At 73.2% G+C, this 54,465-nt stretch carries 58 protein-coding genes, 2 pseudogenes and 1 riboswitch (2 of these 61 running past the window's edge); of the genes and pseudogenes, 17 read left to right on the top strand and 43 right to left on the bottom strand.

The genetic code is table 11. The annotated features are described in order from the left end of the window. A protein-coding gene (locus FHX32_RS18415; RefSeq protein ID WP_167184455.1) for an alpha/beta hydrolase crosses the window boundary here: on the top strand, positions 1-170 show its final stretch. Its footprint begins 397 nt before the window's first position; 170 of the gene's 567 nt are visible here — the last part of the coding sequence; its start codon lies off the left edge, out of view; it ends in the stop codon at positions 168-170. A 125-nt stretch (positions 171-295) separates the two neighbouring features. On the opposite strand, the gene FHX32_RS18410 is transcribed toward FHX32_RS18415, so the two are convergent. The 3 genes from FHX32_RS18410 to FHX32_RS18400 form a co-directional block, all read right to left on the bottom strand. Further along, a complete protein-coding gene (locus FHX32_RS18410; RefSeq protein WP_167184452.1) occupies positions 296-889 on the bottom strand; it encodes a maleylpyruvate isomerase mycothiol-dependent enzyme family protein in 594 nt (197 codons plus the stop codon). Between the two features lie 104 nt (positions 890-993). Beyond that, on the bottom strand, positions 994-1,698 hold the full coding sequence (locus FHX32_RS18405; protein WP_167184449.1) for a hypothetical protein: 705 nt from the start codon (positions 1,696-1,698) through the stop codon (positions 994-996). 91 nt (positions 1,699-1,789) lie between these two features. Beyond that, the gene (locus tag FHX32_RS18400) at positions 1,790-2,638 is read right to left on the bottom strand and encodes an AraC family transcriptional regulator (protein ID WP_167184446.1); all 849 of its coding nucleotides are present in this window, start codon (positions 2,636-2,638) and stop codon (positions 1,790-1,792) included. Between the two features lie 50 nt (positions 2,639-2,688). Between FHX32_RS18400 and FHX32_RS18395 the strand changes: the two genes are divergently transcribed. Continuing rightward, a complete protein-coding gene (locus FHX32_RS18395) occupies positions 2,689-3,111 on the top strand; it encodes a DUF2000 domain-containing protein (protein ID WP_167184443.1) in 423 nt (140 codons plus the stop codon). Positions 3,112-3,159: 48 nt separating this feature from the next. On the opposite strand, the gene FHX32_RS34560 is transcribed toward FHX32_RS18395, so the two are convergent. Both FHX32_RS34560 and FHX32_RS35190 read right to left on the bottom strand, forming a co-directional pair. After that, positions 3,160-3,315 carry a hypothetical protein gene (locus tag FHX32_RS34560; protein WP_208418853.1) on the bottom strand — a complete coding sequence of 52 codons (156 nt, stop codon included), beginning with the start codon at positions 3,313-3,315 and terminating at the stop codon, positions 3,160-3,162. Between the two features lie 14 nt (positions 3,316-3,329). Beyond that, positions 3,330-3,533: pseudogene (locus tag FHX32_RS35190) on the bottom strand (DUF2267 domain-containing protein); the annotation flags it as partial. 258 nt (positions 3,534-3,791) lie between these two features. On the opposite strand from FHX32_RS35190, the gene FHX32_RS18385 reads away from it, so the two are divergent. Both FHX32_RS18385 and FHX32_RS18380 read left to right on the top strand, forming a co-directional pair. Then, positions 3,792-4,235 carry an OsmC family protein gene (locus FHX32_RS18385; protein ID WP_167184439.1) on the top strand — a complete coding sequence of 148 codons (444 nt, stop codon included), beginning with the start codon at positions 3,792-3,794 and terminating at the stop codon, positions 4,233-4,235. A gap of 135 nt (positions 4,236-4,370) precedes the next feature. Further along, the gene (locus FHX32_RS18380; RefSeq protein WP_167184436.1) at positions 4,371-4,802 is read left to right on the top strand and encodes a hypothetical protein; all 432 of its coding nucleotides are present in this window, start codon (positions 4,371-4,373) and stop codon (positions 4,800-4,802) included. A 160-nt stretch (positions 4,803-4,962) separates the two neighbouring features. On the opposite strand, the gene FHX32_RS18375 is transcribed toward FHX32_RS18380, so the two are convergent. Together FHX32_RS18375 and FHX32_RS18370 are read right to left on the bottom strand one after the other, a co-directional pair. Beyond that, positions 4,963-5,391 (bottom strand): MerR family transcriptional regulator, encoded by a 429-nt coding sequence (locus FHX32_RS18375; RefSeq protein WP_167184433.1) that lies wholly within the window; start codon positions 5,389-5,391, stop codon positions 4,963-4,965. Then, positions 5,391-6,890, bottom strand: a complete 1,500-nt coding sequence (locus FHX32_RS18370) for a SulP family inorganic anion transporter (protein ID WP_167184430.1) — start codon at positions 6,888-6,890, stop codon at positions 5,391-5,393. Before FHX32_RS18370 ends, FHX32_RS18375 begins: the two co-directional genes overlap by 1 nt. A 352-nt stretch (positions 6,891-7,242) precedes the next feature. Between FHX32_RS18370 and FHX32_RS18365 the strand changes: the two genes are divergently transcribed. The 3 genes from FHX32_RS18365 to FHX32_RS18355 are packed head-to-tail and all read left to right on the top strand — an operon-like array spanning position 7,243 to position 9,195. Next, positions 7,243-7,644 carry a VOC family protein gene (locus FHX32_RS18365; RefSeq protein ID WP_167184427.1) on the top strand — a complete coding sequence of 134 codons (402 nt, stop codon included), beginning with the start codon at positions 7,243-7,245 and terminating at the stop codon, positions 7,642-7,644. Between the two features lie 13 nt (positions 7,645-7,657). Then, the gene (locus FHX32_RS18360; RefSeq protein WP_167184424.1) at positions 7,658-7,999 is read left to right on the top strand and encodes a YciI family protein; all 342 of its coding nucleotides are present in this window, start codon (positions 7,658-7,660) and stop codon (positions 7,997-7,999) included. Continuing rightward, the gene (locus tag FHX32_RS18355; protein ID WP_167184421.1) at positions 7,996-9,195 is read left to right on the top strand and encodes a DUF6596 domain-containing protein; all 1,200 of its coding nucleotides are present in this window, start codon (positions 7,996-7,998) and stop codon (positions 9,193-9,195) included. The genes FHX32_RS18360 and FHX32_RS18355 overlap by 4 nt, the downstream gene beginning before the upstream one ends. Before the next feature lie 11 nt (positions 9,196-9,206). Here the strand turns inward: FHX32_RS18355 and FHX32_RS18350 are convergent, their stop codons facing one another. Then, positions 9,207-9,872 (bottom strand): methyltransferase domain-containing protein, encoded by a 666-nt coding sequence (locus FHX32_RS18350; protein WP_167184418.1) that lies wholly within the window; start codon positions 9,870-9,872, stop codon positions 9,207-9,209. Positions 9,873-10,006: 134 nt separating this feature from the next. Between FHX32_RS18350 and FHX32_RS18345 the strand changes: the two genes are divergently transcribed. Beyond that, complete coding sequence (locus FHX32_RS18345) at positions 10,007-10,408, top strand: helix-turn-helix domain-containing protein (RefSeq protein WP_167184416.1); 402 nt, start codon at positions 10,007-10,009, stop codon at positions 10,406-10,408. Between the two features lie 113 nt (positions 10,409-10,521). Then, on the top strand, positions 10,522-11,490 hold the full coding sequence (locus FHX32_RS18340) for an alpha/beta fold hydrolase (RefSeq protein WP_167184413.1): 969 nt from the start codon (positions 10,522-10,524) through the stop codon (positions 11,488-11,490). Positions 11,491-11,632: 142 nt separating this feature from the next. On the opposite strand, the gene FHX32_RS18330 is transcribed toward FHX32_RS18340, so the two are convergent. From FHX32_RS18330 to FHX32_RS18305, 6 genes are all read right to left on the bottom strand, one after another. Beyond that, positions 11,633-13,417 (bottom strand): IucA/IucC family protein, encoded by a 1,785-nt coding sequence (locus tag FHX32_RS18330; RefSeq protein WP_167184410.1) that lies wholly within the window; start codon positions 13,415-13,417, stop codon positions 11,633-11,635. Then, a complete protein-coding gene (locus FHX32_RS18325) occupies positions 13,414-13,983 on the bottom strand; it encodes a GNAT family N-acetyltransferase (RefSeq protein ID WP_167184407.1) in 570 nt (189 codons plus the stop codon). Before FHX32_RS18325 ends, FHX32_RS18330 begins: the two co-directional genes overlap by 4 nt. Beyond that, positions 13,980-15,272 (bottom strand): lysine N(6)-hydroxylase/L-ornithine N(5)-oxygenase family protein, encoded by a 1,293-nt coding sequence (locus FHX32_RS18320; protein ID WP_167184405.1) that lies wholly within the window; start codon positions 15,270-15,272, stop codon positions 13,980-13,982. Before FHX32_RS18320 ends, FHX32_RS18325 begins: the two co-directional genes overlap by 4 nt. A gap of 23 nt (positions 15,273-15,295) precedes the next feature. Continuing rightward, on the bottom strand, positions 15,296-16,852 hold the full coding sequence (locus FHX32_RS18315) for a pyridoxal phosphate-dependent decarboxylase family protein (RefSeq protein ID WP_167184402.1): 1,557 nt from the start codon (positions 16,850-16,852) through the stop codon (positions 15,296-15,298). 72 nt (positions 16,853-16,924) lie between these two features. Beyond that, positions 16,925-17,470 carry a hypothetical protein gene (locus FHX32_RS18310; RefSeq protein WP_486481169.1) on the bottom strand — a complete coding sequence of 182 codons (546 nt, stop codon included), beginning with the start codon at positions 17,468-17,470 and terminating at the stop codon, positions 16,925-16,927. Further along, entirely contained in the window at positions 17,467-18,177 is a 711-nt protein-coding gene (locus tag FHX32_RS18305) for a siderophore-interacting protein (protein WP_167184399.1), read from the bottom strand. The genes FHX32_RS18310 and FHX32_RS18305 overlap by 4 nt, the downstream gene beginning before the upstream one ends. 45 nt (positions 18,178-18,222) lie before the next feature. Between FHX32_RS18305 and FHX32_RS18300 the strand changes: the two genes are divergently transcribed. Further along, positions 18,223-18,747, top strand: a complete 525-nt coding sequence (locus tag FHX32_RS18300; protein WP_208418852.1) for a GNAT family N-acetyltransferase — start codon at positions 18,223-18,225, stop codon at positions 18,745-18,747. Positions 18,748-18,855: 108 nt separating this feature from the next. Here the strand turns inward: FHX32_RS18300 and FHX32_RS18295 are convergent, their stop codons facing one another. The 11 genes from FHX32_RS18295 to FHX32_RS18245 all read right to left on the bottom strand — a co-directional run bounded on the left by FHX32_RS18295 (position 18,856) and on the right by FHX32_RS18245 (position 30,781). Then, the gene (locus FHX32_RS18295; protein ID WP_167186137.1) at positions 18,856-19,851 is read right to left on the bottom strand and encodes a ribonucleotide-diphosphate reductase subunit beta; all 996 of its coding nucleotides are present in this window, start codon (positions 19,849-19,851) and stop codon (positions 18,856-18,858) included. A gap of 35 nt (positions 19,852-19,886) precedes the next feature. After that, positions 19,887-22,277, bottom strand: coding sequence for a ribonucleoside-diphosphate reductase subunit alpha (locus FHX32_RS18290; protein ID WP_167184396.1), 2,391 nt, complete (start codon positions 22,275-22,277; stop codon positions 19,887-19,889). Positions 22,278-22,399: 122 nt separating this feature from the next. Then, positions 22,400-22,610: riboswitch (cobalamin riboswitch) on the bottom strand. A 481-nt stretch (positions 22,611-23,091) separates the two neighbouring features. Continuing rightward, a complete protein-coding gene (locus tag FHX32_RS35185) occupies positions 23,092-23,271 on the bottom strand; it encodes a hypothetical protein (RefSeq protein ID WP_486481168.1) in 180 nt (59 codons plus the stop codon). Next, complete coding sequence (locus tag FHX32_RS34545) at positions 23,268-23,549, bottom strand: hypothetical protein (protein ID WP_208418851.1); 282 nt, start codon at positions 23,547-23,549, stop codon at positions 23,268-23,270. The genes FHX32_RS35185 and FHX32_RS34545 overlap by 4 nt, the downstream gene beginning before the upstream one ends. 58 nt (positions 23,550-23,607) lie before the next feature. Then, complete coding sequence (locus FHX32_RS18275) at positions 23,608-25,689, bottom strand: bifunctional copper resistance protein CopD/cytochrome c oxidase assembly protein (protein WP_486481167.1); 2,082 nt, start codon at positions 25,687-25,689, stop codon at positions 23,608-23,610. 68 nt (positions 25,690-25,757) lie between these two features. After that, the gene (locus tag FHX32_RS18270; RefSeq protein ID WP_167184393.1) at positions 25,758-26,348 is read right to left on the bottom strand and encodes a copper resistance CopC family protein; all 591 of its coding nucleotides are present in this window, start codon (positions 26,346-26,348) and stop codon (positions 25,758-25,760) included. A 16-nt stretch (positions 26,349-26,364) separates the two neighbouring features. Further along, entirely contained in the window at positions 26,365-27,594 is a 1,230-nt protein-coding gene (locus FHX32_RS18265; RefSeq protein ID WP_167184391.1) for a Dyp-type peroxidase, read from the bottom strand. Continuing rightward, positions 27,591-28,166 carry a copper chaperone PCu(A)C gene (locus tag FHX32_RS18260; RefSeq protein ID WP_167184388.1) on the bottom strand — a complete coding sequence of 192 codons (576 nt, stop codon included), beginning with the start codon at positions 28,164-28,166 and terminating at the stop codon, positions 27,591-27,593. Before FHX32_RS18260 ends, FHX32_RS18265 begins: the two co-directional genes overlap by 4 nt. Before the next feature lie 104 nt (positions 28,167-28,270). Continuing rightward, positions 28,271-29,029, bottom strand: a complete 759-nt coding sequence (locus tag FHX32_RS18255; protein ID WP_167184385.1) for a zf-HC2 domain-containing protein — start codon at positions 29,027-29,029, stop codon at positions 28,271-28,273. An 89-nt stretch (positions 29,030-29,118) separates the two neighbouring features. Continuing rightward, a complete protein-coding gene (locus FHX32_RS18250) occupies positions 29,119-29,688 on the bottom strand; it encodes a sigma-70 family RNA polymerase sigma factor (RefSeq protein WP_167184380.1) in 570 nt (189 codons plus the stop codon). A gap of 232 nt (positions 29,689-29,920) precedes the next feature. Continuing rightward, a complete protein-coding gene (locus tag FHX32_RS18245) occupies positions 29,921-30,781 on the bottom strand; it encodes an SDR family NAD(P)-dependent oxidoreductase (RefSeq protein WP_167184377.1) in 861 nt (286 codons plus the stop codon). Between the two features lie 176 nt (positions 30,782-30,957). Between FHX32_RS18245 and FHX32_RS18240 the strand changes: the two genes are divergently transcribed. Both FHX32_RS18240 and FHX32_RS18235 read left to right on the top strand, forming a co-directional pair. After that, positions 30,958-31,884, top strand: a complete 927-nt coding sequence (locus FHX32_RS18240; protein WP_167184374.1) for an MmyB family transcriptional regulator — start codon at positions 30,958-30,960, stop codon at positions 31,882-31,884. A 110-nt stretch (positions 31,885-31,994) separates the two neighbouring features. After that, complete coding sequence (locus FHX32_RS18235; protein WP_167184371.1) at positions 31,995-32,978, top strand: hypothetical protein; 984 nt, start codon at positions 31,995-31,997, stop codon at positions 32,976-32,978. A 37-nt stretch (positions 32,979-33,015) separates the two neighbouring features. On the opposite strand, the gene FHX32_RS18230 is transcribed toward FHX32_RS18235, so the two are convergent. From FHX32_RS18230 to FHX32_RS18220, 3 genes are read right to left on the bottom strand one after another with little or no spacing between them, the layout of a single operon-like run. Next, positions 33,016-33,630, bottom strand: coding sequence for a response regulator transcription factor (locus FHX32_RS18230; protein ID WP_167184368.1), 615 nt, complete (start codon positions 33,628-33,630; stop codon positions 33,016-33,018). A 10-nt stretch (positions 33,631-33,640) separates the two neighbouring features. Then, positions 33,641-34,759 carry a sensor histidine kinase gene (locus FHX32_RS18225; RefSeq protein WP_167184364.1) on the bottom strand — a complete coding sequence of 373 codons (1,119 nt, stop codon included), beginning with the start codon at positions 34,757-34,759 and terminating at the stop codon, positions 33,641-33,643. Positions 34,760-34,773: 14 nt separating this feature from the next. Beyond that, the gene (locus tag FHX32_RS18220; RefSeq protein ID WP_208418850.1) at positions 34,774-35,205 is read right to left on the bottom strand and encodes a DUF6069 family protein; all 432 of its coding nucleotides are present in this window, start codon (positions 35,203-35,205) and stop codon (positions 34,774-34,776) included. A gap of 156 nt (positions 35,206-35,361) precedes the next feature. Here FHX32_RS18220 and FHX32_RS18215 point away from each other — a divergent pair, with 156 nt between their 5' ends. Continuing rightward, complete coding sequence (locus FHX32_RS18215; RefSeq protein WP_167184361.1) at positions 35,362-35,913, top strand: DUF5872 domain-containing protein; 552 nt, start codon at positions 35,362-35,364, stop codon at positions 35,911-35,913. 48 nt (positions 35,914-35,961) lie between these two features. Here FHX32_RS18215 and FHX32_RS18210 read toward each other — a convergent pair whose 3' ends face one another. Continuing rightward, positions 35,962-36,102 (bottom strand): hypothetical protein, encoded by a 141-nt coding sequence (locus tag FHX32_RS18210; protein WP_167184357.1) that lies wholly within the window; start codon positions 36,100-36,102, stop codon positions 35,962-35,964. 388 nt (positions 36,103-36,490) lie between these two features. Between FHX32_RS18210 and FHX32_RS18205 the strand changes: the two genes are divergently transcribed. Next, a complete protein-coding gene (locus tag FHX32_RS18205; RefSeq protein ID WP_167184354.1) occupies positions 36,491-37,300 on the top strand; it encodes a class I SAM-dependent methyltransferase in 810 nt (269 codons plus the stop codon). On the opposite strand, the gene FHX32_RS18200 is transcribed toward FHX32_RS18205, so the two are convergent. Continuing rightward, positions 37,297-37,848, bottom strand: a complete 552-nt coding sequence (locus FHX32_RS18200; protein ID WP_167184351.1) for a DinB family protein — start codon at positions 37,846-37,848, stop codon at positions 37,297-37,299. The genes FHX32_RS18205 and FHX32_RS18200 overlap by 4 nt on opposite strands. Positions 37,849-37,982: 134 nt before the next feature. On the opposite strand from FHX32_RS18200, the gene pdxY reads away from it, so the two are divergent. Beyond that, the gene (pdxY, locus tag FHX32_RS18195) at positions 37,983-38,834 is read left to right on the top strand and encodes a pyridoxal kinase PdxY (RefSeq protein ID WP_167184348.1); all 852 of its coding nucleotides are present in this window, start codon (positions 37,983-37,985) and stop codon (positions 38,832-38,834) included. Positions 38,835-38,937: 103 nt separating this feature from the next. On the opposite strand, the gene FHX32_RS18190 is transcribed toward pdxY, so the two are convergent. From FHX32_RS18190 to FHX32_RS18160, 7 genes are all read right to left on the bottom strand, one after another. Continuing rightward, positions 38,938-39,297, bottom strand: coding sequence for a hypothetical protein (locus tag FHX32_RS18190; RefSeq protein WP_167184345.1), 360 nt, complete (start codon positions 39,295-39,297; stop codon positions 38,938-38,940). 226 nt (positions 39,298-39,523) lie between these two features. After that, complete coding sequence (locus FHX32_RS18185; protein WP_167184342.1) at positions 39,524-42,346, bottom strand: DUF5682 family protein; 2,823 nt, start codon at positions 42,344-42,346, stop codon at positions 39,524-39,526. After that, complete coding sequence (locus FHX32_RS18180; RefSeq protein WP_167184339.1) at positions 42,343-43,455, bottom strand: ATP-binding protein; 1,113 nt, start codon at positions 43,453-43,455, stop codon at positions 42,343-42,345. The genes FHX32_RS18185 and FHX32_RS18180 overlap by 4 nt, the downstream gene beginning before the upstream one ends. A 15-nt stretch (positions 43,456-43,470) precedes the next feature. Then, a complete protein-coding gene (locus FHX32_RS18175) occupies positions 43,471-44,796 on the bottom strand; it encodes a VWA domain-containing protein (RefSeq protein ID WP_167184336.1) in 1,326 nt (441 codons plus the stop codon). Then, positions 44,793-46,193, bottom strand: coding sequence for a hypothetical protein (locus tag FHX32_RS18170; RefSeq protein WP_167184333.1), 1,401 nt, complete (start codon positions 46,191-46,193; stop codon positions 44,793-44,795). The genes FHX32_RS18175 and FHX32_RS18170 overlap by 4 nt, the downstream gene beginning before the upstream one ends. Next, the gene (locus FHX32_RS18165) at positions 46,193-46,660 is read right to left on the bottom strand and encodes a hypothetical protein (protein ID WP_486481236.1); all 468 of its coding nucleotides are present in this window, start codon (positions 46,658-46,660) and stop codon (positions 46,193-46,195) included. Before FHX32_RS18165 ends, FHX32_RS18170 begins: the two co-directional genes overlap by 1 nt. 307 nt (positions 46,661-46,967) lie before the next feature. Next, the gene (locus tag FHX32_RS18160; protein ID WP_167184326.1) at positions 46,968-47,690 is read right to left on the bottom strand and encodes a DUF1223 domain-containing protein; all 723 of its coding nucleotides are present in this window, start codon (positions 47,688-47,690) and stop codon (positions 46,968-46,970) included. Between the two features lie 142 nt (positions 47,691-47,832). Here FHX32_RS18160 and FHX32_RS34540 point away from each other — a divergent pair. Beyond that, positions 47,833-47,937: pseudogene (locus FHX32_RS34540) on the top strand (ATP-binding cassette domain-containing protein); the annotation flags it as partial. 332 nt (positions 47,938-48,269) lie between these two features. Further along, on the top strand, positions 48,270-48,461 hold the full coding sequence (locus FHX32_RS34535; RefSeq protein WP_208419141.1) for a hypothetical protein: 192 nt from the start codon (positions 48,270-48,272) through the stop codon (positions 48,459-48,461). 81 nt (positions 48,462-48,542) lie between these two features. On the opposite strand, the gene FHX32_RS18150 is transcribed toward FHX32_RS34535, so the two are convergent. The 6 genes from FHX32_RS18150 to FHX32_RS18125 form a co-directional block, all read right to left on the bottom strand. Next, entirely contained in the window at positions 48,543-49,418 is an 876-nt protein-coding gene (locus tag FHX32_RS18150; RefSeq protein ID WP_208418849.1) for a hypothetical protein, read from the bottom strand. Positions 49,419-49,502: 84 nt separating this feature from the next. Continuing rightward, positions 49,503-51,284 carry a tetratricopeptide repeat protein gene (locus FHX32_RS18145; protein WP_167184323.1) on the bottom strand — a complete coding sequence of 594 codons (1,782 nt, stop codon included), beginning with the start codon at positions 51,282-51,284 and terminating at the stop codon, positions 49,503-49,505. Between the two features lie 596 nt (positions 51,285-51,880). Beyond that, positions 51,881-52,264 (bottom strand): hypothetical protein, encoded by a 384-nt coding sequence (locus FHX32_RS18140; RefSeq protein ID WP_167184319.1) that lies wholly within the window; start codon positions 52,262-52,264, stop codon positions 51,881-51,883. 194 nt (positions 52,265-52,458) lie between these two features. Continuing rightward, positions 52,459-53,832 carry a permease prefix domain 1-containing protein gene (locus FHX32_RS18135; RefSeq protein ID WP_167184316.1) on the bottom strand — a complete coding sequence of 458 codons (1,374 nt, stop codon included), beginning with the start codon at positions 53,830-53,832 and terminating at the stop codon, positions 52,459-52,461. Next, on the bottom strand, positions 53,829-54,203 hold the full coding sequence (locus FHX32_RS18130; protein WP_167186124.1) for a helix-turn-helix transcriptional regulator: 375 nt from the start codon (positions 54,201-54,203) through the stop codon (positions 53,829-53,831). Before FHX32_RS18130 ends, FHX32_RS18135 begins: the two co-directional genes overlap by 4 nt. 124 nt (positions 54,204-54,327) lie before the next feature. Next, positions 54,328-54,465: the final stretch of a BPL-N domain-containing protein gene (locus FHX32_RS18125; protein WP_486481166.1), read on the bottom strand. 681 nt of this gene lie beyond the right edge of the window; only the last 138 of its 819 coding nucleotides appear in the window; its start codon lies beyond the right edge, outside the window; it ends in the stop codon at positions 54,328-54,330.

The following is a 54,465-nucleotide window of genomic DNA, read 5'->3' as shown; positions in this document are numbered from 1 at the left end:
ACGCCATCGTTCCGCCGAGCGCCTCCGTGGCCCTGGCCGACCGGCTACGGGCACGCACCCATCTCGTCACGGGCGCCGGCCATTTCCTGGAGAGCGAGGGCGTCACCACCCTGCCCCTGCTCGCCGAGATCCTCGAGTTGGCCTCAGCGACCACAACTCGGAGGCGCTGAACTCGGCGGACGCGGACGAGCGGTCACGGACGCTGGCCGCTGCCCGTCGGGGCCGCGTGCGCCGCCGGCGTGCACCACCGGCGGCGCCGCGCCCCGCCCGCACCCGGGCCACGTCCCGGATCAGGTCATTCGCCCAGCGGAGCAGCGCGCCAGTGCCACTCCGTCAGCCGCGGGCGTCCTGGCAGCTCGATGCGGCCGGTGGACCACCGCAGCGCCGCCCACGGGTCCACGCTGGACAGCTCCCGGGCAGCTTGCGGAAACAGCCGGGCGAGCACCCGGGCGCACACGTCCCGCGGCGGATCGATGGCGAGGCCGAGACCCTGCGCGACGTCCTCGCCGTGCAGCAACGCTTCCACGCACCCCATCCCGGCGAAGCCCTCCGGATCGGCGTGACCGGTGGGGTGGTAGGCCCGGACATCCGGCCCGGACGCGCGTACGGTGGCCGCCAGGATGCGGCCGCCCGCCTCGGCGAACTCCAGTACCTCGGCCGGGGAGGCGTCCTTGTCGGCGCTCGCCACGAAGCGCACGAACCGCGCCTCAGGTCGGGCCACGAGCTGACCGGCGAACGAGATCAGGCAGTCGCCGATGTGCTCGGCGGTGTGCCAGCAGTCCCACTCCAGACTGCCGGCCCGCGCGGACCAGTCCAGCCCGGTCGCGGGTCGCAGACTGGCAACAACGCTCGACAGCGCTGCGTCGAGGTCATCGGCGGTGACCGCCACGGCTTCCTCCGTAGGTTCACGGGCCGGTGCTGCACCGGCCCTGGTCAGTCCGGCCAGCTTGCCGGCTGGGTGTGACGAACTGACCGACCCGCGTGCAGCGGCGCCTACGTGCTCAGCACCGTGAGCCACTCGGCGGTGCGGGGACGGTAGCCGTGCCGGTCCATCAGCCCCCGGACGATCGCCGGCACGTGACCGGCGCCGTAGACGACCGCGACGTCGATCCGCTCCGCCGAGCGGGTACGGACCAGTTCGGACAGCGCGGCGAGCAGGCGCTCGTCCCGACCGCCGCCGAACGTGCGCTCGAAATGGTCGGCGAAGTCGCTGTCCGCGTACAGCTCGTCCTGTGCGCTGGGCAGGTCGTTCACCTCGACCTCGGGGGAGAGCAGCCGCCGCGTGCCGCCGAAGAACTGGGCGACGGCCACGATCGGCAGGAGGCACCACAGCTGTAACCGGTAGCGCAGCGGCATGGCCCGCCAGCCCTGGGCGAACTCCGCCGTCGTCACGTCCGGGTTGATCACCTCCACACCGAGCGACCGGTAGGCGATGTTGTCGACCACCAGCCCGGAACGCTTGTTCGCCGGCATGACCCGGTAGGTGAGCGTGATGGCCCAGGCAAGCACCGAGCGTCCCCGGACGCCCTCGACGACGAGCAGGTCACACCGCCGCAGCCGCTGCGTCACCGCCGCGTAGAACTCCGGGCTCGCGACGTGGAGCATGGGGAACAGCACGAACTCCAACTGGCTGCCGGGGCGCCGCAGGCGCAGCACCGCAGACCGGGTCCCGATGATGCTGTGCTCGATGATCTGCATGCCGCCACCCACCGTCCGCCGGCACTGCGCTCACGGTAGGTCCGCGGAGCAAGCGAGCCGTCCTTCCTTTAGGGACAGGGAGCCGCGGGGATCAGGAGGGCCGCCACCGCCGGTCGTCGACGGCGGCGCGCCCGCTCGCGGGCAGGCTTGCGTATCGGGCCGGGCTGACACCGAGGTGGCGCTTGAAGTGCCGGGTCAGGTGCGACTGGTCGTGGAACCCGGCCGCGGCGGCGACCTCGGCGGCGCGCCGGCCGGCGAGCAGCAGCCGGCGCGCCAGCTCGATGCGGCGGCTGGTCAGATACGAGTGCGGCGGCAGCCCGTACGTCCGGGTGAACGCCCGGACCAGGTGGGTGGGGTGAGCGTGCAGCAGCTCGGCGGCCGCGCGCAGGGTGACGCCCTCGGCGGTCCGGGCGTCCAGCAGCTCGCGCAGCCGTACGGCGAGGACGTGGGCGGCCGGCTGGTCCCCGGCCGGGACATGCCGGCGTAGGTGCAGGTTGAGCCGTTCCAGGATGAACGCGAGACGGCTGTCCGCCTCGAACCCGTCGCCGGGCTGGGCGAGCGCCTGGTGGAGCTGGTGGATCCGTCGGCGCAGCTGCCGGTCGGGCAGGTTCGGCCGGTCGACGGCCGCGCCGGTCACCGCCGCGTCGAGGACGGACGGGTCGAGGTAGAGGACTCGCTTGCGGAAGCCGTGCCGGGTGGCGGAGCGCCCGTCGTGCGGCACGTGCGGCGGTAGGAGGGTGACCGACGGCCGCAGGGCGCCGTGCTGATGCCGGTCGAGATCGAAGCGGATCGCGCCGTCGTCGACGATCAACAGCGTCCACACGTCGTGCGTGTGCGCCGGGTACGCGTGGTCGACGAAGTGCGCGTGGAACACCTCGGCGATCCCGGACACCGCCGGTCGCCAGGCGCTGACGCGCGAACCCGCCGGCCGACTGGCCATGCTAAGAACGTACAAGACGGGGATCCACCGAGGCGGGCAGCCTCGAAGCCATGAGTGAGCCGATCCGCTTCGACACCAAGATTGCCGTGCTGATCCGGGACGACCTCGCGGCCTGGCAACGGCTGAACGTCACCGCCTTCCTGGTCAGCGGCGTCGCCGGCGCCGCGCCGGAACTGCTCGGCGAGGAGTACCTCGACGCGGACGGCACCCGTTACCTGCCCATGTTCCGCCAGCCGGTGCTGGTGTTCGCGGGAGATCGGGCCACCTTGACCAGCGCGCACGAGCGTGCGCTCGCTCGCGGCCTGCGCATCTCGATCTTCACGCAGGAGCTGTTCGGCACCGGCAACGACCGGGACAACCGGGCAGCCGTACGGGCGGTGGCCCGGGAGAAGCTCGACCTGGTGGGGTTGGCGCTGCACGGTCCGCGGAATGCGGTGGACAAGGTGGTCAAAGGGGCCAGCCTGCATCGATGAAGGTCGACGCCCGAGGGTGAGCCGACCGGCCCGGCGTCCCCCGGACGATCAGTCGGGCGCGCTCCCCGTGCCGCCGGCGGGAACCAACTGCCGGATGTCCGTGGGAAGGGCTGCCTGAAGGCGCTCCATGATGCGGCCCTGCGTCGCCTCGCCGACGACCTCGAGCACGACCCGAGCGGCCTGCGCCGCCTCCGGCCGGTCCATTCCCGCCCGACGAACTCCTCCCGGTCGAACCGGAGTCCACCGCTGGGCGATTTCGCCGTCTGCCTCAGGTATTCGCCGATCTCGCGAGGAAGTTCGGCGGCGATGTTCTCGGCCAGTCCGTCCGGAACCCGCTCGCCGAGCGTCTGCAGCGTCGCCCGGATGGCGGACGTCGCCGCACCGATGTCGGCGAGTCGCGCCCTCGCCTGGACCTGACCCACCAGCTCGTGATGTTGCACGTCGGCTACCTCCCACGGCCGCTTCCTGTCGTACGCCCCGGAGCCGTGTCGGCCGGCGCCGGCGGCGGTGGTCGGCGCTCGGCCCCCCGCTCGCCCCCTCCGGCCAGCTCGCGTCGCGAATACCCCCGATGCCGGCCGCGACACCACGAAGGCGGCCGCCTCCGGCAGGCGGGTGCGGGTGATCCTCAGCCGGGCTGGCCGGTGGCTCGGATGCCGGACGGCGTGGGTAGCGTGCGAGTCATGAGTGAGGACACCTTCCGCTCGGTGAACATCGAGCGCACCAGCGTGGGCAGGTACGTCGTCCGAAACGTCCGCGGCGGATCGCTGCCGATGGGTACGGGGGAGGACGGCGACTTCACGCCGGTGGAGCTGCTGCTGGCGGCGATCGGCGGCTGCACCGCGATCGACGTGGACCACATCACCAGCCGGCGCGCCGAGCCGATCCAGTTCTCCGTCGACGTCACCGGCGACAAGATCCGGGACGAGACCGGAGGAAACCGGATGGAGAACCTCCGGGTCGAGTTCACCGTGACGTTCCCGGTGGGCGCGGACGGCGACCGGGCGCGCGAGGCGCTGCCCCGGTCGCTGCAGCAGTCGCACGACCGGCTCTGCACCGTCTCCCGTACGGTCGAACTCGGTACGCCCGTCGCCACCGTCGAGGCCGCCGGTTCCAGCGGGGACTGAGGTTCCCGGAGGACGTCCGGGCGGGCGGCCGATTTGTCACGTGACCGTCACACCACCGCGCGGCGGCCGTCATGGCGTCGGGCATTCCTGGTGACAGGAACCTCATCGCCGGTGTGACAGGGCAGGTGGATCATCATGACCGGCCAGGGCAGGGTACGCCGGGCGGCGATCACCGCCGGACTGATCCTGGCCGTCCTGTCGTCCGGCGGCTGCGCCTGGGAGCCGGCGCCGCAGCCGTCCCCGCGGCCGGCCAGCACGAGTCCGTCGAGCACCCTGGCCCGGGCCGAGGTCGGCGACCGGCTGACCGTCACCGCCGCCGTGGAGCGAGTCGTCGACGACGCCGCCTTCGTGGTCTGGGACGTCGACCTGGCCGACGACTCGCTGCTGGTACTGACCCGTCAGGTCGTCGAGGCGGCGCCACCGCAACTGGTCACGGTCGAGGGTACCGTCGTCCGGTTCTCGTACCGTGATTTCGCCGGCCGTCCCGGGCTCGGCGACCCGGACGCATATCGGTCGTTCGAGGGGCGGAAGGCGTTGGCGGCCGATCAGGTGACCGTGTGGCGGTGACCGACCGACGGATCCCTTGCCGTCCCCTGCCGTCGGACACGTTCGCGCACATCCAGCGTCGCCGGCTGCCGCGCGGCGATCGACCCCGGGACGTCACCCGACGGGAGCGGGGGCGAGCGGCGCGGTCTTGCCGGCAACAGCCTTCCGGTCGCCGTACCGGTCAGCGCCGGGACGCGCGGTGGTCGAGCTGGCGGCGCAGCGTGTCGGCGAAGTCCTCGGCGGTGGTGAGCTGCTCGCGGAGCGCGTCGACCCGGGCGGCGGCGACGGCGTGGAACATGCCGAGCCGCTCGTGCAGGGCCGGCCGCCCGGCGTCGTCCGCGGTGGGCAGCGCGTCGAGAACGGCGAGCAGGTCGCGCATCTCGTCGAGGGTGAAGCCGAGCGGTTTCATCCGCTTGACCACAGCGAGGCGGTCGAGGTCGGGTTCGGTGTAGAGGCGGAAGCCGCCCTCGCTGCGGGCCGACGGGACGATCAGCCCGACCTCCTCGTAGTGCCGGATGGTGCGGATGCTCAGGCCCACGCGGTCGGCGGCCTCGCCGATCTGCATGAGCGGCCCGGCGGCCGGGGCGGACCCGTTGCCGGGCCGCGGCATCAGTGGCCTCCGGTGAGGGTGCCGGCGAGGGTGCCGTGGATGGCGGCGCTGGGCTTGTTCAGCTCGACGATCTCGACGGTCTTGCCCCGGGTGGCGTACTTGGTGGTGATGGCGTCCAGCGCGGCGACCGACGAGGCGTCCCAGACGTGGGCGTGCGTCATGTCGATGACCACGTTCTGGGGGTCGCCTGCGTAGTCGAATTGGTGGACGAGGTCGTTGCTGGAGGCGAAGAAGAGCTCACCGTGGACCGAGTAGATGCGGGTGCCGCCGTCGGGGTCGAGGACGCTGGTGACCTCGACCAGGTGCGCGACCCGTCGGGCGAAGATGACCATGGCGGTGAGCACGCCGACGATCACGCCGATCGCGAGGTTGTGGGTGGCGAGCACGGCGCCGACGGTGGTGACCATGACCAGGGTCTCGCCCAGCGGCATCCGCTTGAGCGTGGCGGGGGCGACGGAGTGCCAGTCGAACGTTGACACGGCCACGATGATCATCACGGCGACCAGGGCGGCCATCGGGATGGCGGCGACGACGTCGCCGAGGCTGACCACGAGGATGAGCAGGAACACGCCGGACAGGAACGTCGACAGCCGGGTGCGGGCGCCGGACACCTTGACGTTGATCATGGTTTGGCCGATCATGGCGCAGCCGCCCATTCCGCCGAAGAAGCCGGTGACGATGTTGGCCACGCCCTGCCCCCAGGACTCGCGGGTCTTGTTGGAGTGGGTGTCGGTGATGTCGTCGACCAGCTTGGCGGTCATCAGCGACTCCATCAGGCCGACGAGCGCCACCCCGAGGGCGTAGGGGGCGATGAGAGCCAGGGTGTCGACGGTCCAGGGGATCTGCGGCAGGCCGAGGGTCGGCAGGCTGTCCGGCAGCCGGCCCTGGTCGCCGACGGTGGGCACGCTCATGCCGACGCCCACGGTGATGACGGTCAGCACGGTGATCGCCACCAGGGGAGCGGGGACGGCCCTGGTGAGCCGGGGCAGCCCGACGATGATCGCCAGAGCGAGGGCGACGAGCGGGTAGACCAGCCACGGGACGCCGAGCAGGTACGGGACCTGGGCGGCGAAGATGAGGATGGCCAGGGCGTTGACGAAACCGACCATCACGCTGCGCGGGATGAACCGCATCAACTTCGCCACCCCGAGCACGGCCAGCAGCACCTGGAACAGCCCGCCGAGGATCACCGCGGCGATCAGGTAGTCCAGCCCGTGCTCCTTCGCCAGCGGTGCGACCACCAGGGCGATCGCACCCGTGGCGGCGGAGATCATCGCCGGTCGGCCGCCGCAGAAGGCGACGACCACCGCCATGGTGAACGAGGCGAACAGGCCGACCCGGGGGTCCACGCCGGCGAGGATCGAGAAGCTGATCGCCTCGGGGATCAGCGCCAGGGCGACGACCAGGCCGGCGAGCACCTCGGTGCGGAACACCCTCGGCGACAGCCAGGACGGACGGGACAGGCGCGGCCGGGTGACCGCGGACAGCACAGAAGACATACAGCCGTTTCCGCTCGGAGCGTGCGCGCCTGGCGCGCACGTCGCCCTGCCCGGATCGGCAGGGCGTGTTCGTGCACATCAGTACCGGTCGGACGTTTCCCGACCGTTTCCGGGCACCATCGCCCGGGAGAAGACCGCCAGGGGCCGTAGCCGCACCTCGACGACCTGCGCCAAACCTACCGTCCGGTGAGGGTAGAGTTCGCCGCTCGTGATGATCATCACCCGTGGTGCCGGTGACCGGGCGGCGCGCGCTCGCCTGGGTCGGCGAAAGAATTCTGGTCAGGTGTCGTATCGGGCCGGGCGCCGGTCGTCTAGGGGGTGGAAGCGCCAACCAGTCACAAGGAGCGAGCGTATGAAACCGGTGCTGAACACCCTGGACATCGTCGTGGCGGACATCGCCGCGTCGATCGCGTTCTACCGCCGTCTGGGCCTGGACTTCCAGGTCGATCCCGGCTACGCCGAGCACGCCGGGTGCGACCTGCCCAACGGCCTGCACCTCATGCTCGACGAGGAGAAGATCACCGCGATGGCGCGGCCCGGGTGGAGCCGGGCCGCGGGCAGTCCGCCGATCTTCCTGGCGTTCCAGTTCGACACACCGGCCGATGTCGACGCCACGTACGCCGAACTCGTCGCCGCCGGGTACACCGGCTCCCGGGAACCGTGGGACGCCTTCTGGGGGCACCGTTACGCCACCGTGCTCGATCCCGACGGCAACGGCGTCGATCTGTACTGCCCGCTGCCGGGCCGTGGCTGAGAAGGTGGACGACATGAGGTACGTGCTGATGTTCGTCGAGACCGAGCGGTTCGCCGCCGACCTGGTCGCCATGGACGAGACCGAGCGGGAACGGGCCTACGGGCGGGTACGGCAGTGGTTCGCCGACAACGCCGACAAGATCAGGAGCCACACCTACCTGATGCCGCCGCACACCGCCACCACGGTCCGGCTGGAGGGCGGCGACCCGGTGATCACCGACGGTCCGTTCGTGGAGGGCAAGGAGGTCATCTCCGGGTTCGCCGAGATCGACGTCGCCGACCTCGACGAGGCGCTGCGTCTGGTCAGGTCGTGGCCGGCCTGCCCGCTGGTAGAGATCCGGCCCATCGCCGGGTGAGCGCGGCAGCCGAGGCCGAGCTGGCCCGCGTGGTACGCGATCACGCGGGCCGGCTCGCGGCGTCCCTGGTGTCGCTGATCGGGGACTTCTCCGCCGCCGAGGATCTGGTGGCCGACGCGGTCGAGGCGGCCCTGCGGCACTGGCCGACCGAGGGCATCCCGGCCAACCCGGAGGGCTGGCTCTACACGGTGGCGCGGCGGCGCGGCCTGGACGTGCTGCGCCGCCACGCGCGCTACCGGGACAAGCTCGTCCTGGCGGCGTGGCCACTGCCGGCGGCGGAGCCGGACGACCGGCTCCGGCTGATCTTCACCTGCTGCCACCCGGCGCTGCCGCGCAGCGCACAGATCGCCCTCACCCTGCGCGTGGTGTGCGGCCTGACCGCCGCCCAGATCGCCCGCGCGTTCCTGATCCCGGAGACCACGGTGGCGCAGCGGATCACCCGCGCCAAGCGGAAGATCGCCGACGCGGGAATCCCGTACCGGATCCCGGACACCGACGAACTCGGTGCCCGACTGGCCCAGGTGCTGGCCGTGGTCTACCTGCTGTTCAACGAGGGCTACCTGTCCAGCACCGGCGATCGCGTGCAGTCGCGGGACCTGGCCGACGACGCCGAGTTCCTCGCCGCGATGCTCGCCGGTCTGATGCCCACCGAGCCCGAGGTCCTCGGCCTGCTGGCCCTGATCCGGCTGCACCGGGCCCGCGCCGCGGCCCGCTTCACCAGCACCGGCGAGATCGTCCGGCTGCCCGAGCAGGACCGCAGCCGGTGGGACCGGCAGGCCATCGCCGACGCGGCCCGGCTGATCGCCAAGGCCGCTGCGGCCCGGCAGCCCGGCCCGTACCAGCTGCAGGCGGCCATCGTGGCCGTGCACGCCGAGGCACCGAGCTGGGCCGACACCGACTGGCCACAGATCGTGCTGCTGTACACCATGCTCGACGGCCTGGCGCCGTCACCGGTCACCAAGCTGCACCGGGCGATCGCGCTGCGATACGTCGCCGGGGCGCGGGCCGCGCTCGGCGAGGTCGACGACCTCGCCGAAGCGCTGTCCGGTTACCACCTGTGGCACGCCACCCGCGCCGAACTGCTGCGCGACCTCGGTCAGGCCGACCAGGCACGCGCCGCCGACGCGCGGGCGTTGGAGCTGACGGCCAACCCGGCGGAGCGGTCGCTGCTGCGGCACCGGATCACCTGGGCGTGACCGGGCGCGGCTCAGCCGGCGGCCTGGGGCGGAGCCGGTTTGCGGGCGTGGATGCGCTCGACCGTGGCCGCCTTGAGCCGTTCGGTCTCCACGATCTCGAAGCCGGCGGCCTCCACCAGGGGCAGTTGGCGGCGGGTGAAGTGTTCCCCGGCCGTCGGGATCGTGATCCGTTCCAGCAACCACTGGGCGGCGCGGATCGGCCGCCAGCTGCTGCCGATGTGGTCCACCAGCAGCAGCGTGCCGCCCGGCACTAGGACCCGGTACATCTCGGCGATCGCGGCAGCCGGGTCGGGGATGCTGCACAGCGACAGCGCGCACGCCACCGTGTCGAACGACGAGTCGGCGAAGGGCAGCCGCTCGGCGTCGCCTTCGCGCAGGTCCACCTCGCGGCCGAGAGCGGCGGCGCGGTCACGGGCGATGGCCAGCATCGCCGGGCTCAGTTCGAGCCCGGTAACGGTGGTGTCGGGCCGGTAGTGGGGCAGGTTCCGGCCGGTGCCGATCGCGACCTCGAGGATCCGGCCCCGGGCGCGCTGACCGAGCCACTGGCGTCCGCCGGTGAACCAGACCCGCTCGAAGAAGGTGATCTGCCGGTCGTAGCTGGGCGCGGTCCTGTCCCACACCCGCTTCTGCCGTGCGGTCGGGGTCTCGCCCGTCCCGGGGCCTGCCGTGTCGGTCATGACGGTCCTCGTCTGTCTGTGAACTTCCCAAGTTACAACCGCCGTGCGATCAGCACCGTCCCGCTCGGCAACTGCCGTCGGCTGGCCGACCACCGGTTGACGACGTCCACCCAGCGGTGAGTGAGAATGAACCGGTGAACCGTCCGGCCACGCCGTTGGCGAGACACCTGCTACGGGTGCGCGATCTGATCGACCGCGCGTACGCCCAGCAGCTCGACGTCCGCGCCCTGGCCCGCAGCGCCTCGGTCTCGCCCTCCTACTTCAGCCGCAGCTTCAAGGCCGCCTTCGGGCAGACCCCGTACCAGTACCTGATGAGCCGGCGGCTGGAACGCGCGAAGGCCCTGCTCCGCGCCGGGGAGCTGTCGGTCACCGAGGTCTGCCTCGCGGTCGGTTTCACCAGCCTGGGATCGTTCAGCGCCCAGTTCCGCCGCATCGTCGGCGAGAGCCCCACCGCCTACCGGCGGCGCGACGGCCAGGAGACCCTGGCCAGGCTGCCCGGCTGCTACGTCCGCATGTGGACCCGTCCACGCCACTGACGGCCGGCGACGGCAAGTGGGTCGTTTTCGAGAAGCCGGACGATCCTGCGCCTTCGTACCGTCGGGACCAGGACCGCGGAGCAGCCGCGGCGACGGCACGGACGGGAGCCGCGATGCGGAGCATCACCTCGGCGGACGGTACGACGCTCGCCTACGACCAGCTGGGCGAGGGCCCGGTGCTGATCCTGGTGGCCGGCGCGGCCTGCGATCGCGGCGTCAACGCGCCGGTCGCTCAGGCGTTGGCCACGAACTTCACGGTGTTCAACTACGACCGTCGGGGACGCGGCGACAGCGCCGACACGCCACCGTACGCCGTCGCGCGGGAGGTCGAGGACATCGCGGCACTCGTGGCGGCCGCCGGCGGAGCCGCCAGCGTCCTCGGGTTCTCCTCGGGCGCCGCGTTGGCCGCCGAGGCGACCGCCAGCGGGCTGCCCGTCGAGCGGCTGATCATGTGGGAACCGCCGTTCAGCACCGACCCCGACGGCCCCCGGCGAGCGAAGGAGTACGCCGACCGGCTGGCGGAGCTGCTGGCGGCCGACCGGCGGGGCGACGCGCTGGCGCACTTCATGACGCACGTGGGTGTCCCGCGGGAGGTGATCGCCGGCGCCCGCCTGTCGCCGTACTGGCAGGCCGGTCTCCGCCTGGCTCCCACGCTGGCCCACGACGCGGCCATCCTGGGCGACACCACCATCCCGATCGCCCGCTACGCCGAGATCGCCGTGCCCACGCTCGTCCTGTCCGGCTCGGAGAGCCCCGAGTTCCTGCGAGCCGCCGCCGAACGGACGGCCGGAGCGATCCCGGGCGCGCGACACGACGTGCTGCCCGGCCAGGACCATAATGTGGCGGGCGAGAGCCTCGTGGCGAATCAGGTCCGGTCGCTGGTGGCGACCGGGCACATGAGCGTCGGTGCCTTCGCCACGCCGGACTGCTGGGCCACCTACCGGGACCTGCGCGCCAGGGGTGTCGAGTTCATCGAGGAGCCGGAGGAGCGCTTTTACGGCATCGACGCCGCCTTCCGCGACCCGTTCGGAAACCACTGGCGGCTGACCCAACGGAAACCGATCGTCACACCCCCGCGGTGATCCGACGCCGCGATCACCTGCTCGGCGGTCCGCGCGAGCCCGGCGGCCAGCGAGCCGAGCCCGAACAGGACGAGCCCGGCGAGCAGCATCCGGCGTCGCCCGGCCCGCCGAGCCGGCGGCGCGGCGGGAACCGGATCGGCGCTCATCGCCTCGGTGCGAAGCGGGCGAGCGGGTTGGTCAGGGTGCCGGCGAACTGGAGCGCGGCGGACGGGTCGGCCAGGTCGACCATCTGCTGGTTGTTGCGCAGCTGCAGGCGGTTGAGGCAGGACAGCGCGAACTCCGCGGCGAACAGGTCGTGACGGCGCAGCCGGTCGGCCAGGTGAGGCACGCTGTCGGCGTAGTCGGCGGCGCACTCGGCGACCGTCCGCCAGAAGTCGTCCTCGGCCAGCAGGCCCGCGGTGTGCAGGATGGCCGAGAGGTGGCGGAGGAAGCTGTCGAAGACGTCGGTGAAGATGGACAGGATCTTCTCGTCCTCCGGGATGGCCGCCCGGATCCGCCGTACCCGCTCGGGCAGGTCCGCCTCCGGGTCCATCACCACGATCTCCTCGGCGATGTCCTTGAAGACCACCCGCTCGACCGCACCGGCGTGCAGGACGAGGATGACGTTCTCGCCGTGCGGCATGAAGGCCAGGTCGTAGGCGTAGAGGCTGTGCAGCAGCGGCACCAGGTAGGCGTCCAGGTAGCGGCGCAGCCAGTCCGCCGGCGCCAGGCCCGACTCGGCGATCAGAGCCCCGGCGAGGGAGCGGCCGTCCCGGTCGACGTGCAGCAGCGAGGCCATGGTGGCGAGCCGGCGGCCGGGCTCCAGCCTGCCGGCCGGGCTCTCCCGCCAGAGCGCGGCCAGCATCTTCCGGTACGGGGAGTACCGGTCGGTGGCCGTCTCGTACTGGCGGTGCCGGTAGCCGATCGCGGCCCGCTCCCGGATGATCGACAGGCGGGTGCGCTTGAGCACCGGATCGTTGTCGATCAGGTCGGCCAACCAGTCGTTGATCGCCGGGGTGGCCTCCATGTACGCGGCGGACAGCCCGCGCATGAAGCCCATGTTCAGCACCGACAGGGCCGTCTTCACGTAGTGCTTCGTCGGGTCGGTGACGTTGAAGAACGTCCGGATCGACTGCTGGGCGAGGTACTCGTCCGGCCCCTCGCCCAGGCAGACCAGCCGACGCCGGGCCACCTCACCGGCGAAGGTGACGGCGAGCTTGTTCCACCACTGCCACGGGTGCACCGGGATGAGCAGGTAGTCGGCCGGGTCGAGGCCGAGCCCGGTGAGCAGGCCCGCGAAGTGCTCGATCGTGTCGGCGCCCAGCTCGGCCCGGACCAGCGTGTCGTAGTCCAGGTCGGCGGCGCAGGTGAAGGTGGTGTGGTCGCGGTGCGCGGCCAGCCAGAGCAGCCGGACGGGCGCCGCCGCCTCCGGGGCGTAGCGGTGGTACTCGTGCACCCCGAACCCGATGCGGCCGTTGTTCGCCACGAAGCACGGGTGGCCCTCGGTCATGCCCGTCTCGATGGCCTGGAAGTCCGCCCGGGCCAGCTCGGCGGCGCTCACCGGCGGCTTGCCGAGCTTGTACGCGGTGCCGGCCAGGGTGGAGGTGATCTCCTCCAGGTAGACCGGCAGGATCGCGTCGGTCAGCCCGAGTGCGCCGCGCAGTTCCAGGCACAGGTCGACGGCGTCGAGCGGCAACTCCTCACCGTCCCGGTGCCGGGTGACGCTGTCGGCGTCGACCTGCCAGTGGTCGAGGGCGAGCCGCTGGGCGGCGAAGCGGTAGGCCACGGCTCCGTCGTCGCTGCGGACCAGCCACCGGCCGTCGTCGGCCGGCTCGGGGACGACGAGGCGCTCGTGGGCGAACTCGGCGAGGGCCTTGCGGACCAGCAGCCGGTTGGCCGTCGCCCAGGCGTCCGGGGTCAGGTGGTCCACGGCGGCGGTCGCGTTCACGCGGGCACCCCTTCTCGGGTCGCGGTCAGGAACTGGTCCCGGGTGCAGACGCTGAGCAGCGCCTCCTTCTCGGGCTTGCGGATCGGGCCGACGACGGTGAAGCCCACTGCGGCGTTGAGCGCCTGCACTGCGGTGTTGCGGACGTCCGGCTCGACCACCACCCGCCGGGTGGCCGGGTCGGCGAAGAGCCACGCCATGACGGTGGTGATCACCGCGCGGGTGAAGCCGTGCACCGGCCACTCGGTGGGCGCGCAGAGGAAGTGCATGCCGACGTCGCCCTCCGCCGGGTCGTACCGGCCGACGAGTTCGACCCGGGCGGGGTCGTACCGCTCGGCGAGGAAGGCCGGCTCGCCGCGCCACAGGCCCAGGTACGCGTCGTGGTGCGGGTGCGCGGCGATCCGTCGGTACTCGGCCGCGACCCCGGCCACGTCGGCGTCCTGCATGAGCCAGAACGCGGCCTTGGGGTGGGTGACCCAGCGGTGCAGCAGCGGGGCGTCGGCGTCGGGGTCGAGGGGGCGCAGCGCGAACTCGCCGAGCCGGGCGTCGACCCGGGTGAACACGGTCATCCCGCCACCCCCGCCGGCGCGCCGAACTCCTGGAAGGCGATGGTCTTCTCGATCGGGTAGTGCTCGCGCCCGGTCAGCTCCCGGATGATCCACGAGTTGCGGTACGGACCCATGCCCAGGTCGGGTGAGGTGATGCTGTGGGTGTGGGTGCCGGCGTTCTGCAGGAAGATCTCCCGGCCGGTGTGGTCGATGCTGTAGTTGCGGGCCACGTCGAACCGGCCGTGGCCGTCCCAGCGGATCCGGTCGCGGATCGGGGCCAGGAACTCGGGAACCCGGTAGTGGTAGCCGGTGGCCAGCACCAGCCCCTCGGTGTCCAGGGTGAAGTCGCGGTCCTGCTCCACCTGGCGCAGCCCGAGCGTGTACGTCCCGGTCGCGGCGTCGCGGGTGGCGCTGGTCAACTCGGTGTTGGTGAGCAGCCGGGTCGGCACCGGCCCGTGCACGCTGTGGGCGTAGAGCAGGTCGTAGATGTCGTTGATCAGGTCGGCGTTGATCCCCTTGAACAGGCCCTTCTGCTCGGCCTCTAGCCGGTAGCGGGTCGGCTCGGGCAGCGCGTGGAAGTAGTCCACGTAGTCCGGTGAGGTCATCTCCAAGGTCAGCTTGGTGTACTCCAGCGGGAAGAACCGGGGCGAGCGGGTGACCCAGTTCAGCTGGTAGCCGTGGCGGCCGATGTCGCCGAGCAGGTCGTGGTAGATCTCCGCGGCGCTCTGCCCGCTGCCCACGATCGTGATGCTGCGTCTGGCCCGCAGCGCCGCCCGGTGCTCCAGATACCGGGAGTTGTGGATCAGGTCGCCGTCGAGGCCGGCGCAGGCGTCCGGGACGTAGGGCGGGGTGCCGGTGCCGAGCACCAGGTGCCGGGCCCGGTGGGTGACCGGCCCGTCCGCGGTGTCGGCGTGCACCACGTAGCGGCCGTCGCTCTCGTCGTACTCGACGGCGGTGACGGCATGCCCGAAGCGCAGGTTCGGCAGCTTCCCGGCGGCCCATCGGCAGTAGTCGTTGTACTCCGCGCGCAGCGGGAAGAAGCTCTCCCGGATGTAGAACGGGTAGAGCCGGCCGGTCTCCTTGAGGTAGTTGAGGAAGGAGTACGGCGAGGTCGGGTCGGCCAGGCTCACCAGGTCGGCGATGAACGGTGTCTGCAGCCGGGTCGATTCGAGCAGCATCCCGGGATGCCAGTCGAAGCCGTCCCGGGCCTCCAGGAACACCCCGTCCAGGTCGTCGAGCGGTGCGGTCAGGCAGGCCAGGCCGAGGTTGTACGGGCCCAGGCCGACGGCGATGAAGTCGTGGGTCGACATGCGTTCCTCCAAACGGCGGGGCGTCAGCCGACCGGGCAGGACAGCTCGGCGGCGGAGCCGGCGCGGGCGTACCAGGCGGCGTGCTCGGCGATCAGGTCGAGGACGTGGGCGACGTCCGCCACCGTGGTCTCGGGGTTGAGCAGGGTGAACTTCAGGTAGTGGGCGCCGTCCACCTGGGTGCCGGCCACCAGGGCGGCGCCGGAGGCGGCCAGCGCCTCCCGGGCGTGCAGGTTGGCCTCGTCGGTCAGGCTCGGGCCGGCGTCGTCCGGGAGGTAGCGGAACACCACGGTGCTCAGCTGCGACCGGGTGGCCACCTGGAAGCGGGGATCGGCGTCGAGCAGTTGCCACGCCTCGGCCGCGAGGTCGACGACCCGGTCGAAGAGCGCGCCGACGGCGTCCGGGCCCATGATCCGCAGGGTCAGCCAGAGCTTGCACGCGTCGAAGCGGCGGGTGGTCTGGATGCTCTTGTCGACCTGGTTGGGGATGCCCTGCTCGGCGGCCCGGGCGGGGTTGAGGTAGTCGGCGTGCCAGGTGGCGTGCCGTAGCATCCGGCCGTCGCGGACCAGCAGGGCGCTGGAGCTGACCGGCTGGAAGAAGGACTTGTGGTAGTCGACGGTCACCGAGTCGGCCCGCTCGATGCCGTGCAGCAGGTGCCGGCGGGTGGGGGAGACCAGCAGCCCGCAACCGTAGGCCGCGTCGACGTGCAGCCACACCCCGGCCGCCGCGCAGATCTCGGCGATCTGGGTCAACGGGTCGATGGTGCCGAAGTCGGTGGTGCCGGCGGTGGCCACGACGGCCATCACCACCAGGCCCTCGCGCCGGCAGCGGTCGATCGTCCGGGCGAGCTCGTCGGTGCGCATCCGCCGGCCCGCGTCGGTCGGCACGGTGAGGACCGCGTCGCTGCCCAGCCCGAGCAGCTTGGCGGCCTTCTGCACGCTGAAGTGTCCGGCGGCCGAGGTGACGATCCGCAGCCGGGCGAGCACCTCCGCCCGGGCCGGGCGGGTCGCGGCCGCGCCGACCACCCGGCGGTACGCCTCCTCGCGAGCCAGCAGCATCGCCTGGAGGTTCGACTGGGTGCCACCGCTGGTGAATACGCCGTCGGCGGCGGGGCCGAGGCCGATCCGCCCGGCCGTCCACTCGATGAGCCGCCGCTCCATCAGCGTGGCGCCGGCGCTCTGGTCCCAGGTGTCCAGCGAGGAGTTGACCGCGCTGAGCACCGCCTCCCCGAGCAGCGCCGGGATCACCACCGGGCAGTTGAGGTGAGCCAGGTAGCGGGGGTGGTGGAACCACACCGCGTCGCGCAGCCAGAGCTCGTTCAGTTCGTCGAGGGCGGCGTCGGTGTCACCCAGCGGCCGGTCCAGGTCGATCCCGGCGATCAGGGGAGCCAGCGCCTCCGGGGTGACCCCGGTGAAGGGCCGGTCCGCGCCGGCCACCCGGTCGGCCACCCGGTCCACGCCCTGGCTCAGTACGCGCTGGTAGCGCGCGACCGAGCCGGCGTTGAACAGGTGGGCCCGAGCGGCGGACAGGTCGGGGACGGCCCCGGTCGGCGAGCTGTCGAGCGTGTTTCCGGTCAGGCTCATGCAGGTCCTCGGGTCGAGGTGGACATGATGGGCGCGAACGCCGAAGTTAGGTTAGCCTAACCTAATAGATCGTCAAGTAGGGGTCGGAACGTCACCCCACCGTGGCCACGTCGCCGACCGCCGGGCGCTGGTCGGGCGCCTCGACCGACAGCAGTCGGGAGCGGTGTCGCCGCTGGTGCGCGATGCCGAGGACGACGCCGGCGACCACCAGCACGATGGACGCGACCGCGACCGGGGCGTACCCGATCCGGTCGGCGGCCGCGCGATGTCCTGGGTGGCGGAGAAGAAGACGTACGCCGCGCAGATGGCGACCACCGGGCCGAGTTGCTCGGCGGGGCGGGTGAACGGCAGCAGCGCCAGCAGGGCCAGCACCAGGATGGCCTGGAGCACCAGCAGCCAGGACCGGTAGTGGCCGCGGCGGCGGGACCCGTAGCGATCGAGGATCGGTGCCCAGAGGAACTTGATCGGCCAGATCAGGCCGACGACCTGCAACAGCGCCAGGGTGTCCGGTGACGTCCCGCCGTCGCGCAGGATGGCGGTCAGCCCGACGGTGATGAAACCGATGCCGAGGTACTGGGTGACGTACAGCGCGGTCAGCGTGCCGAGGCGGCCCCTCACGTGGCTCTCCAGTAGCCGAGCGAGGTGAGCTGGTGCTTGTCGACGCCCAGCGTGCGCCGGATGTGCCGGGTGATGGTGCGGGTGCTGGCCGCCTCGCAGGCGACCCAGTAGTGTGCCGAGTCGCTGGCGGGCAGCGCGGCGCAGACCGTGTCGACCAGGTGTTGTCCGGTGTCCCGGCGAGGCACCCAGGTGACGTCGTGGTGGGCCCGGGTCCGCGGCGCGAGCGCCTTCTCGCCCTCGTGGGCGTACTCCAGCCAGACCGTCGCCGGGATGTCTGCGCCGGCGTCGAGCAGGCTGTTCACCGCCGGCAGCGACGCCGCGTCGCCGACCAGGTAGAGGTGCTCGGGCGCGGGGTCCGGCAGCCGGAACGCGCTGCCCTGGACGGTCGCGTCGATGGTGTCGCCGACCTGCGCCGTGGTGGCCCACCGGGCGGCGCAGCCGTCGTGGAGGGCGAATTCGAGGGTGAACCGCCCGGTGGACAGGTCGGGGTCCACCAGGGTGTAGGCGCGCTGGTGCGCCCGGCCGTCGTTGTCGAACCACAGCCGGATCCACATCGTCGGATGGACCCCGCAGGCCGCCAGCAGGCCACCGTCGTCGAGGAGCAGCCGCTGGTAGTGCCCGTCGACCGACTCGGTACCCAGCACGGTCAGCCGGAAGTCCCGGCCTCCCATGGCCTTGAGCACCAGGGCCTCCCAGTTCCGTTTCACGCACCCCTCCAGGTCTACCAGGAGAAGATCTCCGGCCTCGGCGAGTTGTCGCTCGTGACCGTGGAACCCGACCGGCACGCCGAACTGCTGCACGGCTGGGTCACCCAGCCCCGCAACTCGTTCTGGGGGATGGGTGGCCACACCGTCGAGCAGGTACACGAGATCTACGCGTTCATCGACAGCCTGCCGACGCACCACGCCTACCTGATCACCGTCGACGGCGAGCCGGTCGGGCTCTTCCAGACCTACCAGCCCGAGGCCGACCCGGTCGGCGAGCGCTACCCGGTCCAGCCCGGCGACATCGGGATGCACCTGCTGCTCAACCCCGGCCGGCGGTACGCCCGTGGCCTGACCACCGCGGTCGGTCCCGCGCTCGCCCGGTTCCTGTTCCGCTACCCGGCCGCGCAGCGGATCGTGGTGGAGCCGGACGTGCGCAACCAGCTCGCCCTGCGCCGCCTGGAGTCCGAGGGCTTCACCTTCGGCTCCGAGATCGACATGCCGGACAAGCGGGCCCAGCTCGCCTTCCTGACCCGGGCCCGGTTCGAGGCGGACCACCCCGTCCCGGCCTGAACCGGTCGGTCAGTCACCGGGGCGTGCGGGCCGGCCGACGGCCGCACGACGGCGGGCGGTGGTGACACCGGTGCGCCGTCGACGGCCGCGGCGCGGCCGACCCGTCGCTCAGAAGTCGTCGTCGAAGGTGACGCTCCCGGTGACGCCCACCTGGTAGGCGGACACCCGCCGCTCGAAGAAGTTCGACAGCTCCTGCACGTCCTGCAGCTCCATGAACGCGAACGGGTTCGTCGAGCCGTAGAGCGGTGCGATGCCGAGCTGGGCGAGCCGGCGGTCGGCGACGTGCTGGAGGTACTCCCGCATGTCCCGCAGCGACAACCCGGAGACGCCCTGTTCGAGCAGGTCCTCGGCGAACTGGGCCTCGCACTCGACCGCCTCGGCCAGCATCTCCCGCACCTGGCGGACCAGCTCCTCGTCGAACAGCTCCGGTTCCTCGCGTCGGACGGTGTCCACCACGTCGAAGGCGAACGCCATGTGCATCGACTCGTCGCGGAACACCCAGTTGGTGCCGGAGGCGAGCCCGTTGAGCAGTCCCCGCGAGCGCAGGAAGTAGACGTAGGCGAAGGCGCCGTAGAAGAACAGCCCCTCGATGCACGCGGCGAAGCAGATCAGGTTGAGCAGGAACGCCCGGCGGTCCGCGCGGGTCCTGAGCGTGCGCAGCTCGAAGACGGAGTCGATCCAGCGGAAGCAGAACTCCGCCTTGCGCCGGATCGACGGGATGTTCTCGATGGCGGCGAACGCCGCGAAGCGCTCCCTCTCGTCGGGCACGTAGGTGTCGAGCAGGTTCAGGTAGAACTGGACGTGCACGGCTTCTTCGAACAGCTGCCGGGACAGGTAGAGCCGGCCCTCCGGCGAGTTGACGTGCTGATAGAGGTTGAGCACCAGGTTGTTGGCGACGATGGTGTCCCCGGTGGCGAAGAACGCGACCAGCCGCGACACCAGGTGCTGCTCGGCGGGGGAGAGGCGAGCCAGGTCGGCCAGGTCGGCGTGCAGGTCGACCTCCTCGACGGTCCAGGTGTTCCGGATGGCGTCCTTGAAGCGGTCGAAGAAGTGTGGGTAGCGCATCGGCCGCAGCGTCAGGTCCATCCCCGGATCGAGCAGCATGTGCCGGCCGTCGGTACGAGGTTCGGAGGTCGTGGTCACTGGCAGGCCTCACAGCTCTCGGGGTTCTCCAGGGAGCAGGCCAGTGCCTCGGCGTCCGGGGCGACGAGCGGCGTGACCGCCGCGGCGGCGACGGCGACGGTGGCCTGCTGGATCCGCGTCGCGGGACGCGAGCGCAGGTAGTAGGTGGTCTTCAGCCCGGACTTCCAGGCGTACAGGTACATCGACGACAGCTTGCCGATGGTCGGCGCGCCCATGAACAGGTTCAGCGACTGTGACTGGTCGACGTACGGCGCGCGGGCGGCAGCGAGATCGATCAGCGCCCGCTGCGGCAGCTCCCACGCGGTGCGGAACAACGTGCGCACGGCGGCGGGCAGGTCGGCGATGCCCTGCACCGATCCCTCGGCGCGCTTGATCTGGTCCCGGATCGCCGGCGTCCACAGTCCGCGCGCCTTCAGTTCACCGACCAGGTACGTGTTGACCTGGAGGAACTCGCCGGACATCGTCTCGCGTTTGAACAGGTTGGACACCTGCGGCTCGATGCACTCGTAGCAGCCGGCGATCGAGGCGATGGTGGCGGTCGGGGCGATCGCGACCAGCAGCGAGTTGCGCAGACCGTGCGCGGCGACCCGCGCCCGCAGCGCGGCCCACCGCTCGCGCTGCGCGGGCTCGGCGCCCCACAGGTCCGGGTGCAGCTCACCCCTGGCGGCGCGGGTCTCGGCGTACGCGGGGTGCGCGCCGAACCGCTCCGCCAGGCCGGCCGAGGTCTCCAGGGCGGTCAGGAAGATCTCCTCCTGCACCCGGGTGGACAACTCCATCGCCTCGGCCGAGTCGAACGGCAGGCGCAGCGTGAAGAACGCGTCCTGCAGTCCCATCAGGCCGAGCCCGACCGGCCGCCAGCGCGGGTTCGACGCCGCCGCCTGCTCGGCCGGGTAGTAGTTGATGTCGATCACCCGATCGAGGAACACCACCGCGGTGCGGACCGTCGACCGCAGCTTCGCCCAGTCGACCCCGTCGGCGGTGACGTGCGCGCCGAGGTTGACCGAGCCGAGGTTGCAGACGGCGGTCTCGGTGTCGTCGTTCACCTCGAGGATCTCGGTGCAGAGGTTCGACAGGTGGATCGTGTTGCCCGGCGCGCCGGTCTGGTTGGACAGCCGGTTCGACGGGTCCTTGAACGTCATCCACCCGTTGCCGGTCTGCGCCAGGGTACGCATCATCCGCCCGTACAGGTCCCGGGCCCGGACCGTCCGGACCGCCTTCTTCTCCGCGACCCGGTAGGCGGCGTCGAACTCCTCGCCGTACAGGTCGGGCAGCTCCGGCGCGTCGGACGGGTCGATCAGCGACCAGTCGCCGTCCGCCTCGACCCGGCGCATGAACTCGTCCGGGATCCAGTTGGCCAGGTTCAGGTTGTGCGTACGCCGGGACTCCTCGCCGGTGTTGTCCCGCAGCTCCAGGAACTCCTCGATGTCCGGGTGCCACGGCTCCAGGTAGACGCAGGCCGCGCCCTTGCGCCGGCCCCCCTGGTTGACCGCGGCGACACCGGCGTCGAGGGTCTTCAGGAACGGCACGATGCCGTTCGAGCGGCCGTTCGTGCCGCGGATCAGCGCGCCCCGGCCGCGCACCCGCGACCAGGAGATGCCGATGCCGCCGGAGAACTTCGACAGCTTCGCCACCTGGTGGTACCGCTCGTAGATCGAGTCCAACTCGTCCCGAGGGGAGTCCACCAGGAAGCACGACGACATCTGGGTGTGCCGGGTGCCCGAGTTGAACAACGTCGGTGAGCTGGGCAGGTACGCCAGCGACGACATCAGGCGGTAGAGCTCGATCGCCTCGACCGGCGTCTGCGACAACCCGCAGGCCACCCGCAGCAGCCAGTACTGCGGCGTCTCCACCACCAGCCGCGACTCGGGGTGGCGCAGCAGGTACCGGTCGGCGACGGTGCGCAGCCCGAAGTACTCGAACCGCCGGTCACCGCCCGGGTCCACGGCGTCGTCCAGCTGCCGGGCGTGGCCGGACACGAACGCGGCGGTGTCGTCGCCGATCAGGCCCAGGCCGTGGGCGTACTGGATGGCCTGGCTGAAGGTCGTCACACCCTGCCCGCGGACCTCCTTGTCCACGTACGCGGCCAGCAGCCGCGCCGCGAGCCTGGAGTACTGCGGCTCCTCGCCGATCAGCTCCGCCGCCGTCTGGATCGACAACTTGTCCAGCTCAGCGGTGGTCGCTCCGTCGTAGAGACCGCTGATCGTCTTCGTGGCGACCCGCAACGGGTCCACCTCGGCCAGGTCGGCGGCCCACCGCCGCACCGCCTCGACGATCCGGTTGACATCCACCGGCTCGGTGCCACCGTTGCGTTTGCGGACCCGCATCACCTGCCGGCGCTGCTCCGGCGCGCCCGCGCCGGGCGCGGACCTCTCCCGTGCGACCGTCATGACCTCTCCTCACGCCGTCTCCGATGGCCATCGGACGCGGGAGAACGCCAACGGGCCCGACGGGACGGCAGGCCCGGTTGCTGGCGTCGGTCGTCCCGCGCGACCTCCGACCGCCGCACGCGAAGGCGCACGGCGCGCTGGCAGGTCTTCGGACTCGCGGGCCTGACCGGGTCGCCGGTCGCCTACTGGCCGTCGCTTCCCAGGCCGGTGCGGCCCAGTGCTGTTGACGGCGGTCGTTCCCACTCACCGCTGCGGGGCAGTCCCGGACTCACACCGGGTTCCCTCTTGCCTCGACCGCCGCCAAGCGGCCGAACCAGCTGCGTGGGACACCATATATGCCGTTGCCGCCGAGCGGGCAACACCAGATGTCGGGTCGTCGTGTCGGCTTCGTCTCACCCGATTGGCGGTGTCGCGTGGCCGCCGTCCGCCGTCCGTGCCGCGCACGCTGGACGCCCTGCCCTCCGCCGGACACCGGCGACGGCGGGGGCGCCCAGCCGTGACCGCGGGCCGCCGACCGGCTGCGTTCCACGACGTACCCGGTCAGGTCGAGCAGGAACCGGCCGTCCTCGGTCTCGGCCGCCGGGCCCAGCGCCCGCTGCCCTTCGCGCAGCGCGGCCGCCGCCAGTTCCCGGGCGCTGTGCCGGGCGGACTCGACGCAGTCGTACGCGAGCAGGCGCTGGTGCAGCCAGCGCACCTCCGCCTCGGTCCGCCGCGCCCGGGTCCGGCCCAGCAGGTCGATCAGCCGCTCGCGTTCGTCGGTGTGCAGCGCTGCATGAAGTCGATGAGGATCAAGCTCCGCTTGCCCTCCCGGAGGTCACCCGCGATCTCCTTGCCGTACCGGTCGAAGTCGCCGGGTCAGGTTGAGCGCGTCGTCCTGGATCTGGAACGCCGCGCCCAGACACCAGCCGTAGCGGTCCAGGACGTCGACCGCGTCGCCGCGCCCGCCCGCGTACATCCGGCGAAGCTCGTCGTCCGAGAAGGGCCAGCTTCTCATCGCGTCCTCCATCGGTCCGGATCCGCCTGCCAGCGGCGGCGTCCTCCTCGGCGTCCCGGCGGCAGGATCACCGGCCGGCCGCGCCGGCCGCGGTCCGCGTCGACCTTGCGGGCCTCGTCGACGGCCTCGGTGACGGCCCGGTCGGCCTCCTGCCGCAGATCCTCGTACGGCAGGGCGGCCGCCACCGGACCGAACGGCGTGCCGAGCAGCGGCCATCCGAACGCGTGCACCACCCGCAGCGGCCGGTGCCGGGCCGCCGCCTCCGTCGACCTTGACACTCCTGGCCGCGGCGCGAACGGACGGCGTCGACCGGCCGACCACCCGGGCCGGCCGGCGTCACCGGCCGGCGGGGCCGTCGCGGTCGGCCTGGTTGGCGGCGGCGAGGAAGGCGTTGTAGCGGGCCAGGTCGTCGGCTTCCCCGGTCGCCTCGGCGCGGTCGGCCGCCCGGTCCAGGCGGGCCTGTTCCCGCTGGTCCGCCCGAACCCACCGGCGAACCAGGACGACCATGACGGCGGCTGCGGGGATCTCCCCGAACGCCCAGGCGATGCCGGCGCCGAGCTGCTGGTCCGCCAGCAGTGGGGACGCCCAGGCGGGGTGCACGGCGAGGTACCAGTCGGGGGCGATGAGGGTGGTGCTCTGCATCAGCACCAGACCGAAGAAGCCGTGCGCCATCATCGCCGCCAGGTGGACGATGATCAGGATCGGGTACGGCATCCGCGGCCGGCCCGGGTCGACCCCGATCAGCACCCAGAACAGCAGGTAGCCGGCGATGACGAAGTGGACGAGCATCGCCAGGTGACCCACGTGGGAGCGCATCAACGCGCCGAACAGGTCACTGAAGTACAGGGCGAAGAGGCTACCCGCGTAGCCGCCCAACGCCACGAGCGGGTGGGTGAGCAGCCTGGCGGGCCGGCTGTGCAGCGCCAGCAACAGCCACTCCCGGGCTCCTCGCACGTCGCGGTCGGCGGGGCGGCGCAACGCGCGCAGGGCCAGCGTGACCGGGGCGCCGCCGACGAGCAGGATCGGCACCAGCATCGACAGCACCATGTGCTGCACCATGTGCGCGCTGAACAGCACGTACGCGTACCGGGCCACGCCCAGGTTGGTGACCGCCGCGAGCACCGCCAGCCCGCCCAGCCAACTCGCGGTGCGGTTGATCGGCCAGCGGTGGCCGCCCCGGCGCAGCCGCCGCACCCCGGCCAGGTAGCCGGCGGCGCCCACCGCGACCGCGGTCAGCACGAACAGGTCCGGCAGCGGCTGGCCCAGCAGTCGTCCGGGGGTTGGCGTGGCGGGCATCGGGAAGCCGAGCAGCTCGGTGACCGGATCGGCGTCGAGCGGGTCGACCGCCACCGGTGTGGGGCTGCGGGACAGCGCCACCGCCAGCCCCAGCGCCGCAGCGAAGACGACCACCTCGCCCGCGGCCAGCCGGGCGAACCCGCCCCGCCGCCCGGAGCGCAGCGCCGGCAGCGTACGCGCCCGGTGCGCCGCGCCGACCGCACCCAGGACCACCAGCGCGGCCAGCTTGCCGAGCACCAACCACCCGTACCGGGACCGCCAGAGCTCCTCGGCGTCGCCGAGACGCACCGAGGCGTTCACGGTGCCGCTCACCGCGACCGCCCCGAAACAACCGAGCGCCAGCCGGCTGTAGCGGCTCACCGCGTCGGCGAGGTGCCGGCTCCGGCGGACCATCAACAGCGCCACCAGCGCGCCGACCCACAGGGCGGCGGCCACGACGTGCAGGACGAGGCTCGACACCGCGATCTGGTGGTTGCCCGCCCCGGCGGCGTGCCCGGTGAACGCCGGCGGTACCACCGCGACCACCGCCACCAGCGCCGCGGCGGCGGCCAGGCCACGCGACACGCCCACCCGGGCCAGCACCGCCACGGTCAGCGCGAGGCCGGCCTGGAGCAGCAGTGCCTGACCCTGCGAGATGGCGGTGGCGAAGCTGACCACGGTGGCGGCGCCGAGCCGCCCCGCCGGTATCCCGAGCAGGTCCGACACGGTGAGCACGATGAGCACCAGGGCGGCCGCCGCCCAGGCCGCCGCCGCCAGGCCCGCGCGGCGCAGCAGCAGCCAGCCGTACGGGGAGACGCTCGGTCCGTCGCCGGGCAGCAGGAACGCGGCCGTCACCGCCAGTCCCACGGTCACCGTGGCGAGGCCGTCGACGAGCAGCCGGACGACCGGCAACGCCCAGGTGGTCAGGGGCCCCGGGTCCGGCAGGCCGGGGATCGCGGCCGCCAGCGCGTCGCCGGCCCGCAGCCCCAGCAGCAGTACGGCCACCGCCGACGCCAGGGCCACGGCGGCCAGCAGGGCGTCCCGCCCGGCCGACCGGATGTGCGCGGCCGGCGCCGCCGGCCCGCCGCCGGCAGCGGGTGCAGAGGGGTGCGGATGCGTGGGGGAGGAGACGGTGTCGGGCACGTCGGAGACCTCGGTGTCGTGGCGGGGTTGGCCGGTGGCGGCGGGTTCACCGGACGGCGTGGGACGGGTCAGGGCGCGGCGCGGCGCCGGCGCAGCAGCACCACGACCCCGGCGGCGAGCGCCGCCAGCAGGCTCGCGCCGCCGACCAGGGCCAGCGCTCCGGGACCGTCGTCGGTGTCGCGGGAGGCGGACGCGGGGCTGGGCGGGGACGGCTGGGCCGCCGGCGCCGAGGTCGTCCCGGCCGTGGCCGGTGCGCTCGCGCTGGTGGCGGCGGGATCGGCGACGGTGAACCGGTACGAGCCCTGCACCGGGTGCCCGTCGGCGGAGACCACCCGGTAGGCGACGGTGTAGGTGCCGTTCGCCAGCGGCTCGTCGATCGTCACGGTGCCCGCCACCCCGGTGACGGTCGGCTCGCTGGCCGGGATCCTGCGGTGGGTGGCGTCCGAGAGTGCGATGGTGGTGAAGGCCGGGTCCAGCTTCTGCATGAACTCGAGCGTGATCCGCGTCGGCGCCGCGGTGAGCCGGGCGTCCCGGGCCGGCGTCGCGGCCTTCAACGTGTTGTGCGCGGCGGCCGGCGCGGCCGGTACGAGCAGCATCGCGACGGCGGCCAGCGTGGCGGCGAGCAGGCCGGCGAGGGTCGGGTGGGCGTGGGTGCGCATGGGTCTCCTGTCGGGCTCAGCCGAGCAGTTGCTGGCCGATCCAGCCGCCGTCGGGGCAGCCGGGTGGGATCGCGAAGACGGCGGAGCCGATCGGGGTGGTCCACTCGTTGAGCAGGTCCCGCTCGGCGAGGCGCCGTTGGATGGGCAGGAACTGGCGGGTGATGTCGGCCTGGTAGGAGGCGAAGATCAGCCCGCTGTCGGCGGTGCCCTCGGCCGTCGGTACGCCGTCGTAGTTGTAGGGGCGGCGCAGGATCTTGAACCGGTCGTCGGTGACGCGGGCGCGGGTGAGGTGGGAGAAGTCCGGGATGACGGTGAGCCCGTCCGGCCCGAGGGCGGCGAAGTCCGGCTCGTCGTGCTCGGCGGTGCCGGTGAGCGGGGCGCCGGTGTCGAGCCGGCGGCCGATCGCCAGTTCCCGGTCGGTACGCCCGAGCAGGTCCCAGGTTTCCAGGTTCATGCTGATCCGCCGGACCACCAGCGTGGTGCTGTCGCGCAGCCACTCCGGCCCGTCCGGCACCCACACCGCCATCTCCAGCGGGGCGCCCGGCCGCGGGTTGGCTGTGCCGTCGAGCTGACCGAACAGGTTGCGCTGGGTGCGCCCGGGCTCCGCGCCGGCCGCCCGCCGGAAGCCCTGCTGCACCCAGGCCACCGTGGCGAAGGGCCGACTGTCCTTCACCAGCACCCGCTGGGCGTGGGCGACGGTGACCGGGTCGTCGGCGCAGATCTGCACCAGCAGGTCCCCGCCGGACCAGCGGGGCTGGAGCCGGTCGATGCGGAAGGACGGCAGGTCGGCCACCGACGGCGGTCGCCGGTCGTCGAGCCGGGCCGCCCGGTAGAGGCCGGGGCCGAAGCCGAAGGTGACGGTCAGCCGCGCCGGCAGCACGCCGAGTTCCGGTTCGGTGTCCGCCAGGGCGGGACGCCCCTGGGTGAGGCGGGCGGCGTCGTCGGAGAGCAGCCGCAGCATCCGCCCCAGCGCCGCCCGGTCGGTGCCCGGCCGGAGGGTGAACGCGACGAACGCGGCGTGCGCCTGCGGGTCGGTGGCGACGCCGGCCTGGCGGGGGCCGTGGAACGGCTCGACCGCGGTGCCGACCTGCGCCACCGGGACCGCCGGCTCCGGGCGTACCGCCGGTTCGCCGGGTCGGGAGGCGGTGACGGCGGCGGCGCCGGCGAGCGCGCCACCGGCGGCCAAGGCGCCACCGGTGAGCAGGCCCCGCCTGCTCACCGGTCGTGCCGGGGACCGCCCGGTCATGACGCCGGGCTCGTGCTCGGGCCCGACGTGGGCGTGCCGCCGCCCGGGTGGTAGCTCTCCTGCGCCCCGGTGAACGGCTTCGCCACGGCGGTGAACCTCTGGGTGCGGCCGTCGGCGAAGCTGAGGGTGACGGTCAGCTCGTCGCCGGCCCTGACCGGCCGGGTGAGGTTCATCAGCATCAGGTGGTCGCCGCCCGGCTCCAGCACGTGGCTGCTCTTCGCCTTCACCACGATGCCGCCCGGCTTGGCCTGCATGACCATCTTCCCGTCCCGCATGGCCATCTCGTGCAACTCCATCGGCGACACGTCGGTGGCCGCGGCGGTGATCGTCACGTCGGTGTCGCCGTCGTTGACCAACGTCCCGAACGCGGCGGTCATCCCCGCGTCGGCGGCCTTCACCCACGGATCCCGGACGTCGAGGACGCCGGCGGCGGCGCTCGACGACGCGGCGGCCGACGGGCGGGGCGTCGCGGCCGGCGAGTCGCCCCCGCAGCCGGCGGTGGCCGCGACCAGGAGCGCGGTGGCGAGCAGGGCGGCTGGACGCGGGCGCCGAACGGTGACGGTGCTGGGCATGGCAGGTCCCCTCGAAGATCGATGTCGTCTGGTGGTCGGGCCGCCCGACCGGGAAGTTCCGCGCGGGGTGCGGTAACCCCCGTCACGTCGCGGCGTGCGGGCGTTCAGGCCGCCGTACGGTCCTGGCGGTACGCGGACCCGGGGTGGGGTGGTGGCAGCAGCCGCAGGTTCGCCGGCGCGGGCGCCTCGTCCTCGGCCGGCAGTCGCCAGCGGCTCTGGGCCGGACGGCTGCGGTCGGCCGGGCCGTCCGGCCGCCGGCGTGGCCGGGACATGGCGACCACGATCGCGTACCCGGCGAGCAGGAAGCCGTGGCTGACCAGCCGCGCGGTGTCCACCCGCCCGATCACCAGGTCGTTGACCGACAGCAGCACTAGCGTGCCGACGAACGCGCTCAGGGTCGGCACCAGGCCGGTGGGCGGGGTGCGGCGGGCGGCCACGAACAGGAATCCCGCCCCGACGGCGACGTTCCACGCCGCCGACTCGTGCCACAGGTGCCCCGACGCCAGCGCCCCGGCCGCCGAGTGGGCGTGCTCGCCGGCCGCGCCGCGTCCGATCTGGGCCAGGCCGAGCAGGACCTGAAGCGCCCCGATCAGCCCCAGCGCGGCCCGCAGGGTGAGCACGAGCCGCTGCCGGCGGCGGTACGGGGCCGGCGCGGGCAGGGCGGCCAGGATGGCGTCGGTGCGGTCGTCATGGGCGACGGTGACCGACAGCCGGGCCCGCCGGGTGACCGCCGCCGCCTGGTCGAACCAGGTCCGGCAGTCGCCGCAGCTGGCCAGGTGGGTCTCGGCGGCCGCTCGCTCGGCGGGAGTCCCCTCACCGTCCAGCTGTGCCGACAACACCTCGCGCCACTGCTCACACCTCATGTACCGGTAGTCGGCCCGACCGCGTCGTTGGTTCCCACGTACTTCCTGGAGGAGGCCGCATCGACGCAGCTCACAGCGGCTGTGCCGGCTCAGCCGGCCGCGTCGCCGCCGCGCCGTGAGCCCCGCGCGCCCCGGCTGTCCATCGCGGCGACAAGATCCTCCCGGGCCCGGGCCACCCTGGAGCGGATGGTGCCGACGGGGCAGTCGCAGACCTCCGCCGCCTCGGCGTACGACAGGCCGAGAACCTGGGTGGCGACGAACGCCTCCCGCCGGTCCGCCGGCAGCGCCGCGATCAGCTGCTCCAGCACGATCTGCCCGTCGAAGCCGCTGCCGGACAGGTCGACGCCGTCGTACCCGTCCGACACCGGCACCGTCCGGGGACGCGCCGTGACGGCCCGGACGTGATCGACAGCGACGCGGCGGGCGATGGCGAGCAGCCACGTCCGTGCCGACGAGCGTCCGGCGAACGACGACAGCGACCGCACCGCCCGAAGGAAGGTCTCCTGCGCCAGGTCGTCCGCCTCGCCGGGGGAGACCAGGGCGGCGAGGAAGCGCCGGACCTGATGCTGGGTCGCCCGGATGAACCGGGCGGCGGCGTCCTGGTCACCCCGCCCGGCGGCCAGCGCCCACGCGGTGATCTCCGCCTCGTCGTCAGCCATCCGGCACCTCCACGTAGACCCGCGGCACGCTCGCCGACGGCATCCACGACGAATTGTAGTAGTGGCCGGAGTGCCCCGGGGCGCCGGCCGCGAACGCGCGGACCGATCTTGCGGCGCCGGCTCCTGGCGGGGCCGACCTCCGGCCCCCGCCAGGAGCCCGCCGGCCGGCCCGCAGGAGCCGCCGGCAGCGGCGCCGCGCCGCCGAGCAGCCTCTGCGGAACGGCCCGTCCGCTCAGGCGTGCCGCCCGATGTCGGTGGTGGTGGCGAGCTGGCGGGCGGCCTCGATGTCGGTGGTCAGGTGCTCAACGGCGGTCGTGGCCAGGGTGTAGGAATCGGAGCCGAGGATCTGGTGCAGCGGCGCGGCGCCGTCCCGGGCGATGGTGATGATCGCGGCGGCCGCCTTGGCGGGGTCACCGAGCTGGGTTCCGGGCATGGCCAGGTGGGCGTCGGTCATCTCGCGGATGGCGTCGTAGCCGTCGGCGACCCGGGACGGAAGGCGCAGGTTGTGGGCGCGCAGGAAGTCCGTACGCAGGTATCCGGGCTCGACCAGGTTGACGCGGACACCGAAGTCGGCGACCTCGGCGGCCAACGATCCGGTGAGGCCTTCCAGCGCGTACTTGGCGGCGCAGTACGCGCCCCAGCCGGGGAAGGTGGTCAGGCCGAGGATCGAGGAGATGTTGATGACGTGGCCGCTGCGGCGCGCCCGCATGCCGGGCAGGACGGCGCGCAGCACGTTCCAGGCCCCGAAGATCTGCACGTCGAACAGCTCCCGCGCCTCGGCGTCGGTGATCTCCTCGACGGCGCCGAGCAGGCCGTAGCCGGCGTTGTTGACCACGACGTCGATGCCGCCGAACCGGTCACCGGCCGCCGCCACGGCGCTGGCGACCTCCTTCTCGTCGGCGAGGTTCACCCGCAGGGCCACCAGCCGTGACGTGTCGGCGGAACCCAGCGCCGCGATCAGCCGGTCGGTGGAGCGGGTGGTCGCCGCGACGTTGTCGCCGCGCCGCAGCAGCTGCTGGACCAGCTCGAGTCCGAGTCCGTGCGAAGCGCCGGTGACGAACCAGGTCGCGGGTCCGGTGGTGGGATAGGGCATGGAGATGTCTCCTCGGCGGATACCGGTCGGTGCGTCCCCCGGGCCGGGGAACGGATCCCATGCTGCGGCGGTGCGCCCGGCCCCGGACACCGTCAACCACGCCCAGCCCTGCCTGGGAACGGCATGCCCACCCAACCGCTGGGCACCACATCGCCAGCAGGGCGATCATTGACGACATGGCAGGGCGCACGGATCTGGGTGACTTCCTCAGGAAGTGCCGGGCGGACACGACGCCGGAAGCCGCGGGCATTCCCGGCCACGCCGGTCAGGGCGGCCGGCGGGTGCGCGGCCTGCGCCGGGAGGAGGTGGCCCAGCTCGCCGGGGTGAGCGTCGACTACTACACCCGGCTGGAGCAGGGCCGGCACACCAGCCCGTCGGAAGCGGTCCTCGACGCCCTGGGGCGGGTCTTCCGGCTCGACGCGGCAGCCCGCGCCCACCTCGCCGACCTGGCCCGGCCGCCCCGGCGCCGCGCCGAGCAGGCGCCGGCGCAGCGGGTCCGGCCGGCCATGCACCAGATGATCGCCTCGCTGGTCGACCACCCGGCCTTCATCGTCGGCCGCCGCACGGACGTCCTCGCGTCGAACACGCTGGCGCGTGCCCTGCTCACCGACTGGACCCGGCTGCCACCCCGGCACCGCAACTACACCCGGTGGATCTTCCTCGACCCGGCCGCCCGCGAGGCCTTCCTCGACTGGCCGACGGTGGCGGCCGAGGCGGTCGGCACCCTGCGGCTCTACGCCGGGCGGTTCCCCGACGACCCCCGGCTCACCGAACTGGTCGGTGAGCTGACCATCAAGAGCCCGGAATTCCGCACCTGGTGGAACGGACGCCAGGTGCACGAACGTACGCACGGCACCAAGCACATGACGCACCCCGCCGTAGGATCGATCACCATCCGGTACGAGGCATTGGCGCTGCCCGGCGACGAGGAACAGACATTGTTCATCTACACCACCGACCCCGGAAGCCCGTCGCACGACAACCTGCGCCTGCTCGCGCTCTGGGCGAACCAGCAACAGGCGAGCCCCGCCACGGCCGGCGGCACCCCAGCCCCCGAGCCGCCGGCCCGCGCTGACACCGGCCCCGTCGCCGACTCGGCCTGACCGGTCGGCAGCACGCTCGGCCACCCGCCCTGAACCCGTCGCGCGCGGCGGGGCCAGGCGCGGCCGGGGCGGGTGGGCGGAGTCCTCGGGTCGATCTTTATGATCGCCGGATGTTCGGACTCTTCCGCAGGCCGCCCACCCCCGACACCGACTACGCGCAGGCCGATCTGGAGCTGCGTACCGCGAGGGACCGGGCGCTCGCCGGTGACTGGACGGCGGTCCGGGACCTGATCCTGGCAACCGGCCGGGACTGGGAGCTGCGCGGCCGCCGGCTCTCGGTGCTGGGTGGCGTCGCCGGGGAGGCCCCGCACTGGCTGGACGCGTGGGAAGCCGCCGTGCCGGACGACCCGACGGTGGCGATCCTGCGCGCCGACGCGTTGATGGACCAGGCCGGTGAGGCCCGCGGCGCCGCGTCGGCGCGCCACACCACCCAGGAGCAGTTCCGGGAGTTCGAACGGCTTTCCGCCCTCGCCGGCCAGGCCAGCCAGCGCGCGGTGTGGCTCAACCCCGACGACCCCTACCCGTGGGTGACCCGGATGGCCTCGACGCTCGCCAACGGCCACCGGCAACGCGACGAGTTCCTCGCCGCGATGGACGAGGCGGTCAAGCGCGACCCGGACAACTTCGAGGCCCACCTGATGGCGGTGACCTTCCTCTGCGAGAAGTGGTACGGCTCGCACGAGCAGATGTTCGCCGCGGCCCGCGAGCCCGCCGCCGCCGCGCCCGTCGGCTCGTCGGTGGCGATGCTGCCGCTGCTCGCCCACTTCGAGTACGCGCTGCGCGAGTTCGGCTTCGACACACGGGCGTCGTCGCTGAGCGCGAAGGCGAGCTACTTCCGCCGGCCCGAGGTGATCCGGGAGATCGAGGCGTGCGCCGCCAAGTGGCGCGGCGCCGGCGAGCCTCGCCTGATCGGTCGCGGCATCACGCTCCGGCACTGGCTGGCGCTGGCCAACTACCTGGCCGAGCGCGACCGGAAGGGCACCAGGGCCCTGCTCGCGCAGATCGGGCCGTACCTCGGCAGCACCGCCGTGTACGGCTACTTCTGGATGCGGCAGACCGAGGGCTTCCAGACCGTCTGGAAGTGGGCCGGCTGAAGGCGGCCGGTCCGGCCCGCCTCAGCTCGTCGTACCTTCAGAGCCAGCCCTGGTCGCGGGCCCGGCGGTACGCCTCGGCGCGGTTGCGGGTGTCCGTCTTGCCGATGGCCGCGGACAGGTAGTTGCGGACCGTGCTGGGCGACAGGTGCATCCGGGCGGCCACGTCGGCGATGGTCGCGCCGTCAGCGGAGGCGATGAGCACCTGCCGCTCCCGCTCGGACAGCGGGTTGGGGCTGGCTCCGAGCGCCCGCGCCGCGAGCTGCGGGTCGACGACGATCTCGCCGGCGAGCACCCGTCGGATGGCCGCCGCCAGGTCCTCGACCGGGTCGTCCTTGACCAGGAACGCCCTGGCGCCGGCCTGGAGCGCGCGCCTGAGGTAGCCCGGCCGCCCGAACGTCGTCACGACGATGACCGCGCACGACGGGACGGCCCGTACGATGTCGCCGATCACGTCCAGGCCACTGCGCCCGGGCAGCTCGATGTCGAGCAGGCACACGTCGGGGCGTACCCGCTCGACCGCCGCCACCACCTCGTCGCCCCGCGCCACCTGGGCCACGACCGTCAGGTCGTCCTCGAGGTCGAGCAGGGTGGCCAGCGCCGAGCGCATCATGCCCTGGTCCTCCGCGATGAGCAGGCGCGTCGTCCGGTCCATCGACGCCGCCCTACCGCGAGCCCACGGGTACGGACGCGGCCAGGCGGAAACCCGACGGCGTCCGGGACGCGGTCAGCTCGCCGCCGAGCTCCTCCACCCGTTCCCGCAGGCCGTGCAGGCCGCTGCCCTCCGCACCGGCCGGGCCTTCCCGGCCGTCGTCGACGATCTCCACGGTCACCGTAGCCCCGTCCGAGGTCACGGCGATCCGGCAGGTGCGGGCGCGGGCGTGCCGCAGCACGTTCGTCGTTCCCTCCCGGACCACCCAGCCGAGCAGGGAATCCAGCTCGGCGTCGAGGGGGACCGCCGGTGGGGTGAGGTCGAGCCGGACGTTCCCGGCGGCCAGTGCGGTGCGCGCACCGGCCAACTCGTCCGCCAGCCGCACGCTGCGGTAGCCGGTCACCGCCTGGCGGACCTCGGTCAGCGCCCGGCGACCGGTGGTCTCGATGTCGCGCGCGTGCTCGACCGCGGCGGCCGGGTCGCGCTCGGCGAGTCGCCGGACGGCCTGCGCGCTCACCACCATCACCGACAGCGTGTGCCCGAGCAGGTCGTGCAGGTCGCGCGAGAAGCGCAGCCGTTCCTCGTCGACGGCGGCCCGGGCCAGGCGTTCGCGGGTGCGGCGCAGCTCGGCGGTGAGGTCGAGGAGGTGGTAGACCAGGAACGTGCCGACGCCGCCGAAGAAGGTCGCGAAACCCAGCGAGAGCGCGGTGTCGACCGAGGCGGTCTCCATGCCGGCGGCCAGCGCTCCGCTGATCGTCAGCGACGCGATGGTGCCCAGCGCCCAGCGGGGCCGCACCGCCACCGCCACCGCGATGGCGAGCAGGGGGAACACGAACTGCCGGTCGGTGCGCCAGAGCACCAGGTACGCGGTGACGAGCAGGAGGAGCACGGCCACCGCCACCTCGGCCCGCCACCTCGGCGTCCGCGACCGGAACGGTAACCACACGGCGTACGCGTAGCCGACGCCGACGGCGACCACATGGCCCGCCCGCGGCACCCGACCGTCCGCCAGGGCGGCCACGAGCGGAGCGGTGAGCAGGAGCGGCGCCCAGACCAGGGCGAACCACGGGCCGGGGTGGCGGGCGAACCACGCCACCGCCGGCTGCGGCTCGGTGCAGTAGGTGTCACGCATCTCCGTCGATCCGTTCAGACCGCCGCGCTCGGGTCCTCCGCCCCGGGGGCGAGCCCGAGGATCAGCGTCGCTCCGACCGCCAGGTGCATGGCGATCAGGCTGGCGAGCACGCCGCCGGTCGCCCCGGACGACGGCGGCCCGAGCAGGGACAGCGCGAGCACCGTCCACGCCGTGATCCGCCATGCCCGTCGTCCTCGGTGCTGCCGCCATTTCTCCAGGAACGCTAGCAGCGCCCATCCGGCGGCACCGGCGAGCAGGGCGGCGACGACGATCGACGCCGGGCCGACGGTCCGGGTGGTCGGCTGCGAACCGACGGCCAGGTCGAGGCCGGCGAGCGGGTCGCAGACCACCCAGACGGCGAGGCCGGCGACCACGGCGAGCCCGAGCGTCGCCGCCCGACGACCCCGCCGGACGGACGGCTGCGGGCGGGCGATGGTCTCTGTCATGGGATGTCCTTCCAGGTGTCGTCCTCCAACGCGCTCGACGCTACGGAGGCCGACCCGTCCGTCGGCAGGCCGAGGAATCCCGTCTCCGGCGGGACGAATGTCCCGCGGCGGCGGGTGCGGAGGTATGTGCCGGCGTGCCCCGGGTAACCGGCCGGCATGGCGCGGTACACCAGGCCCGAACTCCGAGAGCAGATCAAGGAAGACATCAAGGCTTCCGACAAGGGCGGCCGGCCGGGGCAGTGGTCGGCACGCAAGTCGCAGCTGCTCACCAAGGAGTACCAGCGGCGCGGCGGGGGCTATCTCGGCCCGAAGGACGAGCGGCAGAAGTCCCTGCAGCGGTGGGGCAACGAGAAGTGGCAGACCAAGGAGGGCGGGACCCGGGCGCGGCGTGACGGCGAGACGGGCCGTTACCTGCCCAAGCAGGCCTGGGAGCAGCTCTCCGGTGAGCAGAAGCGGGCGACCGACGCCAAGAAGCGCAGGGAGTCCCGGGCCGGCAGACAGTACGTCTCGAACACCGGGCCGGCCAAACGGGCACGGAGGAACGCCTCGGCGGCCGGGCGGGTGTCGGAGATGCCGGTCGCCGAGGCGGCCAAGCTCGTCCGCCACCTCGACACAAGCCAGCTCAAGGACGAGCTGCGACGCGAGCGCGACGGCAAGGCCCGCAAGACGCTCGTCCAGCGACTGGAGGCGGAACTGGGGCGGCGCTGACCCCGGACGGCGCCCGACCGCGCGGTCGCGTCGCTGGTCCGTCCTGCCTCAGTCCTCGTCGGTGGCCAGCACCCCGACCATGACCCCGTCACCGGTGCCGACGACGAAGGCGTCCATGACGTGCCGGGTGACCGGGTTCCACGCGCCCTGGTCGGTGTTGGTCCACCAACGGCTCCCGTGGCCCAGCAACACGGCGAGCGTGCCGAACACGTCCCGGGCCCGCTCGACGGGGTAGCGGCCGTGCGCGCGGTAGGCGAGTGTCGTGTGGTCATCTCCAGCAGGACGGCAAGCGCGGCGTCCTCGTGCACCTGGTCCATCCGGGCCGACAGCTCCGCGGCGTCCTGCGGCGCCCGTGCTGCGGTGCCACGCGGGCTGCCGGAGTCGACGACCTCGACGCCGGTCAGGAGCGCGCGGGGCGGCCCGTCGCTCGGGGCGCGGCCTTCGTACGCCTGCTGCTGCGGCCACGGCGAGGCGCGGGCCTTCGATGAGCCCGTGCCGCCGGGCCGGCTGGGAGGACGGCGACGCCCGGTCGCGCCCGGGTCCGCCCGCACGGCGGTGTCACCCGGATAATGACGCGATGACGCAGGAACCGTACGCGGGGCTGGCCACGACGTTCGACTCGGTCGCGGAGCTGTACGAGCGGGTCCGGCCGGGCTACCCGAGGCGGTTGTTCGCCGACCTGGCGACGTCGACGGGTCTGCGCGCCGCCGGAGCCCGGGTGCTCGAGATCGGCACGGGCACCGGTCAGGGCACCCGCGGACTCCTCGATCAGGGCTGGCGCGTGGTGACACTGGAGCCGGGGCGGGAACTGGCCACGGTGGCGCGCCGCGTGCTCGCCGGGCATGGCGACGTCGAGGTCGTGGAGGCGCCCTTCGAGCGGTGGGAGGCGGGTGACCGGCAGCCGTTCGATCTCGTCTTCGCGGCGACATCCTGGCACTGGGTGGACCCGCGAGTCGGCTACCGCAGGGCCGCCGAGCTGCTGCGTCCCGGCGGTCACCTGGCGATCGTCGCCACCGAGCACGTGTCGCCACCCGACGGTGACGACTTCTTCCGGCAGGTCCAGCGGGTCTACGACGAGGTCGGCCTGGGCGACGGCCAGGACGGCCCGAAGCCTCCCGAGGCGGTCGCGGCCCCGGACGTGGCGGCGATCGGCGGCAGCGGGTTCTTCGCGGAGCCGGTCGTGCACCGTTACGTCTGGAGCCGGGACTACACCGCCGAGGAGTACCTGGCGCTGGTGTCCACCTACTCCGGGCACATCGCCGCCTCGCCCCGGCAGCGGGAGACGCTGTTCACCGGCATCCGGGACCTGATCGCCGCCCGCCCGTCGGCGACCGTGCGCAAGCACTACCTGAACATGCTCCAGATCGCCCGGCGCACCGACTTCTAGTAGGTGAAGTCCGTGGGCGCGCCCTCGCCCACGCGACCGTCCACGGCCTCGCGCAGGATGTCGGCGTGGCCGGTGTGCCGTGCGTACTCCTCGATCATGTCCAGGAGCATGTCCCGGACGGTGGGGGTGCGTCCGTCCGGCCAGGTGAAGGAGGCCGGTCCGTCCAGTCCGCGTTCCTCGACGACCTCGGCGACCAGCTTCCGGGACCGTTCGACGGCGTCGCGCCAGACCGCGTGGACGTCCTCGGGCGCATCGAGGGCCCCCGTACGCCATTCCCAGTCGGGGTCGGCGTCGAAATCCACCGCGTCCCAGGGGGCGCCGTACTCCTGGCCGGCAAGCTTGACGGCCAGCCAGTCGGCCTCGACCAGCGCCACGTGCTTGACCAGCCCACCGAGCGTCATGGTGCTGGCGGCGGTGGTCGCACGCAGGCCCTTCTCGTCGAGACCCGAGGTCTTCCAGGCGAAGGTCCGCCGGTTGCGGTCGAGCACCGACAGCAGGGACTCCACCTCGGTACGAGCCGGTTGGGGCCGTGGAGTCGTCTCCGTCATGACCGGAGCATAGGCATCCGGACCGGCCCGCGCTGTCCCCTGGTCGGGGCGGCGCGACGATGACGAACGAGGCCCAGGGCACCCGGTGGCCGGTCTCCGGGTGCGGCGCCGGCGGGAACCGTCATGATGAGCCGGTGAAGATCCTGTCTATCCAGTCGTCGGTCGCCTACGGCCACGTCGGCAACTCGGCCGCCGCCTTCCCCCTCCAGCGGCTCGGGCACGAGGTCTGGCCGGTGCTGACGGTCCACTTCTCCAACCACACCGGGTACGGCGCGTGGCTCGGGCCGCTGCTGGCGCCGGCCGACGTGGCCGAGGTGATCGCGGGCATCGGGGACCGCGGGGTCCTCGGCAGCGCCGACGCGGTGCTGTCGGGCTACCAGGGCGACCCGGCGATGGGTGCGGTGATCCTCGACGCGGTGGACACGGTCAAGGCGGCGAACCCGGACGCGGTGTACTGCTGCGATCCGGTGATGGGCGACGCCGGCCGGGGGATGTTCGTCCGGCCGGGCATCCCGGAGTACCTGCGCGACGTCGTCGTCCCGCGCGCGGACATCATCACCCCGAACCACTTCGAGCTGGACTTTCTCGCCGGCCGGACGACGAACTCGCTCGCCGGGTTGCTGGCGGCGGTCGACGTGGTGCGCGCGACGGGGCCGCGGCACGTGCTGGTCACCAGCGTGCTGCACGACGACGTACCGGACGGATCGCTGGAGGTGGTGGCCGTCTCCGACGAGGGCGCCTGGGCGGTGACCACGCCGCTGCTGCCGATCAGCCCGAACGGCGGTGGCGACGTCACCGCGGCGCTCTACCTCGCGCACCTGTGGACGACGGGCTCACCCGCGACGGCACTGGAGCGCACCATCGCCTCCGTCTTCACCGTCCTTGAGGCGACGCTCGCGGCCGGCACCCGGGAGATCCAGCTGATCGCGGCCCAGGACGCGATCGCCGCCCCGCCTCCGCGGTTCTCCGCCCGGCAGCTGCGCTGACCCCACCGCCGCGCCGGCGTGGTGGTCGGCGGCGACCGTTCGGCGGCTGCTCGTGCCGGCGGGGTGGAGCCGGGCGGGACGCCGTCCCGCCCGGCGTCCCGGCTCAGGGAGCGCAGTTGTAGTTGCGCACCGGACTGGTCAGCTTCTCCTGGGTGCCGAACTTCGCGTAGACCCGCAGCTGGCACGGCAGATCGAGGTCACCGTAGTAGCTGACGACCTCGTTGTCGTAGTACGTGGTGCCGCTGTCCGCGACCTGCCAGGTGCCGCTGTCGGCGGAGTGGACCTCCCAGTAGACGTCGCCGGCGCAGCCCTGCAGGCCGCGCGACCAGGCGATCATGTTCGCCCCGTTGTAGATCTCGGACTGCACCAGGGTGCAGGTGGCGGCCTGTGCGGGTGTGGCGCCGACGAACAACCCGGCCGTCAGCATCGCCCCCGCTCCGACCGCCGACATCAGCTTGCGCATGGTCCGATACCTCCAAGGTGGATGGTGGATCACTTCCCGGAGGGTAGCCGGACGGGAAAAGGAGTTTCAAGGTACGAACATCAATTGTCGAAATCCTTCATCGACGGGGCGTGGTTCGGCCGGCGGTGTCGGACCGTGGTCCGTGGCCCGACGGGCGTCGTGGACGGGGCAGCGCCAGCCGGCCCGCAGTCGAGGTTGCCGGCGGACCACGGCGCTCGATCTGCCGTCACCCCGACGCCCCCGCCAGGAGCACGGCGAGAGCGTCCGCGGACGTCGGGTGTGCGGCCACCAACGCCGCCGCGGCTCCGGAGCCGGCCGGCGGAGCGTCCCGCCGCCACTCACCGACGCAGCCGAGCAGCCCGGCCACCGCGTCCAGCGGCTCCGGATGCCCGGCGAGCAGCGCGGTCACCGGACCGGCCGGGGCCGCCGGTACGGCCGCCGCCGGCTGACCGGTGGCCCGCCACGGCGGCACCCAGGCGTCCAGCGCGGCCAACGTGCCGGGGAAGGTGCGTTCGGCCTCGCGGACCAGTCGGGGCACCAGGTCCGGCCCCTGCTCCCGCAGCGTCGTGATCAGCGTGGGCAGCCAGGGCAGCAGCACCGGATCCGGCAGCCGGGCGAACGCCGTCGACATCGTCTCGACCACGAACGGCGCCAGTCCCGGCGCCGGCTCCAACGCGTGCACGAACCCGGACAGGTACTGCGGGAACGCCGGCACCACCAGCGGGTTCGCCAGCAGCTCGGCGCAGCGCTCCCGCAGCTCGGCCAGGGGCAGCAGGCCGAGCTGGTGGCGGGACGCCCAGAGCAGGGCGACCTTCGCCGGCGCCTCCGGGTGGGATTGGGCGACGGCCAGTTCCAGCTGGGACCGGTCGCAGCCCAGCGACAGCGCGAGGCTCTCCATCCCGAACAGGAAGCCCAGCATGGCCCCGACCTGCCGGGCCCCGGTCGCCTCGTCCACGAACGCGGTCGGCAGCAGGGTGCAGTAGTGCGCGTACCCGGTGGTCACGAACGCCTCGCACCAGGCCGGCAGCCGCGCCGCGGTGGTCCGGTGGTGGGCCAGCAGCCGGCGGATCCGCCGCAGCACCTCGGGGGCGTCGTCCACGGTGCGTTCGACGGAGAGCAGCTCCACGGCCCGCGCGCCGAGCTCGTCGACCAGACGCGGGCTGTCGAGCAGCCGGATGGCGTCCTCGACCGCGGCGAGCGCGGTGGCGGCGGTCGCGTCGGCCCCGCGGACGGAGCGGCGCAGCCGCTGCTCGAGAACCTGTTCGACGGTGACGCCCTCGTACCCCAGCTCGATCAGCGCGCGCTGGTTGCGGCCGAGCGCCAGGTCCCAGCTCTCCTGTAGCGACCGGTGGCCCAGGCGCCGTTCGCCCATGATCGGGCGGACCGCGTCGGCGGGCAGCAGGTGCCGCAGCATCCAGAGCAGGTCCGAGCAGGCCGGCAGCGCCGGGTCGGCGCGCAGGTCCAGCAGGGCCCGCTGCACGGTCCGCTTCGCCAGATCCAGGCCCAGCGGGCGGAGGCGGTCGAGCACGTCGCGGGCCAACGGGGGAAGCGAGTCGTAGCCGACCTGGCCGATCCGGTCGCCGCCGAGCAGGATCTCGCAGAGCCGGCGGACGTCCCGGCGGCCCGGCACGACGTCCTTCTCGATGCAGGTGACCGCGGCGTCGGCGAAGTCGTACGGGGTGGGCCGGGCCCGGTTGCGCAGCCCGGCGAGCAGGATCGAGGTCTCGAACACGGCGATCGCGTCGGCGGTGCTGGCCAGGTACCCGTTGCGCCGGGCCAGCCGGACGATGTCGACGCACCAGCCGCGCAGCTCCGCCTCGTCCAGCTCGTCCGGTGCGGGCGGCGCGGCCAGGAAGCCGCTGAGCCGGTCGCTGGCCGGCGGGGCGGGCGCCGGTGCCACCGCCCCCCGCCCGCGCCGGCTCCGCTTCGTCCCGCCCCGCTGGCCGTCGAGCCGGTACGGGACGAGGCCGTCGCGGCTCAGCGACTTCGTCCAGGCCGCCGCGGCGATCGACACCGAGCCGGGGGCGAGGCCGAACTGCGCCTCGATGGCGGAGTGGCTGGAGGGGATCAGCCCGTACCGCCACCGGGTGCCGGTACACGGGCTGATCGGGAAGTCCGGCGCGGTCGAGTCGAGGCCGAACTGCTCGACCGGACTGGCCGCGTGGAACGCGCCGCACACGTACAGGCAGTCGGCCGGGTCGGCGCCGGAGGCGGTCAGGTGCTGCCGGATCCGGGTCCACATGTAGCGTTCCCGGTCCTCGTCCCGGTCCAGCCGGTCCGCGTCGGTGGGTCGCAGCCGCCGGAAGAGGCTGCCGATGAGCACCATCACCTGCCGGTAGGTGTCGTGGTCGGCGGTGGCGAGCGGCCGCTCGACGTACTGGTCCCACCACTCCGACCAGTGCCGCACCTTGCCGTGGTGCAGCAGGTACGCCTCCAGCTCCGCGAACCGGGGTCGCAGGTCGCCGAGCTCCACGCCGACCGCGTCGCCGTGCAGCGCCGCCTCCTCGGCCGTCGCCTCGGCGCCGCCGGCCGCCGGACCGTCGGCGGCCGGGCCGGCCTCGGGGCGGGGCGTCCACTGGAAGACGTGGTCGGTGGAGCGGTCCACCAGCACCAGCTCCACCCCGGGGGTGTCCAGGGCGTACGCGATGGCCTGGTATTCCGCGGAGGCCTCGGTGATCGGGGCGACGACGCTGAGCGGGGCCCACTCGGCGGGGAAGCCCGCCAGCTCGGTGGCGAACGCCTGCACGGCCACCGGCAGGCGGCAGTTGCGCAGCTCGGTCAGCAGCGGCTGGAGATCCTCGCACAGCTCCAGGTAGACGACCTTCGGCTGCTTGGCGCGCAGCCGCCGGAGCATGGCCAGCGCGGAGGCCGGTGAGTGGTGGCACACCGGGAAGATCTCCAGCCGTTCGCCGAGGGCCCGGTCGACGTCGTCCACGATGCCGGCCAGGATGCCGGCGAGCGCGTCGGGGGAGTCGGCGAAGGCGGTCGCCGCGTCGGTGAGCTGTTCGCGCAGCGCGCCGAACAGGCCGGCATCGGTGGCGGCGGTCACGACAGCGACGCGATCGCCTGGCGGCCGCCGTCGAGGAAGCCCGCCCAGTCGCCGCCGTCCTGCTTGGCCCGCGGCTCGACGACCCCGTGCAGGTACTTGTTGAGGATGGCCAGGTCCTCCGGGCTGCGCCGGGCCAGCGACCCCATCAGCGACCCGGCGAGGATCTCCGGGCGCAGGGTGCGGTCGCCGAAGAACTGGCTGTGCAGGATGGCGTCCTCCAGCACTCCGATCTGCTCGGCGGTGGACAGCGCCGACTCCAGCTTCTCGTCGTCGCTGGCCGCCGAGGCGGCCGCGGCCCGCAGGTCGGCGAAGCTCTGCAGCAGGATGTCCAGCAGGGTGGGCGGTACGTCCAGGTTGATGTGGTGCCGGCGCAGCAGCTCCTCGGTGCGGAAGCGGACGATCTCCGCCTCGCTGCGCTTGTTGGTCACCACCGGGATCCGGACGAAGTTGAACCGCCGCTTCAGCGCCGAGGACAGGTCGTTGACGCCCCGGTCGCGGCTGTTCGCGGTGGCGATGACCGAGAAGCCGGGCTTGGCGAAGACGATGTTGTCCCGGTCCAGCTCGGGAATCGAGATGTACTTCTCGGACAGGATCGAGATCAGCGCGTCCTGCACGTCGCTGGTGGAACGGGTCAGCTCCTCGAAGCGGCCGACCACACCCTGCTCCATCGCGGTCATGATCGGCGACGGGATCATCGACTCGCGGGACTGCCCGCGGGCGATGACCATGGACACGTTCCACGAGTATTTGATGTGGTCCTCGGTGGTGCCGGCGGTGCCCTGCACGACCAGCGTGGAGTTGCGGCAGATCGCCGCGGCCAGCAGCTCGGCCAGCCAGCTCTTGCCGGTGCCCGGGTCGCCGATCAGCAGCAGCCCCCGGTCGGAGGCCAGCGTGACGATGGCCCGCTCGACGAAGCTGCGGTCGCCGAACCACTTCTGCGGGATCTCCCGGTCCAGGCCGTCGGCCCGTTCCGAGCCGAGGATGAACAGCCGCACCATCCGCGGGCTCAGCCGCCAGGAGAACGGCTTCGGGCCGGTGTCGACCGACTCCAGCCAGTCGAGTTCGTCGGCGTACTTGACCTCGGCGGGGGCACGCAGCATGTCGGACATGAGGGGGTAGGTCTCCTAGGTGAGGAAGCTCTTGAGCTCGAAGACGAGTTTGCGGATGTGGCCGGAGACGACCGGGGTGCCCAGGTCCTTGAAGCGCTGCCGGAACCATGGGTTGACGCTCTGCTGGCCGGAGCTGGTGACCGAGCCGACGGGGATGAACCGCACGCCGGAGCGGTGGACGGCCTCGATCCCGTCGAACAGTGGCTGCGACCGGTCGAACTCGTAAAAGTCCGAGATCCACACCAGGACGGTGTTCCTCGGCTCGACGATCTTCGGGCGGGCCATCGCCATCGCGACCGGCCCGTCGTTGCCGCCGCCGAGGTTGGTGCGCAGCAGCACCTCGAACGGGTAGTGCACCCACGGGGTCAGGTCCAGCGCCCTTGTGTCGTACGCGATCAGGTGCACGTCCACCTTGGGCAGCCCGGCGAAGATGGACGCCAGGATCGTGCAGTTGACCATCGAGTCGACCATCGACCCGGACTGGTCCACCACCACGATGAGCCGCGCCGGCGTGGTGCGGCGAGCGGTCTGCCGGTAGTAGAGCCGGTCGACGTAGAGGCGCTGGTCCTCCGGGCTCCAGTTGGTCAGGTTCTGCCAGATGGTGCGGTCCAGGTCGAGGTTGCGGAACACCCGCTTCGGCGGCACCGAGCGGTCGACGGTGCCGACGCTGGTCTGCTCCACCTGGGTGCGCAGCACCTCGGCGACCTCGTCGACGTAGCGGCGGATCAGCGCCTTGGCGTTGGCCAGCGCCACTCCGGACAGGTTGGCCTTGTCCCGCAGTAGCTGCTCGATCAGCGACATGCTGGGGGTGAGCCTGCTCGCCAGGTTGGGGTCGGCCAGCACCTCCCGCAGGTGCATCCGCCGGACCAGGTCGCCCTCCAGCCCGGCGAGCGTGCCGCCCAGCTCGCCACCCTGCCGGCGCAGCTCGCCGGGCGCCGCGCCGAGCGCCTGCTCGAACCAGCCGGCGTCGGACTGCCAGCGGGCGAGCTGGCCGGCGCTGACCGACCCGGAGCCGGTGGCGAACACGTTCAGCAGCAGCTTCGACACCAGCGCCGCCCGGCGTACCTCGGTCGGGTCGGGCCGGGTGGGGCGGGCGGCCGGCCCGTCGTCGCTCGTGGTGAGCAGGCCGCGCAGCTCGTCGGCGAGCGCCGGGAAGCGCTGCACCACCGTGTCGACCGAGACCGCCGGGTCGAGCAGCGCGGCCGGCAGGCCGAGATCCTCGACGACGGCCATGCTCGCCGACTCCAGGGCGGGCTGCTCGTCCGGGCTGAACAGCCGGGCCAGCAGCCGCCAGTAGAGGACCTGCCGGCGGTTCTCGTCGTCGCGTCCGGTCCCGGTCATCGGCGCAGCAACCGTCCCGCGCGCTCGCGCAGCACCGCCACGGCGTCGCCGGCCTTCGCCTCGGCCTTCGCGATCTTCGGATCGGTGATCCCGCCCGCCCAGTCGCCGTTGTGCGCCTCGGCCACCTGCCGCTTGCTGGTGAACCGGACGGCGAGGGGGTGCAGGAGCCAGCGGCCGTCGTCCCAGCGCAGCAGGCCGAGGCAGGCTGACGAGCCGGCCACCCGGTCCCGGGTGAGCGGGCCGCTCGCCGGCAGCCGGTCGGCGGCCACCGCGACCCGCTCGCCGTCGAGGTCGAGGACGAGCCCGCCGTCCTCGTCGCGTACCGGGCCGCCCTCGATCAGCACCGGTTCGGCGATCGCGGCCGGGTGCCGGTCCAGCGGCGGCGTCGACGCGGCGGCCGCCGACCCGAGCAGCACCCGTGCCGTCGCGAACGGGTCGGTCGGCTCGCCCAGCTCCGCCCGGCTGTCGTCCCAGCGCAGGTCACCGCCCTGCAGTGGCAGGTCGGAGACCGTCACGGCCCGCCGCTCGGCCAGCGCCCGCAGCAGGGTGGGCTGCCCCGGGAAGAGCCGCCAGATCGCCGGCCCGACGATGGTGGCCACCTTCGCGGCGCCCACCGTGGCGCGGACCAGTCGGGGCGTCCCGCCACCGGCCGGTTCGAGCACCGCGTGCAGCTGGACCTGCACCGCGGTGTCGTGCTCGTGGACCTCCACGCCGAGCGGCAACAACCGCCCTGAGACCAGTTCGGCCTCCGCCGGTGGCCCGGCCGGCGCGCCCCGGGTGAGCAGCATGGCGCGCGCCCACAGGTCCGCCCAGCGCCGGACCGGCACCTGCGGCATCGCCGCCACCGGTACGCACGCCCGCAGCTCGGCGGCCAGACCGTCGAGCAGCACGGCGAGCCGACGCGACCCGGGCTCGGCCAGCGCGGCCTCCACCGGCGCCCCGGCGGCCGACACCAGCTCGTGGTCGACGCCGCGCCAACCGGTGAGCGCCACCTCGTGCAGCCAGGCCCGCGCCGCCAGCAGGGCGGGGGAGACGTGCGTCGCGCCGGCGGCCATCCCGGGCCACGGCGACCGGTCCCGCCCGAGGGCGTCGTCGAGCTGCCCGAGCAGGGCGTCGTGCGCCGCGCCGAGCAGGGCCGACCGCGCCCCGGCCAGGACGGCCAGGTGCTCCTCCGCGACCGAGCCGGCGGTCACCTTGCCGACCGCCTCGGCCACCGGTGCACCGAGCGGGGTGTCGGCCACGGCGTCGGCCAGCGCCGCCAGCGCGGCCACGCCGTCCTCGCCGACCCGGGCCAGGCCTCCGGTCAGCACGTCGTCGAATCCGGCGACCATGTCGAGGGCCTCGGTCAGCCCCGCCGGCACGTCCGCCCGCAGCCGGGTCGCCTGGTGCGCCAGCATCAGCCCACCGCCGCGCTCGCCGGGAACCACTGCAACTCCGGCAGCGGCGCGGTGCTCTCCGGCACCTCCAGGTAGGCCAGGTGGCGCAGGAACCGGCTGAACACCACCGCGGCCGGGCTCGGCTCGTGCCGGGGATCCATCCGGGCGAACAGCTCGGCGCCGGTGTCCACCCCGTCGCCGACGTCCACCCGCAGATAGCGGGCGACCGGCTCGACGCCGTACTGGAGGATCGCCTCGTCGGCCAGCGCGTGCAGGTGCTTGCAGGGGTTGCCGCGCAGCCCGCCGCACGGCCGGTTGTTGTTGGTGCTGCAGTGGTAGGCGTGGGTGCCGGCGGCCACCGACGAGACGTACACCCGCTCGATGTCGGAACCGCTGGACACCACGCCCTGCAGGCACCCGTCGGCCAGCTCGACGAAGGGCACCTTGGCCAGTCTGCGCGCCCGGGCGGGTGGCACCACCCGCAGCACGCTTCGTCGTCGCCACGAGGCTTCGACCGCCTCCGTCATCTCCGACCTCCCCGCCGGAGACCGGCTCCGGGCAGGGTGCTGCCCACGCCGGCCCACATCCGCGCCGCTGTGACGACAGGGATCATGGACCACCGGTACGACATCGCCACCACCGCCGGCCATGGTGCGGGACGGGGCGGCAATCGGTCACTGCTCGGCCTCCGCCACGCCAGCGGGGCGCGGCATCGGAAGGCCGTCGGGGGAGCGCGGCCACCGGACCGGGGGCGGGGTACCCGCCCTCAGGCGGGGTCGCCGCCCGGCGCCGCTCTCATCCAGCCGCAGGGGCCACGTCGACGGCGGCGGCGCCGACGACGGCGTTGTCACCGGCGTTCTGCAGGTAGCCGACCACCGAGGCATGCCGGGGATCGAGGTCCGGCGGCACCGCCAGTTCCAGCCGTCCCCGCTCGGCGTCCGGACGCACCGAGGAGAAGGCGCGGACCACGTTGTCCTGCCGCAGCGTCCGCCCGGCGTTCTCGCCGTGGGCCACCTCGCTGTCCAGGCCACGCTCCACGACCGCCACGTTCAGCACCGCCGGAGTCGGGACGGTCTGGTAGTCCACCAGCACCCGGTCGCCGCCGGGCGAGGCGGCGACCGACAGGGTGAGCGGCGTGCCGGGACCCGCGCTCAGCGCTGACGCGATCGCGGTGGCCGCCTGTCGTCGGTCGGAACCGACGAATTCGACGGTGCCGTTGACGACCATCTGCGGGGTGTACAACCGTCCCGAACCGAGGGCCCGCGCGTACGCCTCCTGCCGGGCGGTGTACGCCGCGTCGGCGAACCGGTCGGGCCAGCCCAGGTAGTCCCAGTAGTCGACGTGGAAGCCGAGGGCGAACACCTTCAGCTCCCGCTGCCGGGCGTCCCGCTCGATCTCGGTCAGCACCTCCTCGGCGGGTGGACAACTCGAGCAGCCCTGGGAGGTGAACAGTTCCACCACGGCGAAACCGCCGTCCGCGCGGGCATCATCCGACCCGGTGCGCGTTGGGTCCGTCATCGGCCGTCTCCTCCGTCCGCGCCGCTCGCGGCACCCCGATTCCCGTTCCGGCCCCGACCATGCCTGCCCGCGGGCAGGCCCAGCTCGTTGCCGACCCCTCCGGGCGGTGCGCGGCGGGCGAACCATCTTTGACGACGTCACCATGGCGGTGGCGCCCGGCGCCCGCTGGGGGGTCGTGGGCAAGAACGGGTGCGGCAAGTCGACACTGCTCGCCATCCTGGCCGGCGGGTTGGCCCCGGACTCGGGGAGTGTGCACCGGTTCGGCAGTCTCGGCCTGGTGGAGCAGGAGCTGAGCGCGGCGGGCGGAGGCACGGTCGGCGACGTGATCGACGTGGAACTCGCCGCGGTGCGACGGGTCCTCGCCGCGTTCGAGTCGGCGTCTGCCGCGTTGGCCAGGGGCGAGACGGGCGCCGCCGGCGCGTACGCCGACGCCCTGGCGGCGGCCGAGGCGCTCGACGCCTGGGACGCCGACCGCCGGGTCGACGTCGCCCTGGCCGGCCTGAACGCCGTGACCGACCGCTCCCCGGCGGTTGGCCGAGCTGTCGGTGGGGCAGCGCTACCGGGGTACGCCTCGCGTGCGTGCTGGGCGCCGGTCACGACTTCCTGCTGCTGGACGAGCCGACGAACCACTTCTCCATCGCCCTGGTGGAGGAACTGGCCGAGGCCCTGCGGAGCACGCCGGCCGCGGTGGTCGTCGCCACGCACGACCGCCAGCTGCTGAGCGACCTCGACGCCTGGCCCCGCCGGCACCTCGGCGACGAACCGAGGTGATCCGGCCGGCCGGGCGCCGGCGGCTCCCGGCGCGCCGCCTCCCGTGGCGGCACGCCGGGCGGCACCGATTCCGATCGGGGGTCAGGACCGGCTGGCGGTGAGCAGCAGCGGGGTGCCGACCCCCTGCCGGGCGCTCAGATCGGCGAGGAAGGCGCCCAACCAGCCGAGCGCGTCCAGGGACCACTCGGCGAGCGTGCCGTGGAAGGTCGCCCGGTGCCGGGACGGTCCGTTCCAGAAGCCGTCGTCGAACGGCGGGCGCACGGACAGCGGATCGTGGTCGGTCAGCGAGTACGACTCGCACCGGAACACGTCCTGGTCCAGCCGGCTCAGCCAGTCCCGCAGCCGCGGCGCGGCCGGGGGGACGGACGAGGCCTGCCCGCTGTCCAGGGTGATCCGCACCGGCGTCCTCGACCGCGGATCACCGTCGCGGAACCAGCCGGCGCTGAGCAGCGACGGCGACAACGCGGGCTCCGGGCGAGCCGCCGCGGCCAGACCCTGGACGGGCAGGAGCACCTGCACCGCCCGCAGTCGAAGGGTGCCGATCCGCGCCACCGCGTCGCCGGCGCAGCGCAGGAACGGCTGCACCGGCAGCGGCCGGTCGCCGGTCACCGGTTCGGCGCCCACCTGGAACCAGGCGACCAGGGACGCGCCGGGCGCGGCGAGCGGATGATCCTCACCGGCGTCGTTCATGCCCCACAGGCCGGCCGCCCGGAGGTCCGCGTCCCCGGGGTCCCCGGCGGCCCGGCCGTCGAGCCACCCCATGGCGAGCGACCGTTCGTGGAACAGGAAGTACGGATCCAGGTCGGAGTCCGGGTTGCGCCACGGGTGCCGGGACAGTTCGCCGTACAGCGCCGCGAACAGGGTGCCCGCCGGCGAGCGGGCGCCGGGTGCCAGGCCGGGGCGGGCCTGCTCGTCGTGGCCCGTCATCGGGATGTCCCAGGTGGCGGTGGCATCCACCGACCCTATCCACCCGGGCGGCCCGTTCGTCGGCGCGTCAGCGCGACCGGGCCGGGGCGGCTGGTCGCACCAGATGCCGCGGGTTCAGCCGCGCCAGCGGTCGTTGACCAGCCTGGGGCGCAGGACGGTGTGAACGAGCGCGCTGGTCCGCCACCACGCGGCCGCCACCGAGGCCCGGGCGACGTCGGCGGTCGCCCGGAGCGCCCCGGCCCGGCCGTGGTCCGCCAGCAGCCGTCGCCTCGTCCGGGCGGCCGCGGCCCGCTCCGGCGCGCGGCCGCTGCCCCCTGGCACCTCGGCCCACCGTTGTACGGACTCGGTCGCGGCGCTCAACGCCTCCGCTCGCCGGCCGGCCGCCGTCAAGCAGGTGGCCAGGGTGTGCAGGGCGCCGGCCAGGACGGCGGCGTGGATCGCCGGTTCGGCCCGGACCATCCTCCTGGCCACCGCCACGGCCTCGGTAGCGGCCTGGACCGCGCCGCCCCGGTCGCCGGCGTCCCGGAGCTGCTCGGCGAGGTTGCCCAGCACCTCGGGCAGCTCGGACTCCAGCGCGGCGTCCGTGGCGACCGCGGGCCGGAGCACCTGGACGGCTTCCTCCGCCGCGGCCACCGCGCCGGCCGCGTCTCCGGTCCGCGCCCGGCATCGGCTCAGCTGGAGCAGGGCCACCGAGAGCGAGGGATTCCCCATGTCGTCCGGCGCGACCGCGAGCTCCCGGTGGATGGCCACGGCCTGGGTCGCCGCGGTACGGGCGGCGTCCACCTGGCCGGTGGCGAGCAGGGCGCGGGCCAGCTCGGTCAGCGCTCCGCCCAGCATGGGACGGATCCGCCGGTGCCGGCGGGCCAGGACGACGGCGAGCGCCGCCGCCCGCCGGGCCTCCACGTGCCGGCCCGCGTCCGCCAGCGCCGTACCGAGGTAGGTGAGGCTCTGCACGAGATCCGCGGCGCGTTCCTCGACGCTCGCCGGATACCGCCAGCGGTTCGTGACCCGGTCGATCGGGCTGAGGTAGGTCTCCTCGAGGCGTTGCAGCCGTCGGCGGAAGGGGGGCACGGTGTTCAGCGCCCGCAGGAGAGTGCGGGCGACGGGATCGTGCAGGGCGAGGAACCACACGTCGCCCAGCTCCATCGGTGAGAGGTCCATCCGGCGTCGGCGCATCCGCATGGCGGCCTGGAACGCGGGCAGCGCCTCGGCCCGGCGTCCGGCCCGGTGCGCCACGTGGCCGCTGACCAGTTGCGCGTGGCTGAAGTCCGGGCTGGGGTGGGCACCGCCGAACTCCCGGTACAGCGCGATCGCCTGCGCTGCCAGCCGTACCGCCTCGGTGCGTCGCCCGGCGGCCGACAGGTCCGCGCTCAGATCGACCAGGGCGCTGCCCAACCGGTTGCGGGCGCGGTGCCGCAGTTGGCCGGCCGGGCTGCGGTCGTCGGACGGGTCGACGTCGGCACTGAACCCGCGGAGGATGTCGGTCGCCCGCTCGCGGGTCGCCGCGGCCTGGCTGTAGCGGCCGGCGTACGTCTGCACGGCGGCCAGGTCGGTCAGCACGGTGATCCGGGCCTCCGGGTCGGCGTTCTCGGCCAACCGGTACGGCGCCAGCCGGGTCTGCACGGTCGCCATCGCGGGTAGCAGGTCGGTGTCCTCCGCGGCCTCCAGGTGCTCGGCGAGAGCGGCCAGCCGGCGGGAGCCGAGCCCGGTGAGCCCGGCGACGGCGCCGATCGCCGCGTTGCCGGCGGCGAGGATGACGGCCGGACGGTCGTCGACCAGGCGGAAGAGGCACTCCGGTCCGACGTGCGGCCACCGTCGGGCCGCCGCGGCGAGCATTCCCACGGCCCGGGGCGACCAGGCCGGCGGCGCCGGCTCGTCGGCCGCGCCGAACAGCACCGCGGCCGATCAGCAGGACCCGGACGGGCAGGCCGGGCTTCTGCAGCAGTGAGTTGCTGAACAGCCAGGTCAGGTGACTGAGCGGCCACTGGTCGGCGTAGTCGACGATCACCAGCAGGCCGACCGCGCCGTCGGCGCGCAGATCCTGGCTGTCCGCTCCCGGGAGCACCGTACCCGGTCCCTGGACGGCGACGAGCACCTTCCAACCGCCGGCCACCGACAGCTCGGCGAGCCGGGCGGCCAGTCGGGTCTTGCCCTGCCCGCCCGGGCCGTGCAGCCACCGGGCCCCCATCGGCGCCTCGCTGTCCCGCCACGCCTCCAGCGCGGCGAGGTCGTCCTCCCGCCCGGTGAACGGGACCACCTCGTACCGGGCGTTGAGCATCCGGCTCGGCGCCTCGCGCAGCCAGTCGGACGGCACGGCCGGGGACGGCTGCCAGTTGCGCAGCACGAAAAGCGGGATGCCGTCGCCCCACACGTGCAGGTCCCCGCCGATCACCCCGGCGGCGTTACCGCCGTCGGCGTGGACGTCCTGCCGGTACGGCGTTGGGGCGGCGGTCGGGTCGTCCGGAGCGCCTGCCTCCGTCACCGGCTCCGCCTCACGCTTCCGGGCCGGTCGGGTCGCCGGTCGGCCGAGGTGGCAACTGGTGGTGGATCACGTCGCCGTTCATCGCGCCGTACGCGGCGGCGCCGGGGGCGCTGGCGCTGATGATCTGGGTCTGCGGGACGGTGGTGGACTCCCGGGACCCGGGCCGCCCCTGCCTGAGTTGCCGGCCGGTGAGGACGACGCCGATCACGCCGACGACGAGCGCGACCAGCCCCACGACCATGCTCACCACGTCGGCGGTGTTCGCCTGGACGTCGAGCGGCTGGCCCAGGAAGACCCGGGCGGTCTTGACGGTCCCGACCGACAGGCCGGCGAGGCCGACCACCGCCGCGGCGATCGCCGCCCACCGGACTCTCCGTCTCGCACGGCTGTCCATCGCATCCTCCCGCGGCTGCCCGGCCGTCGACGCTCGGCGTCGAAGAACCTCCACAGTGCAGCACGCGGCAGCAAGGCGCCATCACCTGACGTGTTCGCGGCAGTCGACACCCGGCGTCGCCGGACGGCCGCGCCGCCGGGCCGGGGCGACGGCCGGTGGCGAGCGTCGTCGGTAGCGGTCGGGCCGTGGGCGGATCAGAGGAAGTCGAACAGTGGGGGAAAGACCAGGACCACGACCCAGGCCCACGCGGCGTACACCGGCAGGTAGCCGGTCTGCCAGCGTTCGATCGCCGCGAACGGGGCGCGTCGGCGGACGAAGCCCAGCAGCAGCCACGCCGACCAGGCGAGATTGGCCAGCAGGATGACGTTCTCGCCGAGGGTCGCCGCCTTGTTGGGTGTGGTGCCGTACTCGGTGATCCGCCCGGTGATCTCCAGCAGCACCAGCACGTCGATGACGAGGGCGCTGACCACGAGGGCGAACTGCAGCTTGTCGAACAGGCCGGGCGGGGCCAGCGGATCGCGGGCGGAGATCGAGTAGAGCAGCAGCCCCAGCACCACGACCAGCAGGAGGTTGAACAGGATCAGCGCTTCCCGCTCGACGTTGATGCCGTTCGCGCTGCGGCCGAGGGCGGCGAGGAAGGCCAGCAGTACGGCGGTGAACAGCGGGGTGAACAGCCGGGTGAGCACCGGCGCGATGTTCTCCACGACGCTCTGCTTGGCCTCGACGAGCCAGCCGGCCACCACCACCGCGGCGGCCGCGCCGCAGGGCAGCAACCACTGCGAGACGAAGCCCTCCGGGGAGAGCCCGATGGCCTCGAAGGTGCCGAACATGAACGCGGTCAGCACGCCGCCGCCGAGGGCGATGAGGACGTAGTAGATGAAGCACTCGCCGGTGAACCGGATGAAGTCCATCCGTCGGCGTGACGAGCGCAGGTCGTCGGCCACGTACGCCAGGCCGACCACGAGCCAGAGCGCGATCGGAAGATGGATGCCGGTCAGCACCACCGACTGGGAGTCGTCGGCGAGGGGATACGCGTTGGCCGCCACCGCGCCGAGCGCGAACAGCGCGACCAGTGCCCCGATCACCGCCTTGCTGGCCTGCCGACGCCAGGCCAGGAAGGCCGCCAGCCAGGGCAGCGTGAAGAGGCTGAGGTTGGTCGCGTAGAACGCGCCGTCCCGCTCGATGCTCATCCCGAACAGCTCCGGCACCTTGACGGAGGCCGCCGCGCCCGCCGCGCAGGCGGCCACCGCGACCAGGTCACGTCGTGCCCGGGTGGGTGCCGCCGGGCCGCCCGTCCCGCTGGTCAGCACCAGTTGCTTCCAGAGCCGTTCCGAATGCTCCCGGGCGAACTCGCGGGACAGGTCGTTCAGGCTGCCCATGCGCTTCACCGCTACCAGGAACGCCTCGTCGGCGCGCAGGCCGACCGCCATCAGCTCGTCGACCGAACCTCGCAGATGGTCCTCGAGCTCGTCGGCGTCGGACTGGTGCAGCTCGGCGCGGCGGTTCACGTGCTGCCGCCACTGGGTGAACTGGGCCTCCAGTTCGCTCCGATCCTCCGGCGCTGTCATGCCTGGCCCTCCAGGGGGACCGCGGTGAATGGCCGGAAGTCGCCGGAGCCGTGCCAGACCTGTTTGAGCGCGCCAACGACGGTGTCCCACTGGCGGCGTTGTTCGGCCAGCTCGGCCAGGCCGCTCCGGGTGATGCGGTAGTACTTGCGCCGTCGCTCCCCGGCGACCGACTGCCAGCTCGACTCGACGTGGCCGAGGCGCTCGAGCCGGTGCAGCAACGGGTAGAGCAGGCCCTCCGTCCAGTCCAGCTCGCCACCGGAAAGCTCGTTGATCCGTCGCAGGATGGCGTAGCCGTAGCTCTCGCCCTCGGCCAGGATGCCCAGCACCATCGGCGTCGCCGAGGCGGCCACGAGATCCTTGGTGACCCGCACGAAACCTCCCGCACCCATCCCTAGAACTCTGATGCATAGTAGTTCTAGGTATCGTCCGGGCACAAGGAACCCGGACCGGCTCAGCGGTGCGGCCGCGACCGGTTCAGCTGAGGCCGGACAGGAGTCAGGTCCCGTCGAGAGCCGGGGCGCTCCGATCCACCGTGGCGCCGATCAGGTCGTGGCCCAGGTCGAACCGGACGCCGTCCGGGTTGGTCAGCCCCACGTCGACGTACCACGAGCGGTCAGCCTCGGGGTGCGGTCC

This window comes from Micromonospora sp. CNZ280 (assembly GCF_011759515.1).
The sequence above is the reverse complement of the archived record's forward strand: the minus strand, read 5'-3'. Positions and strand labels throughout refer to the sequence as shown.

Bases quoted from the DNA above. Each gene is read 5' to 3' on its own strand.
- FHX32_RS18340 (WP_167184413.1), top strand. From the start codon at position 10,522: ATGCGGAGCATCACCTCGGCGGACGGTACGACGCTCGCCTACGACCAG.
- FHX32_RS35185 (WP_486481168.1), bottom strand. From the start codon at position 23,271: ATGAGAAGCTGGCCCTTCTCGGACGACGAGCTTCGCCGGATGTACGCG.
- FHX32_RS18180 (WP_167184339.1), bottom strand. From the start codon at position 43,455: ATGTCCGACATGCTGCGTGCCCCCGCCGAGGTCAAGTACGCCGACGAA.
- FHX32_RS18160 (WP_167184326.1), bottom strand. From the start codon at position 47,690: ATGACGGACCCAACGCGCACCGGGTCGGATGATGCCCGCGCGGACGGC.
- FHX32_RS18240 (WP_167184374.1), top strand. From the start codon at position 30,958: ATGGCAGGGCGCACGGATCTGGGTGACTTCCTCAGGAAGTGCCGGGCG.
- FHX32_RS18265 (WP_167184391.1), bottom strand. From the start codon at position 27,594: ATGACCGGGCGGTCCCCGGCACGACCGGTGAGCAGGCGGGGCCTGCTC.
- FHX32_RS18225 (WP_167184364.1), bottom strand. From the start codon at position 34,759: ATGCGTGACACCTACTGCACCGAGCCGCAGCCGGCGGTGGCGTGGTTC.
- FHX32_RS18215 (WP_167184361.1), top strand. From the start codon at position 35,362: ATGGCGCGGTACACCAGGCCCGAACTCCGAGAGCAGATCAAGGAAGAC.
- FHX32_RS34560 (WP_208418853.1), bottom strand. From the start codon at position 3,315: ATGGACCGGCCGGAGGCGGCGCAGGCCGCTCGGGTCGTGCTCGAGGTC.
- FHX32_RS18230 (WP_167184368.1), bottom strand. From the start codon at position 33,630: ATGGACCGGACGACGCGCCTGCTCATCGCGGAGGACCAGGGCATGATG.
- FHX32_RS18325 (WP_167184407.1), bottom strand. From the start codon at position 13,983: ATGACCGTGTTCACCCGGGTCGACGCCCGGCTCGGCGAGTTCGCGCTG.
- FHX32_RS18395 (WP_167184443.1), top strand. From the start codon at position 2,689: ATGAGTGAGCCGATCCGCTTCGACACCAAGATTGCCGTGCTGATCCGG.
- FHX32_RS18370 (WP_167184430.1), bottom strand. From the start codon at position 6,890: ATGTCTTCTGTGCTGTCCGCGGTCACCCGGCCGCGCCTGTCCCGTCCG.
- FHX32_RS18405 (WP_167184449.1), bottom strand. From the start codon at position 1,698: ATGCAGATCATCGAGCACAGCATCATCGGGACCCGGTCTGCGGTGCTG.
- FHX32_RS18140 (WP_167184319.1), bottom strand. From the start codon at position 52,264: ATGGACAGCCGTGCGAGACGGAGAGTCCGGTGGGCGGCGATCGCCGCG.
- FHX32_RS18205 (WP_167184354.1), top strand. From the start codon at position 36,491: ATGACGCAGGAACCGTACGCGGGGCTGGCCACGACGTTCGACTCGGTC.
- FHX32_RS18365 (WP_167184427.1), top strand. From the start codon at position 7,243: ATGAAACCGGTGCTGAACACCCTGGACATCGTCGTGGCGGACATCGCC.
- FHX32_RS18385 (WP_167184439.1), top strand. From the start codon at position 3,792: ATGAGTGAGGACACCTTCCGCTCGGTGAACATCGAGCGCACCAGCGTG.
- FHX32_RS18260 (WP_167184388.1), bottom strand. From the start codon at position 28,166: ATGCCCAGCACCGTCACCGTTCGGCGCCCGCGTCCAGCCGCCCTGCTC.
- FHX32_RS18270 (WP_167184393.1), bottom strand. From the start codon at position 26,348: ATGCGCACCCACGCCCACCCGACCCTCGCCGGCCTGCTCGCCGCCACG.
- FHX32_RS18400 (WP_167184446.1), bottom strand. From the start codon at position 2,638: ATGGCCAGTCGGCCGGCGGGTTCGCGCGTCAGCGCCTGGCGACCGGCG.
- FHX32_RS18380 (WP_167184436.1), top strand. From the start codon at position 4,371: ATGACCGGCCAGGGCAGGGTACGCCGGGCGGCGATCACCGCCGGACTG.
- FHX32_RS18255 (WP_167184385.1), bottom strand. From the start codon at position 29,029: ATGAGGTGTGAGCAGTGGCGCGAGGTGTTGTCGGCACAGCTGGACGGT.
- FHX32_RS18295 (WP_167186137.1), bottom strand. From the start codon at position 19,851: ATGCTGCTCGATCCGGGGATGGACCTGACGCTGCGGCCGATGCGCTAC.
- FHX32_RS18250 (WP_167184380.1), bottom strand. From the start codon at position 29,688: ATGGCTGACGACGAGGCGGAGATCACCGCGTGGGCGCTGGCCGCCGGG.
- FHX32_RS18170 (WP_167184333.1), bottom strand. From the start codon at position 46,193: ATGCTGGCGCACCAGGCGACCCGGCTGCGGGCGGACGTGCCGGCGGGG.
- FHX32_RS18175 (WP_167184336.1), bottom strand. From the start codon at position 44,796: ATGACCGGGACCGGACGCGACGACGAGAACCGCCGGCAGGTCCTCTAC.
- FHX32_RS18375 (WP_167184433.1), bottom strand. From the start codon at position 5,391: ATGCCGCGGCCCGGCAACGGGTCCGCCCCGGCCGCCGGGCCGCTCATG.
- FHX32_RS18320 (WP_167184405.1), bottom strand. From the start codon at position 15,272: ATGTCGACCCACGACTTCATCGCCGTCGGCCTGGGCCCGTACAACCTC.
- FHX32_RS18245 (WP_167184377.1), bottom strand. From the start codon at position 30,781: ATGCCCTATCCCACCACCGGACCCGCGACCTGGTTCGTCACCGGCGCT.
- FHX32_RS18135 (WP_167184316.1), bottom strand. From the start codon at position 53,832: ATGACAGCGCCGGAGGATCGGAGCGAACTGGAGGCCCAGTTCACCCAG.
- FHX32_RS18235 (WP_167184371.1), top strand. From the start codon at position 31,995: ATGTTCGGACTCTTCCGCAGGCCGCCCACCCCCGACACCGACTACGCG.
- FHX32_RS18360 (WP_167184424.1), top strand. From the start codon at position 7,658: ATGAGGTACGTGCTGATGTTCGTCGAGACCGAGCGGTTCGCCGCCGAC.
- FHX32_RS18290 (WP_167184396.1), bottom strand. From the start codon at position 22,277: ATGACGGTCGCACGGGAGAGGTCCGCGCCCGGCGCGGGCGCGCCGGAG.
- FHX32_RS18190 (WP_167184345.1), bottom strand. From the start codon at position 39,297: ATGCGCAAGCTGATGTCGGCGGTCGGAGCGGGGGCGATGCTGACGGCC.
- FHX32_RS18315 (WP_167184402.1), bottom strand. From the start codon at position 16,852: ATGAGCCTGACCGGAAACACGCTCGACAGCTCGCCGACCGGGGCCGTC.
- FHX32_RS18200 (WP_167184351.1), bottom strand. From the start codon at position 37,848: ATGACGGAGACGACTCCACGGCCCCAACCGGCTCGTACCGAGGTGGAG.
- FHX32_RS18350 (WP_167184418.1), bottom strand. From the start codon at position 9,872: ATGACCGACACGGCAGGCCCCGGGACGGGCGAGACCCCGACCGCACGG.
- FHX32_RS18220 (WP_208418850.1), bottom strand. From the start codon at position 35,205: ATGACAGAGACCATCGCCCGCCCGCAGCCGTCCGTCCGGCGGGGTCGT.